General features: G+C 61.0%; 52 protein-coding genes (2 of these 52 cut by a window edge). 38 read left to right on the top strand and 14 right to left on the bottom strand.

The annotated features are described in order from the left end of the window. The 15 genes from rseP to ABIE32_RS08780 form a co-directional block, all read left to right on the top strand. On the top strand, window positions 1–164 hold the 3' end of the coding sequence (gene rseP, locus ABIE32_RS08850; protein ID WP_429015335.1) for an RIP metalloprotease RseP. It extends 1,222 nt beyond the left edge of the window; the window shows 164 of its 1,386 coding nt (coding positions 1,223–1,386); the start codon falls outside the window, past its left edge; its stop codon occupies window positions 162–164. A 104-nt stretch (window positions 165–268) separates the two neighbouring features. Beyond that, window positions 269–2,509, top strand: a complete 2,241-nt coding sequence (gene bamA / locus ABIE32_RS08845; RefSeq protein ID WP_377779517.1) for an outer membrane protein assembly factor BamA — start codon at window positions 269–271, stop codon at window positions 2,507–2,509. After that, a complete protein-coding gene (locus ABIE32_RS08840; protein WP_224149661.1) occupies window positions 2,509–3,030 on the top strand; it encodes an OmpH family outer membrane protein in 522 nt (173 codons plus the stop codon). Before bamA ends, ABIE32_RS08840 begins: the two co-directional genes overlap by 1 nt. A 12-nt stretch (window positions 3,031–3,042) precedes the next feature. Beyond that, window positions 3,043–4,029 (top strand): UDP-3-O-(3-hydroxymyristoyl)glucosamine N-acyltransferase, encoded by a 987-nt coding sequence (gene lpxD / locus ABIE32_RS08835; RefSeq protein ID WP_429015334.1) that lies wholly within the window; start codon window positions 3,043–3,045, stop codon window positions 4,027–4,029. Between the two features lie 12 nt (window positions 4,030–4,041). Next, window positions 4,042–4,482: a 3-hydroxyacyl-ACP dehydratase FabZ gene (gene fabZ / locus ABIE32_RS08830; protein WP_184708138.1), complete on the top strand. Its 441-nt coding sequence runs from the start codon at window positions 4,042–4,044 to the stop codon at window positions 4,480–4,482. A 6-nt stretch (window positions 4,483–4,488) separates the two neighbouring features. Beyond that, entirely contained in the window at window positions 4,489–5,289 is an 801-nt protein-coding gene (lpxA, locus tag ABIE32_RS08825) for an acyl-ACP--UDP-N-acetylglucosamine O-acyltransferase (protein WP_224149659.1), read from the top strand. A gap of 14 nt (window positions 5,290–5,303) precedes the next feature. After that, entirely contained in the window at window positions 5,304–6,467 is a 1,164-nt protein-coding gene (gene lpxB / locus ABIE32_RS08820; protein ID WP_429015331.1) for a lipid-A-disaccharide synthase, read from the top strand. Beyond that, entirely contained in the window at window positions 6,439–7,086 is a 648-nt protein-coding gene (gene rnhB, locus ABIE32_RS08815; RefSeq protein ID WP_429015330.1) for a ribonuclease HII, read from the top strand. Before lpxB ends, rnhB begins: the two co-directional genes overlap by 29 nt. A 48-nt stretch (window positions 7,087–7,134) precedes the next feature. Next, the gene (locus ABIE32_RS08810) at window positions 7,135–7,920 is read left to right on the top strand and encodes a TrmH family RNA methyltransferase (protein WP_429015329.1); all 786 of its coding nucleotides are present in this window, start codon (window positions 7,135–7,137) and stop codon (window positions 7,918–7,920) included. A 278-nt stretch (window positions 7,921–8,198) separates the two neighbouring features. Then, on the top strand, window positions 8,199–9,386 hold the full coding sequence (gene carA / locus ABIE32_RS08805) for a glutamine-hydrolyzing carbamoyl-phosphate synthase small subunit (RefSeq protein ID WP_429015328.1): 1,188 nt from the start codon (window positions 8,199–8,201) through the stop codon (window positions 9,384–9,386). Window positions 9,387–9,451: 65 nt separating this feature from the next. After that, on the top strand, window positions 9,452–9,811 hold the full coding sequence (locus tag ABIE32_RS08800; protein WP_224149655.1) for a hypothetical protein: 360 nt from the start codon (window positions 9,452–9,454) through the stop codon (window positions 9,809–9,811). Between the two features lie 63 nt (window positions 9,812–9,874). Beyond that, on the top strand, window positions 9,875–13,120 hold the full coding sequence (gene carB, locus ABIE32_RS08795; RefSeq protein ID WP_429015326.1) for a carbamoyl-phosphate synthase large subunit: 3,246 nt from the start codon (window positions 9,875–9,877) through the stop codon (window positions 13,118–13,120). Between the two features lie 184 nt (window positions 13,121–13,304). Beyond that, window positions 13,305–13,781, top strand: a complete 477-nt coding sequence (greA, locus tag ABIE32_RS08790; RefSeq protein ID WP_184708283.1) for a transcription elongation factor GreA — start codon at window positions 13,305–13,307, stop codon at window positions 13,779–13,781. Window positions 13,782–13,812: 31 nt separating this feature from the next. Then, window positions 13,813–14,241 carry a DUF4149 domain-containing protein gene (locus ABIE32_RS08785; protein WP_429015418.1) on the top strand — a complete coding sequence of 143 codons (429 nt, stop codon included), beginning with the start codon at window positions 13,813–13,815 and terminating at the stop codon, window positions 14,239–14,241. Between the two features lie 59 nt (window positions 14,242–14,300). Further along, window positions 14,301–15,185, top strand: a complete 885-nt coding sequence (locus ABIE32_RS08780; RefSeq protein WP_429015323.1) for a Kdo hydroxylase family protein — start codon at window positions 14,301–14,303, stop codon at window positions 15,183–15,185. A gap of 233 nt (window positions 15,186–15,418) precedes the next feature. Here the strand turns inward: ABIE32_RS08780 and ABIE32_RS08775 are convergent, their stop codons facing one another. Both ABIE32_RS08775 and ABIE32_RS08770 read right to left on the bottom strand, forming a co-directional pair. Next, window positions 15,419–16,138 (bottom strand): glycosyltransferase, encoded by a 720-nt coding sequence (locus ABIE32_RS08775; protein WP_224149651.1) that lies wholly within the window; start codon window positions 16,136–16,138, stop codon window positions 15,419–15,421. A 28-nt stretch (window positions 16,139–16,166) separates the two neighbouring features. After that, a complete protein-coding gene (locus tag ABIE32_RS08770; RefSeq protein WP_224149650.1) occupies window positions 16,167–16,637 on the bottom strand; it encodes a YhbY family RNA-binding protein in 471 nt (156 codons plus the stop codon). A 31-nt stretch (window positions 16,638–16,668) separates the two neighbouring features. On the opposite strand from ABIE32_RS08770, the gene ABIE32_RS08765 reads away from it, so the two are divergent. The 6 genes from ABIE32_RS08765 to ABIE32_RS08740 all read left to right on the top strand — a co-directional run bounded on the left by ABIE32_RS08765 (window position 16,669) and on the right by ABIE32_RS08740 (window position 24,045). Continuing rightward, entirely contained in the window at window positions 16,669–17,325 is a 657-nt protein-coding gene (locus tag ABIE32_RS08765) for an RlmE family RNA methyltransferase (RefSeq protein WP_224149649.1), read from the top strand. Between the two features lie 238 nt (window positions 17,326–17,563). After that, window positions 17,564–19,486 (top strand): ATP-dependent zinc metalloprotease FtsH, encoded by a 1,923-nt coding sequence (gene ftsH, locus ABIE32_RS08760; protein ID WP_224149648.1) that lies wholly within the window; start codon window positions 17,564–17,566, stop codon window positions 19,484–19,486. A gap of 87 nt (window positions 19,487–19,573) precedes the next feature. Next, window positions 19,574–20,425 (top strand): dihydropteroate synthase, encoded by an 852-nt coding sequence (folP, locus tag ABIE32_RS08755; RefSeq protein ID WP_429015320.1) that lies wholly within the window; start codon window positions 19,574–19,576, stop codon window positions 20,423–20,425. Window positions 20,426–20,561: 136 nt separating this feature from the next. Further along, window positions 20,562–21,896, top strand: a complete 1,335-nt coding sequence (gene glmM, locus ABIE32_RS08750; RefSeq protein WP_429015319.1) for a phosphoglucosamine mutase — start codon at window positions 20,562–20,564, stop codon at window positions 21,894–21,896. 220 nt (window positions 21,897–22,116) lie between these two features. Further along, window positions 22,117–22,938 carry a GNAT family N-acetyltransferase gene (locus ABIE32_RS08745; protein ID WP_429015317.1) on the top strand — a complete coding sequence of 274 codons (822 nt, stop codon included), beginning with the start codon at window positions 22,117–22,119 and terminating at the stop codon, window positions 22,936–22,938. Window positions 22,939–23,085: 147 nt separating this feature from the next. Further along, entirely contained in the window at window positions 23,086–24,045 is a 960-nt protein-coding gene (locus ABIE32_RS08740) for a 2-hydroxyacid dehydrogenase (protein ID WP_429015315.1), read from the top strand. Window positions 24,046–24,149: 104 nt separating this feature from the next. Here the strand turns inward: ABIE32_RS08740 and ABIE32_RS08735 are convergent, their stop codons facing one another. After that, window positions 24,150–25,670 (bottom strand): exopolyphosphatase, encoded by a 1,521-nt coding sequence (locus ABIE32_RS08735; RefSeq protein WP_377779503.1) that lies wholly within the window; start codon window positions 25,668–25,670, stop codon window positions 24,150–24,152. Window positions 25,671–26,010: 340 nt separating this feature from the next. On the opposite strand from ABIE32_RS08735, the gene pstS reads away from it, so the two are divergent. The 7 genes from pstS to phoR all read left to right on the top strand — a co-directional run bounded on the left by pstS (window position 26,011) and on the right by phoR (window position 32,686). Continuing rightward, complete coding sequence (pstS, locus tag ABIE32_RS08730; RefSeq protein ID WP_429015313.1) at window positions 26,011–27,048, top strand: phosphate ABC transporter substrate-binding protein PstS; 1,038 nt, start codon at window positions 26,011–26,013, stop codon at window positions 27,046–27,048. A 114-nt stretch (window positions 27,049–27,162) separates the two neighbouring features. Beyond that, entirely contained in the window at window positions 27,163–28,134 is a 972-nt protein-coding gene (gene pstC / locus ABIE32_RS08725) for a phosphate ABC transporter permease subunit PstC (protein ID WP_224149643.1), read from the top strand. Then, window positions 28,131–29,012 (top strand): phosphate ABC transporter permease PstA, encoded by an 882-nt coding sequence (gene pstA, locus ABIE32_RS08720; protein WP_429015312.1) that lies wholly within the window; start codon window positions 28,131–28,133, stop codon window positions 29,010–29,012. Before pstC ends, pstA begins: the two co-directional genes overlap by 4 nt. Before the next feature lie 19 nt (window positions 29,013–29,031). Further along, window positions 29,032–29,823: a phosphate ABC transporter ATP-binding protein PstB gene (gene pstB / locus ABIE32_RS08715; RefSeq protein WP_184708179.1), complete on the top strand. Its 792-nt coding sequence runs from the start codon at window positions 29,032–29,034 to the stop codon at window positions 29,821–29,823. Between the two features lie 24 nt (window positions 29,824–29,847). Beyond that, window positions 29,848–30,549: a phosphate signaling complex protein PhoU gene (gene phoU, locus ABIE32_RS08710; protein ID WP_224149641.1), complete on the top strand. Its 702-nt coding sequence runs from the start codon at window positions 29,848–29,850 to the stop codon at window positions 30,547–30,549. Window positions 30,550–30,559: 10 nt separating this feature from the next. Then, window positions 30,560–31,267 carry a phosphate regulon transcriptional regulator PhoB gene (gene phoB, locus ABIE32_RS08705; protein ID WP_224149640.1) on the top strand — a complete coding sequence of 236 codons (708 nt, stop codon included), beginning with the start codon at window positions 30,560–30,562 and terminating at the stop codon, window positions 31,265–31,267. 66 nt (window positions 31,268–31,333) lie between these two features. Next, complete coding sequence (phoR, locus tag ABIE32_RS08700; protein WP_429015310.1) at window positions 31,334–32,686, top strand: phosphate regulon sensor histidine kinase PhoR; 1,353 nt, start codon at window positions 31,334–31,336, stop codon at window positions 32,684–32,686. 25 nt (window positions 32,687–32,711) lie between these two features. On the opposite strand, the gene ABIE32_RS08695 is transcribed toward phoR, so the two are convergent. The 5 genes from ABIE32_RS08695 to trxA form a co-directional block, all read right to left on the bottom strand. Continuing rightward, window positions 32,712–34,094: an MATE family efflux transporter gene (locus ABIE32_RS08695; protein ID WP_429015308.1), complete on the bottom strand. Its 1,383-nt coding sequence runs from the start codon at window positions 34,092–34,094 to the stop codon at window positions 32,712–32,714. Between the two features lie 8 nt (window positions 34,095–34,102). Further along, on the bottom strand, window positions 34,103–35,815 hold the full coding sequence (locus ABIE32_RS08690) for a hypothetical protein (protein ID WP_429015306.1): 1,713 nt from the start codon (window positions 35,813–35,815) through the stop codon (window positions 34,103–34,105). Between the two features lie 191 nt (window positions 35,816–36,006). After that, window positions 36,007–36,252: a type B 50S ribosomal protein L31 gene (locus tag ABIE32_RS08685; RefSeq protein ID WP_224149636.1), complete on the bottom strand. Its 246-nt coding sequence runs from the start codon at window positions 36,250–36,252 to the stop codon at window positions 36,007–36,009. 139 nt (window positions 36,253–36,391) lie between these two features. Beyond that, window positions 36,392–37,654, bottom strand: coding sequence for a transcription termination factor Rho (gene rho / locus ABIE32_RS08680; protein ID WP_224149635.1), 1,263 nt, complete (start codon window positions 37,652–37,654; stop codon window positions 36,392–36,394). Window positions 37,655–37,976: 322 nt separating this feature from the next. After that, window positions 37,977–38,309 carry a thioredoxin TrxA gene (gene trxA, locus ABIE32_RS08675; protein ID WP_224149634.1) on the bottom strand — a complete coding sequence of 111 codons (333 nt, stop codon included), beginning with the start codon at window positions 38,307–38,309 and terminating at the stop codon, window positions 37,977–37,979. A 279-nt stretch (window positions 38,310–38,588) separates the two neighbouring features. Between trxA and ABIE32_RS08670 the strand changes: the two genes are divergently transcribed. The 4 genes from ABIE32_RS08670 (at window position 38,589) to ABIE32_RS08655 (ending at window position 41,372) form a co-directional block, all read left to right on the top strand. Further along, window positions 38,589–39,083 carry a hypothetical protein gene (locus tag ABIE32_RS08670; protein WP_429015305.1) on the top strand — a complete coding sequence of 165 codons (495 nt, stop codon included), beginning with the start codon at window positions 38,589–38,591 and terminating at the stop codon, window positions 39,081–39,083. A gap of 202 nt (window positions 39,084–39,285) precedes the next feature. Further along, a complete protein-coding gene (gene dut / locus ABIE32_RS08665) occupies window positions 39,286–39,735 on the top strand; it encodes a dUTP diphosphatase (protein WP_429015303.1) in 450 nt (149 codons plus the stop codon). A gap of 68 nt (window positions 39,736–39,803) precedes the next feature. Continuing rightward, window positions 39,804–40,337 (top strand): glycine zipper 2TM domain-containing protein, encoded by a 534-nt coding sequence (locus tag ABIE32_RS08660; RefSeq protein WP_224149631.1) that lies wholly within the window; start codon window positions 39,804–39,806, stop codon window positions 40,335–40,337. Between the two features lie 276 nt (window positions 40,338–40,613). Then, window positions 40,614–41,372 carry a transporter substrate-binding domain-containing protein gene (locus ABIE32_RS08655; RefSeq protein WP_429015302.1) on the top strand — a complete coding sequence of 253 codons (759 nt, stop codon included), beginning with the start codon at window positions 40,614–40,616 and terminating at the stop codon, window positions 41,370–41,372. Window positions 41,373–41,535: 163 nt separating this feature from the next. Here ABIE32_RS08655 and ABIE32_RS08650 read toward each other — a convergent pair whose 3' ends face one another. From ABIE32_RS08650 to ABIE32_RS08635, 4 genes are read right to left on the bottom strand one after another with little or no spacing between them, the layout of a single operon-like run. Continuing rightward, complete coding sequence (locus ABIE32_RS08650) at window positions 41,536–43,131, bottom strand: gamma-glutamyltransferase family protein (protein ID WP_429015300.1); 1,596 nt, start codon at window positions 43,129–43,131, stop codon at window positions 41,536–41,538. Window positions 43,132–43,163: 32 nt separating this feature from the next. Then, a complete protein-coding gene (locus tag ABIE32_RS08645) occupies window positions 43,164–44,111 on the bottom strand; it encodes a MurR/RpiR family transcriptional regulator (RefSeq protein ID WP_429015298.1) in 948 nt (315 codons plus the stop codon). Continuing rightward, window positions 44,101–45,741 carry an ABC transporter substrate-binding protein gene (locus tag ABIE32_RS08640; protein ID WP_429015297.1) on the bottom strand — a complete coding sequence of 547 codons (1,641 nt, stop codon included), beginning with the start codon at window positions 45,739–45,741 and terminating at the stop codon, window positions 44,101–44,103. Before ABIE32_RS08640 ends, ABIE32_RS08645 begins: the two co-directional genes overlap by 11 nt. Window positions 45,742–45,789: 48 nt before the next feature. Next, window positions 45,790–47,004, bottom strand: a complete 1,215-nt coding sequence (locus tag ABIE32_RS08635) for an amidohydrolase (protein ID WP_224149626.1) — start codon at window positions 47,002–47,004, stop codon at window positions 45,790–45,792. Between the two features lie 428 nt (window positions 47,005–47,432). On the opposite strand from ABIE32_RS08635, the gene ABIE32_RS08630 reads away from it, so the two are divergent. The 5 genes from ABIE32_RS08630 (at window position 47,433) to ABIE32_RS08610 (ending at window position 54,150) form a co-directional block, all read left to right on the top strand. Continuing rightward, entirely contained in the window at window positions 47,433–49,736 is a 2,304-nt protein-coding gene (locus tag ABIE32_RS08630; protein WP_429015295.1) for a TonB-dependent hemoglobin/transferrin/lactoferrin family receptor, read from the top strand. Window positions 49,737–49,799: 63 nt separating this feature from the next. Next, the gene (locus tag ABIE32_RS08625; protein WP_429015293.1) at window positions 49,800–50,981 is read left to right on the top strand and encodes a hemin-degrading factor; all 1,182 of its coding nucleotides are present in this window, start codon (window positions 49,800–49,802) and stop codon (window positions 50,979–50,981) included. A gap of 10 nt (window positions 50,982–50,991) precedes the next feature. Next, window positions 50,992–51,990 (top strand): heme/hemin ABC transporter substrate-binding protein, encoded by a 999-nt coding sequence (locus ABIE32_RS08620; RefSeq protein WP_429015291.1) that lies wholly within the window; start codon window positions 50,992–50,994, stop codon window positions 51,988–51,990. A 203-nt stretch (window positions 51,991–52,193) separates the two neighbouring features. Further along, window positions 52,194–53,207, top strand: a complete 1,014-nt coding sequence (locus ABIE32_RS08615) for a FecCD family ABC transporter permease (protein ID WP_429015416.1) — start codon at window positions 52,194–52,196, stop codon at window positions 53,205–53,207. Between the two features lie 10 nt (window positions 53,208–53,217). Next, the gene (locus ABIE32_RS08610) at window positions 53,218–54,150 is read left to right on the top strand and encodes an ATP-binding cassette domain-containing protein (RefSeq protein ID WP_429015289.1); all 933 of its coding nucleotides are present in this window, start codon (window positions 53,218–53,220) and stop codon (window positions 54,148–54,150) included. A gap of 59 nt (window positions 54,151–54,209) precedes the next feature. Here ABIE32_RS08610 and ABIE32_RS08605 read toward each other — a convergent pair whose 3' ends face one another. Next, a complete protein-coding gene (locus ABIE32_RS08605) occupies window positions 54,210–54,662 on the bottom strand; it encodes a hypothetical protein (protein WP_429015287.1) in 453 nt (150 codons plus the stop codon). A gap of 128 nt (window positions 54,663–54,790) precedes the next feature. Then, a complete protein-coding gene (gene ppsR / locus ABIE32_RS08600; protein WP_224149620.1) occupies window positions 54,791–55,603 on the bottom strand; it encodes a posphoenolpyruvate synthetase regulatory kinase/phosphorylase PpsR in 813 nt (270 codons plus the stop codon). A 305-nt stretch (window positions 55,604–55,908) separates the two neighbouring features. On the opposite strand from ppsR, the gene ppsA reads away from it, so the two are divergent. Continuing rightward, on the top strand, window positions 55,909–56,865 hold the 5' portion of the coding sequence (gene ppsA, locus ABIE32_RS08595) for a phosphoenolpyruvate synthase (RefSeq protein ID WP_429015285.1). It continues 1,437 nt past the right edge of the window; 957 of the gene's 2,394 nt are visible here — the first part of the coding sequence; it begins with the start codon at window positions 55,909–55,911; its stop codon lies off the right edge, out of view.

Below are 56,865 nucleotides of genomic sequence, written 5' to 3'. Positions count from 1 at the left end.
CCGTTCTGGATGGCGGACACCTGATGTATTATCTTTGGGAAGCCATCACCGGCAAGCCACCTACTGCGCAATGGCTGGAGCGCTTGCAAAAAGGCGGTGTCGCTGTCCTGCTGCTCATGATGTGCATTGCGTTCTTTAACGATTTGTCTCGGCTATTGGGCTGAAATTCGCGGCTCTACTGCATAATGGGCGGCTCTTGTTGCTATCACAAATGACATATTCCATTCCTACATCGCTTCTTCGCAAGACCACTGCCGCGGCTGCGCTGATGCTGATTGCCAAGCTGTCTTGGGCGCTGGACCCATTCACCATTCAGGATATTCGCGTCGAAGGCCTGCAACGTGTGGAGCCTGGAACCATTTTTGCCTCCATGCCCCTGCATGTGGGAGATGACTACAACGACGAAAAAGGCTCGGCAGCCATTCGTTCGTTGTTTGCGCTCGGCCTTTTCAAGGATGTGCGCCTGGAAGCCAACGGCAGCGTTCTCGTGGTCGTGGTGGAAGAGCGTCCCACGATTGCGAACGTCGATTTCCTGGGTACCAAGGAATTTGACAAGGACGCGATGAAAAAAGCCATGCGTGATGTGGGCCTGACAGAAGGGCGCCCGTACGACAAGGCCTTGACCGACCGCGCCGAGCAGGAACTCAAGCGCCAGTACATCAACAAGAGCATGTACGCCGCGGATGTTGTGACCACGGTGACGCCGATCGAGCGCAACCGCGTCAACCTGACATTCACGGTGACCGAGGGCGAAGCTGCCAAGATCAAGGAAATCCACATTTCGGGTAACCGCGATTTCAAGGAATCGACGCTGACGGATCTGTTCGACCAGGATACCGGTGGCTGGCTCAGCTGGTATACCAAGAGCGACCGCTATTCCAGCTCCAAGTTCAACGCCGATCTGGAAACGCTGAAGTCGTTCTATCTGTCGCGTGGATACCTGGAGTTCCGCATCGACTCGACCGAAGTGTCGATCTCGCCGGACAAGGAGCGCATCTCGATCAACCTGCAGGTGCATGAAGGCCCCAAGTTTGTGGTCTCCGGCGTCAAGCTGGAAGGCAATTACCTGGACCGCGACGATGAGTTCAAATCGCTGGTGTCCATCAAGCCCGGCGAACCCTACAACGCCGACCGCGTGACCGAGACCACCAAGCGTTTCACCGACCACTTTGGTAGCTTTGGCTATGCGTTTGCACGCGTTGAAGCGGTGCCGGAGATCGATCGCGAAAACAACCGAGTCGAGTTGGTGCTGAAGGCAGAACCATCGCGCCGTGCCTATGTGCGCCGTGTGAACATTGCAGGCAACAACCGCACCCGTGATGAAGTGGTACGCCGCGAAATCCGCCAGTACGAAGCCTCGTGGTACGACTCGGACAAGATCAAGCTCTCGCGTGACCGCGTGGACCGCCTGGGCTTCTTCAACGATGTCTCGGTCGACACCCAGGAAGTGCCCGGCGCGCCGGACCAGGTGGACGTGAACATGACCGTGCAGGAAAAGCCGACCGGCTCGCTGCAGTTGGGTGCTGGCTACTCCAGCGCCGAAAAGGTCTCGCTCACCTTCGGTATCAAGCAGGAAAACGTGTTTGGTTCCGGCAATTACCTGGGCGTGGACGTCAACACCAGCAAGTTCCACCGAACCCTGGTGGTGAGCACCACCGATCCGTACTTCACCAAGGACGGTATCTCGCGTACCTACGACCTGTACTACCGCACCGACCGCCCGTATGACGAGCAGGGTGGCAATTACCAGATCGTGACGACGGGTGGCAGCGTGCGTTTTGGTATTCCTTTCAGCGAATCCGACACGGTATACGTGGGTGGCGGTCTGGAACACACCAAGATCAAGCTGGGCACCAACATGCCCGCTGCCTACCTGGATTACGCCATGCGCTATGGCAATACCAGCCTGAACTTCCCGCTGACGGTGGGGTGGTCGCGCGATAGCCGTGACAGCGCTCTGGCGCCAAACTCGGGACGTTTCCAGAAGCTCAATTCCGAATGGTCGCTGTTCGGTGATGCCCGCTATCTCAAGGCCAATTACCAGATCCAGCAGTACCTGCCTCTGAACAAGCGCTACACGATTGCGCTCAATGGCGAGGTGGGCTGGGGCAAGGGCATGGGCGGCAAGGCGTTCCCTGTGTTCAAGAACTACTTCTCCGGTGGCCTGGGCTCAGTGCGCGGCTTCGAGCAAAATACGCTGGGTCCGCGTGACGTGACGGGCGCCACCTTGGGTGGTCCGAAGAAGGTCACCTTGAACGCAGAGTTCATCGGCCCCATGCCTGGTACCGGCAATGACCGCACCTTCCGTTGGTTCGCATTCGTGGACGCCGGCAACGTCTGGGGTGATGAACAAGATCTGAAACTGAATGAAATGCGTGCATCTGCTGGTATCGGATTGAGCTGGATTTCCCCACTGGGGCCGCTGCGATTGGCGTATGCTCAACCGGTGCGTAAATTTACCGGCGATAAAATCCAGAAATTGCAATTCCAAATCGGAACATCCTTCTAATGAAAACCCTTTCTCGTCCCTTTCCGTTGGTTGTGTTGGCAGCTGCCCTGTCGTTTGGCGCTGCAGCACAGGCCCAAGAGTTCAAAGCTGGTTTTGTGAACACGGACCGCATCTTCCGCGAAGCCAATGCCGCCAAGGCAGCGCAGACCAAGCTGGAAGCCGAGTTCTCCAAGCGCGAAAAAGAACTGCTTGATCAAGGCAATTCCCTCAAGGCTGCCGGTGAGAAGTTCGAACGCGAAGCGCCCACCATGTCCGAGAGCCAGCGCGTGACGCGCCAGCGCCAGTTGGTGGATCAAGACCGTGAATTCCAGCGCAAGCGTCGTGAGTTCCAGGAAGACCTGGGCGCCCGCAAGAGCGAAGAGCTGGCTGCCGTGCTGGAGCGCGCCAACAAGGTTGTCAAGCAGGTTGCCGAGCAGGAAAAGTATGATGTGGTGCTGCAAGAGGCGGTCTATATCAATCCCAAGTACGACATCACCGAAAAGGTTCTCAAGGCCTTGAACGGCGCTCCTGCTGCCAAGTAAGCAGGGGGCGGTGTGAGCTTGCAGCTGGGACAGATTGTTGATGCCCTGGGCGGACGCCTGGAAAATGGTGACCGACATCTGCAGATCGATGCCATTGCCTCGCTGGAAGATGCGGGCCCGCAGGACATCGGTTTTCTGAGTAACCCCAAGCTGCACCTGCAAATGCAGGCATCGCGTGCAGGCTGCGTGGCAGTTGGCCCACGTATGGAAGAAGAGGCGCGCAAGCGCCCTGGTGCCTATCTGGTGGTGGATGATCCCTACCTGTTCTTTGCCCGGCTGACCCAGTTGTGGCGCAGGCATCACCAGCTCAGGCCCGCGCCCGCTGGCGTGCATCCCTCTGCTGTGGTGGAAGAGGGCGCCCAGGTGCATCCAACGGCGTCCATTGGGCCGCTGTGCCATGTGGCCAGTGGTGCCGTGATTGGCGAAGAGACGGTATTGACCTCACGAGTGACCGTGGGCGCTGGCTGCGTGCTTGGCTGCCGTGTGCTGGTGCAGCCCGGCGCAGTCATCGGCGGCGATGGCTTTGGCTTTGCCAACGACAAGGGGCGCTGGGTCAAGATCGAGCAACTGGGTGGCGTGCGGATCGGTGACGATGTGGAAATCGGCGCCAACACCTGCATTGACCGTGGTGCGTTGCAAGACACGGTGATTGCGAACGGTGTGAAGATCGACAACCAGGTGCAGATAGGCCATAACGTCGAGATTGGCGAGAATTCGGCCATGGCGGGCTGCGTCGGCATTGCAGGAAGCGCCAAGATCGGGCGCCAATGCACGATCGGAGGGGCTGGAATGATCCTGGGTCACCTCGAAATCGCAGACAATGTGCATATTTCGGCGGCGACCGTGGTCAGCCGCTCAATCAAGCAGCCAGGGCACTACACCGGTTTCTTCCCTATCGACGACAATGGCCGCTGGGAAAAGAACGCCGCCACCTTAAAACATCTCCATGCATTGAGGGACCGCATCAAGGCCTTGGAGCAAACACAGAAAAACGGCTAAGCCGAGTTCACTATGATGGATATTCAAGGAATTCTCAAGCAACTGCCCCACCGCTACCCATTTTTGCTGGTGGATCGTGTGCAGGAGCTGGAGCGCAACACCCGCATCAGGGCGATCAAGAACGTCACGTTCAACGAGCCGTTTTTCACTGGCCATTTTCCTGGCCGCCCTGTCATGCCCGGCGTGCTGATCCTCGAAGCCCTGGCACAGGCTGCAGGCCTGCTGGCGTTCGACGCCATGGGGCAGGTTCCTGACGAGAACAATATCTACTACTTTGTCGGTATCGACTCGGCGCGTTTCAAGCGGCCGGTTGTGCCTGGGGACCAGCTCGTGCTGGAAATCACGATCGACCGCGTACGCGGCGGTATCTGGAAGTTCAAGGGCGTCGCCAGCGTGGACGGTGAAGTGGCTGCCGAAGCCGAGCTGATGTGCACCATGCGTCACGTGGAATGACCGTCGATGACGGCTGTCAGTTCCATTCATCCCACCGCGATTGTTGACTCTGCGGCCCAGCTTCACCCTACGGTGACGGTTGGGCCGTATGCTGTTATCGGCCCGCAGGTACGTATCGGCGCCCACACCAGCATTGGCGCCCATTGCGTGATCGATGGCATCACCACTATCGGTGAGTCGAACCAGGTCCATTCGCATGCAGCCCTGGGCGGTGCACCGCAGGACAAGAAATATGCGGGTGAGCCCACCCGCCTGGAAATCGGCAACCGCAATACCATCCGAGAGTTCTGCACCTTCAACACGGGCACCATGCAGGACCAGGGTGTGACCCGCATCGGCGATGACAACTGGATCATGGCCTATGTGCATATCGCCCATGATTGCCAGGTGGGGAACAACACCATCCTCGCCAACAATGCAACGCTGGCAGGCCATGTGCAGGTGGCAGACTGGGCCATCATTGGCGGGCTGACCGGTGTGCACCAGTTCAGCAAGGTCGGCGCTCATGTGATGGCGGGCTTTGCCAGCCATATCAGCCAGGATGTGCCGCCCTTCACCATGGTGGATGGTCATCCGCTGGCTGTACGCGGGCTGAATCTGGAAGGATTGCGCCGCCGTGGTTTCAGTGCCGAGCGCCTGGCCGTCATCAAGCAGGTCTATCGGGTCTTGTACCGCAGCGGCCTGACCTTGCAGGCCGCCGTGGACGCCTTGCAGAATCTGCATGGCAGTTGCGAGCCTGAGGCGCAGGCCGATGTGCAACTGATGCTCGACTTTTTGGCGCAATCGACGCGCGGCATTGTGCGCTAGAGCGCAAGGCTGCCATGCAAGCTCCGTCTCATCCATTTCTGGCCATGGTCGCCGGGGAAACCTCTGGTGACCTGTTGGCGAGCCTGGTGCTCCAAGGTCTGCAGGCCGATTTTCCCGATCTCCATGCCGCTGGTATCGGCGGTCCGCGAATGGTGGCCCATGGTTTTGATGCCTGGTGGCCGAGCGAGCGCCTTGCCGTGCATGGCTATAGCGCCGAATTGATCAGGCGCATCTGGGGAATCCTGCGCATCCGCAAGCAACTGGTGCAGCGCCTGACGGCCCAGAAGCCACAGCTGTTCATGGGAATCGACGCACCCGACTTCAATCTGGACGTTGAAGAGCGCTTGCGCGCGAATGGCATCAAGACCGTGCACTTCGTCTGCCCTTCCATTTGGGCCTGGCGGCCTGAGCGGGTGGAGAAGATCCGTCGCGCAGCAGACCATGTGCTCTGCATCTTTCCATTCGAGCCGGCCTTGCTCGCGCAGCACGGTATTGCGGCAACCTATGTGGGGCACCCGCTGGCCAATGTGATTCCGGTTGAGCCTGATCGCGGTGCGGCCCGTCGCAAGCTCGGGCTTGCCGAAGAGGGCGAAGTTCTGGCGGTGCTGCCAGGCAGCCGGGCATCGGAAGTCGGCTACATCGCCAAGCCGTTTTTTCAGGCGGCGGCTATGCTTTTGCGAGCACGCCCTTCGCTTACAATCCTGGTCCCTGCTGTTCCGGCTTTGCGTGCGCGTATTGATGCACTGGCTGCTGAGTGCGGGATATTGGATCGCATCAAGATTCTTGATGGCCAGTCGCACCTGGCGCTGGAAGCCTGCAACTGCACCCTGATTGCCAGCGGCACTGCCACCTTGGAAGCGGCGCTTTTCAAGCGCCCGATGGTCATCAGCTACCACATGCACCCCATCAGCTGGCGGCTGATGAAGCGCAAGCAATTGCAGCCCTGGGTGGGCTTGCCCAATATTCTGTGCCAAGATTTCGTGGTGCCCGAGTTGCTGCAAGATGCAGCGACGCCGCAGGCACTGGCCGATGCGGTTGCGCAGTGGCTGGAGGCGCCTGTGCGCGATCCGTCACGACTCGCTTTGCTGGAGCAGCGTTTTTACGACCTGCACCTAGAATTGCGCAGGGATACACCGAAGCTTGCCACCGATGCCATCCAGAAAATACTTGCTGCCTGACCAGGCTCCTTTGCCATGGCATCCGCCAGGCCTGGTTGCGGGGGTGGATGAAGCTGGGCGAGGGCCGCTTGCCGGGCCGGTGGTGGCTGCCGCAGTCATTTTGGACGAGCGCTCACCGATTGAAGGATTGGCAGACTCCAAGAAATTGACGGCACTCAAGCGCGAAAAGCTCTACGACGAAATCCGCGCCAAGGCCTTGTGCTGCTCAATTGCTCTGGCCACGGTGGAAGAGGTGGATGCCCTCAACATCCTGCAGGCCACCATGCTGGCCATGCAACGCGCGGTTCTTGGGTTGCGGCTCAAGCCCGTGTGCGTTCTAGTGGATGGCAACCGGCTGCCTCAACTCGATGTTCCAGCAGAGGCCATTGTCAAAGGCGATGCACTGGTACCTGCGATTTCGGCGGCATCCATTCTGGCGAAGGTGCATCGTGACCGCTGGTGCGAAGAGATTGATCGCGCCCATCCGCAATATGGCTTTGCTGCGCATAAGGGCTATGGCACAGCTTTGCACTTGGCTGCCTTGCATGCCTATGGTGCATGCCCCGAGCACCGCCGCACCTTTGCGCCGGTGGCTCAGGTATTGGCTATGAAACAAGGTGCCAGCGGTCTGGCCAAATGAATACGTGCCTGAGCGAGCCTGCCGGCTTGCCGGGTCAAAGGAAGAGCTGTGCATACTGACAAACAGGCAACTTACATCCAGTCCCGCGACAATGCGCTCGTCAAGGAACTGCGCCGCTTGATGGATGACGGTGCAGCCTATCGCAAGCAGGGCAGGGTCTGGATTGAAGGCGATCATTTGTGCCGTGCGGCACTGGCACGCGGCAAGCAGCCCTCCGTGGCAGTCTTTTCCGAGAAATTCTGGCAGACAGCGCCCGTTGAATATACGCGAGCTGCTCCTAAAAACATAGTCATCGAAGACGCCTTGTATGCCGGCCTGTCGCCGCTGCCATCGCCTGCACCCTTTGGGTTTCTGATGGATTTGCCAGCAGAGGCTGTTTCTGCAGTGCATGGCAAGGCAGCTGTCGTGCTCGACCGGGTGCAGGATGCAGGCAATGTGGGCTCCATCCTGCGCAGTGCTTCGGCCTTCGGCTTTGGTCAGGTGATTGCCATCAAGGGCAGTGCGGCGCTGTGGGGTGCCAAGGTGCTGCGCGCAGGCATGGGGGCGCATTTTGCGCTGCATCTGGTGGAAAACGCTTCCGTCGAGGATGTGTTGGCGCTGCAGCAGCCGTTGCTGGTCACCAGTTCTCACCAGGGTGATTGGCTGCACAAGGCTGCCTTGCCTTGGCCATGCACCTGGGTGATGGGCCATGAAGGGCAGGGAGTGTCTGTCGCGCTGCAGCAAGGCGCTCATCAGCACATCCGCATCACGCAGCCTGGTGGTGAGGAATCGCTGAACGTGGGTGCTGCCGCAGCCATTTGCCTGCATGCGAGCGCCGCTGCGCGCGCAAAATAATGCATCAAGCATCGGATATGCGCTTTGCGTTTTAAAGTTACGATGTATACGCAATGTGTAGGTTAAAAACTGCGCAGAGTGTGTAATTTTTGCCCGAAAACCCCTGCAATCGGCACCTCTGCTGACTCAGGATGCAGCTTCCACGCTACAATGGGTGGCTTTCAAGTAATCACGTCGCCCGGCTGCACTCAAAGCAATCTCTCATAAGCACAGTCTTCATTGGCGGATCAAAGATCCGCCGAAGGCTCCGGGCGACCCGTAACCATCCGGAGAACCCAGTGTTTTTGTCTCAACAGGGCGCGTTTCCCCCCGCCATCCTGGCGCTCGCAGACGGCACGGTCTTTATTGGCAACTCGATTGGTGCGCAAGGCACCACGACCGGTGAGGTGGTGTTCAACACCGCCATGACCGGTTACCAGGAAATCCTTACCGACCCCAGCTACTGCCAGCAGATCGTGACGCTCACGTATCCGCACATCGGCAACTACGGGATCAACGCTGAGGATATTGAGTCCGACAAAGTCTATGCTGCAGGCTTGATCATCAAGAATCTGCCACTCCTGGCCAGCAACTTCCGCAGCACCGAAACGCTGTCTGCCTACCTCAAGCGCACCAAGACCGTTTCCATCGCCAACATCGACACCCGCAAGCTCACACGCCTGCTGCGCGACAAGGGCGCACAGAATGGCGCCATCATGGGCCTGGCGGAGGGCGAAGCCGTATCGCAGGCACGTATTGACGAAGCCATTGCCGCAGCCAAGGCCGCGCCCAGCATGAAAGGCCTGGATCTGGCCAAGGTGGTGAGTGTTGCCGAGGCCTACGAGTGGACGCAGACCGAATGGCAACTGGCCCGTGCCGATGGCACGCCGGGGTACGGCAAGCTGCAGAGCCATGAATTCCATGTGGTGGCCTACGATTACGGCGTCAAGAGCAACATCCTGCGCATGCTGGCCGAGCGCGGCTGCCGTGTGACCGTGGTGCCTGCCCAGACCTCTGCCGCCGACGTGCTCAAGTACCAGCCCGACGGTGTCTTCCTGTCCAACGGCCCCGGTGACCCAGAGCCCTGCGATTACGCCATCGTGGCCGCGCGCGAGATCATGGACAGTGGCGTCCCCACGTTCGGTATCTGCCTGGGCCACCAGATCATGGCCCTGGCAGTGGGTGCCAAGACCTTCAAGATGCAGAACAGCCACCATGGCGCCAACCATCCGGTCAAGGATCTGGACAGCGGCCGCGTCTGCATCACCAGCCAGAACCATGGCTTTGCGGTCGATGTAGCCAGCTTGCCCGCCAACACCCGCGCCACGCATGTCAGCTTGTTTGATGGCACCTTGCAGGGCATGGAGCGTACCGACAAGCCTGCTTTCTGCTTCCAGGGTCACCCAGAAGCATCTCCGGGGCCACATGATGTGTCGTACCTGTTCGACCGTTTTGTGAACCTCATGCGCAAGCACAAGAATGTGTAAACACGGGCATAAAAAGGCAATCAGCCGGGCCTGATCATTTTGAATAAGAGAGGGATTTTGCTGCCATGAAACTGTTTTCTTTTCCAGTCGCAACGCTAGAAAAAGCCATCAGCAAGCGCATCATGACGTTGTCGCCAGACCACAAGGAATGGTTCATGGCGCGCTGGCAGCAAAAGCCCTACAAGAAATCCTTCCTCGACAACAAGGCCTTGCCTCTGGTCACCATCGTGGCCAAGTGCAAGACCATGGAAGACGAGGAATTCAACCAGGTGATGGCGGAGTGGGATGCCAAGTTCTACGAAGCCGAAGCTGAAGTGCTGCGCCCCATGGTGCAGGGCGATGGTCTGCTGCAGTTGATGCAGAAGAACCTGCCCGAAGCCCGCGTGCAAGCCATTTTGAATAAATTAGATACCGACCGCGTATGAATAAAGCGCTGGTTGCTATACAAAATATAGCGTTCCAGCGTGCGCGATTGCAAGGCGAGCCCTATGTCTAAACGCACAGACCTTAAAAGCATTCTTATCATTGGCGCTGGCCCGATCATCATCGGCCAGGCCTGCGAGTTCGACTACTCCGGCGTCCAGGCCTGCAAGGCACTGCGCGAAGAGGGCTACAAAGTCATCCTGATCAACAGCAATCCTGCAACGATCATGACCGACCCGGCCACCGCCGACGTCACCTACATCGAGCCCATCACCTGGCAGACGGTCGAGAAGATCATCGCCAAGGAGCGTCCCGATGCGATCCTGCCCACGATGGGTGGCCAGACCGCGCTGAACTGCGCGCTGGATCTGTGGAAGAACGGCGTGCTCGACAAGTACAAGGTCGAGCTGATCGGCGCCAAGCCTGAAGCCATCGACAAGGCCGAAGACCGCCTAAAGTTCAAGGATGCGATGACCAAGATCGGCCTGGGCTCGGCACGCTCGGGCATCGCCCACAGCATGGAAGAGGCCTGGGAAGTGCAGAAGAACGTGGGTTTCCCCACTGTGATTCGCCCGAGCTTCACCCTGGGCGGCACGGGTGGCGGCATCGCCTACAACCCCGAAGAGTTCGAAACCATCTGCAAGCGCGGTCTCGAAGCCTCGCCTACCAACGAGTTGCTGATCGAGGAATCGCTGCTCGGCTGGAAAGAGTACGAGATGGAAGTGGTGCGCGACACTGCAGACAACTGCATCATCGTCTGCTCGATCGAGAACCTCGACCCCATGGGCGTGCACACTGGCGACTCGATCACCGTGGCGCCTGCCCAGACGCTGACCGACAAGGAATACCAGATCATGCGCAACGCCTCGCTCGCGGTGCTGCGCGAGATTGGCGTGGACACGGGCGGCTCCAATGTGCAGTTCTCGGTCAATCCGAAGGACGGCCGCATGATCGTCATCGAGATGAACCCGCGCGTGTCGCGTTCGTCGGCGCTGGCCTCCAAGGCCACGGGCTTCCCGATTGCCAAGATCGCTGCCAAGCTGGCCGTGGGTTACACCCTGGATGAATTGAAGAACGACATCACCGGCGGCAAGACGCCTGCATCGTTCGAGCCCACCATCGACTACGTGGTCACCAAGATTCCACGTTTCGCATTCGAGAAGTTCCCTGCTGCCGACAACCGCCTGACCACGCAGATGAAGTCCGTGGGCGAGGTGATGGCCATCGGCCGCACCTTCCAGGAATCCTTCCAGAAAGCCCTGCGCGGCCTGGAAGTGGGCGTGGACGGCATGAACGAAAAGACCCAGGACCGCGAGATTCTGGAAAAGGAACTGGGAGAGCCCGGCCCCGACCGCATCTGGTACGTGGGCGATGCCTTCGCTGCCGGCTGGTCGCTCGACGAAGTGCATAGCATCACCAAGATCGACAAGTGGTTTCTGGTGCAGATTGAAGAAATCGTCAAGCTGGAGCTGGCGCTTGACAAGCACACCGAAGCGCAGGGCGACAAGGCGCTTTCGTCGCTGACGGCGCAAGACCTTCGCGGCCTCAAGCAAAAGGGCTTCTCGGACCGTCGCCTCGCCAAGCTGCTGCACACCTCCGACAAGGCGGTGCGCGAAGCGCGCAAGGCCCTGAACGTGCGCCCCGTGTTCAAGCGCGTGGACACCTGTGCAGCCGAGTTCGCCACCAACACCGCCTACATGTACTCGACGTATGACGAAGAGTGCGAAGCGCAACCAAGCGACAAGAAAAAGATCATGGTGCTGGGCGGCGGCCCCAACCGTATCGGTCAGGGCATCGAGTTCGACTACTGCTGCGTGCACGCAGCCCTGGCCATGCGCGAAGATGGTTACGAAACCATCATGGTCAACTGCAACCCTGAAACGGTCTCGACCGACTATGACACCAGCGACCGTCTGTACTTCGAGCCAGTGACCCTGGAAGACGTGCTGGAGATCGTTGACGTCGAAAAGCCCGCTGGCGTGATTGTGCAGTACGGTGGCCAGACGCCTCTGAAGCTGGCTCTGGCGCTGGAGGCCGAAGGCGTGCCTATCGTCGGCACCTCGCCGGACATGATCGACGCGGCCGAAGATCGCGAACGTTTCCAGCAACTGCTGCAATCGCTGAGCCTGCGCCAGCCGCCCAATGCCACGGCACGTACCGAGGTGCAGGCCATGGAGCATGCGCGCGAGCTGGGTTACCCGCTGGTGGTGCGCCCCAGCTATGTGCTGGGTGGCCGTGCGATGGAAATCGTGCATGAAGAGCGCGATCTGGAGCGCTACATGCGCGAAGCTGTGAAGGTGAGCAACGACTCGCCGGTGCTGCTGGACCATTTCCTCTCCAACGCCATCGAATGCGATGTGGACTGCGTGCGTGACCGCACCGGCAAGGTTTTCATCGGCGGCGTGATGGAACACATCGAGCAGGCCGGCGTGCACTCCGGTGACTCGGCCTGTTCGCTGCCACCGTACTACCTGTCCAAGGCGACGGTCGACGAAATCAAGCGCCAGACCGCAGCAATGGCCGAAGGGCTGAACGTGGTTGGGCTGATGAATGTGCAGTTCGCCATTCAGGAGAGCGACGGCAAGGACATCATTTATGTGCTGGAAGTGAACCCGCGCGCTTCGCGTACGGTGCCATTCGTCTCCAAGGCCACGGGTATTCAGCTGGCCAAGGTGGCTGCGCGCTGCATGGTGGGCGACACGCTGGAAGAGCAAGGCATCACCCAGGAAGTGACGCCGCCTTACTTCAGCGTGAAGGAGGCCGTGTTCCCGTTTGTCAAATTCCCAGGTGTGGACACCATCCTCGGCCCCGAGATGAAATCCACCGGTGAAGTGATGGGCGTGGGCAAGACCTTTGGCGAGGCCTTTGTGAAGAGCCAGCTGGGTGCAGGCACCAAGCTGCCGCGCACGGGCAAGGTGTTCCTGACTGTCAAGAATGCTGACAAGGCGCGCGCAGTGCAGATTGCCAAGGAACTGGCTGCCATGGGCTTTACCCTGTGTGCCACCCGTGGCACGGCGGCGGCGATTGCCGAGGCTGGCGTAGAGGTGCAAACAGTAAACAAAGTTACTGAAGGCCGTCCACACATCGTAGATATGATCAAGAACAATGAAATTGCAATGGTCATCAACACCGTGGAAGAGCGCCGCAACGCAATTGCCGATTCGCGCGCGATCCGTACCAGCGCCTTGCTGGCCCGGGTGACGACCTTCACCACCATTTTTGGTGCCGAAGCTGCAGTGGAAGGCCTGCGCAACATGGACAACCTTGATGTTCATTCCGTGCAGGAGCTGCATGCCAGCTTGAAGTCCTGATTCCTGCTGCCAGCCTGTGCGCCGATTTTGTGCCGGAGCACAAAAATCGGCATAATAGGGACTGACTCGCAACCGCCGCGCTCCCAGCGCGGCGGTTTGCTTTTGAACCACCCGCCGCCGTGCGGGGCGTATGTATGCCACATGCCAGCAAATGCTGGCATTGAACATGTTTGTGGAGACCGAAATGGCCACTATTCCGATTACCAAGCGCGGAGCAGAAAAGCTCAAGGAAGAGCTGCAGCGCCTCAAGACCGTAGAGCGCCCGGGCGTGATCGCTGCGATTGCCGAAGCGCGCTCGCATGGCGACCTGAGCGAAAACGCCGAATACGATGCCGCCAAGGACCGCCAGGGCTTCATCGAAGGCCGTATCCAGGAGGTGGAGGCCAAGCTGTCGGCCGCGCAGATCATCGACCCCAGCCAGCTCGATGCCGGCGGCAAGGTCGTGTTTGGCGCGACCGTGGATCTGGAAGACGAAGAGAGTGGTGACCCCGTGACCTATCAGATCGTGGGCGAAGATGAGGCGGACCTGAAACAGGGCCTGATCAATGTATCGAGCCCGATTGCCCGCGCGCTGATCGGCAAGGAAGAGGGCGACACCGCAGAAGTACAGGCACCGGGTGGCGTGCGTCGCTACGAAGTGGTGGGCGTGCGCTACCTCTGAGCCAGAGCAGACCATGCCCATGATTGCCAGCATGAAAGAACGCCTGCCGATTTTTGCCGCAGCACTGTGGTGGGGTAGCCTGTCGGTCATTGGCTTCATGGCGGTGCCCATGCTGTTTGCCAGCTTGCCACTGGCTGCGATGGCTGGCTTCATGGCCGCCAAACTGTTTGCGGCGCAGACCTGGGTGTCGGTCGCCTGCACCTTGCTGCTTCTGGTGATGGCCAAGGACAAGCAGGCCAATGCGCTTTATCCGTGGGCGCGGGCTGCCATCGGTTTCGTTCTGGCCGGCATGCTGCTGGCCTTGGTGGTGCAGTACGGCATCTCGCCGAAAATTGTGGCGCGCCAGAACCTCAAGCTCTGGCACAGCCTGGGCACGCTCATGTACGTACTGCAATGGCTGTGTGCTGCCATTGTGTTGTGGCGCCTGTCTGGCCGCGTGCAGGGGCACGGCTCCGACTGACAGAATGGCTTGACCTGCGGCAAAACAGCAGCAGGTGGCCGGGGTACACTGGAGCGGCCATGCAATCTCAAATCCTCAAAATCGACGCAACGGACTGGAGCCAGGTCCACGGTTGCGATGAATGGACGGCGGCCGTCGAGGCCGGCAAGGTTCTGTATTTCCCGCAACTGCGCTTTGCACTGTCCGATCAGGAAAAGATGCTGCTGCGCCCGGATGTGCGCGATCCCAAGACCCGCAATATCAGCCTGAACGTGGATGGCTCCATCAAAGGCGTTGCCGGTGACGCCGCCACGCAGGCTGCGGTCGCCGCCATGGTTGCGCGCTTTCGCGAACAGGCTACGGCGCTGATTGCCGGGCTTTTTCCGGCGTACATGCCTGTGGTGCGAATGGCGCCCACCAGCTACCGCCCATCTCAGGTGGAAACACGCGCCCAATCCTGGCGCGCAGACGACAAGCGCATGCATGTCGATGCCTTTCCCTCACGCCCCAATTACGGCGAGCGGATTCTGCGCGTGTTCACCAATGTGAACCCCGATGGCCAGCCGCGCGTATGGCGGGTAGGGGAGCCGTTTGAAGACGTGGCAAAGAAATTCTTGCCCCGCGCCAAGCCCTACAGTGCCTGGCAGGCCAAGGCGCTGGAGCTGCTGCACGTCACCAAGTCCTACCGCAGCGAATACGACCACCTGATGCTGCAATTGCATGATGGAATGAAGGGCGACCTGGATTACCAGAAGAATGCACCGCAGGAAACCGTGCCTTTCGCCGCAGGCTCCACCTGGGTGTGCTTTTCGGACCAGGCGGTGCATGCCGTGATGTCTGGCCAGTACATGCTGGAGCAGACCCTGTTCCTGCCGCCTGGCAGCGAGTACGATCCTGCGGCCAGCCCGCTGTCGATATTGACGCGCATGAAGGGTCACCCGCTGGTAGACGCAGCGCAGCGTTAGCAGGCGCATGAGAGGCTCGTAGCCAAGCGTGTATCTGCTGCACATTGGCATGGAAAAAGGCGTTGATCGAGAGACCAACGCCTTTTGTCTTTGTATCGACGCCTTTAATGCCAACAAACCAGCAAGAGCTGATTGCGGCTATTCATGGGGGCCTGAATATCTTTTGCGGATCCAACGCTTCTAAGATGGGCGCTGTCTGCTATGGTTTTTGAAGAATTGGCAAGTTCTGCTGCTCAACCCCAGGCCTTCTCGATCCATTTTGCCGGTTGAATATGGTGAAAGCGCTTGTTGCGGCGGCCTTCCAGTGCATCGGGCGGATTCACTTCGCCGTGGAAGATGACGATCCGCGCATCGGAGGGCGGCACCGGCTCCTTCCAGTAATTGCTGGGCCAGGCAGGAATGCAGTAGTACTTGAAGCTCGGGCACCATGGTGCGGGCCAGTACTGCAGCTTGCCTTGCTGGTGCAGAAAGTGCGACAGATATTCCTGCTCGTTGCGGTACTGGGCACGCAGCTGGTCGGTATTGCTGCGAAAGTGTTCCAGCACATCGGCGTGCGCACCCAGGGTGAATCGGTAGACCGACGAGTTGCCGACAATGCGCTCGCCAAAGCGCCAGAAGCGCGGGTAGTCGTGAATGATGCGGAATTCGCCGGGCAGGGCAAAAAAATCATCCAGACTGCCCACAACCACCACATCCAGATCCAGAAACAGGGCCTGGCCCTGCAGGCCGTAGAGGTCACGCTCGAAGGTGGTGAGTTTCTTCCACGCGCCATCCCGCTGGCCGGGGGCCAGATGGATGTTCAGATCGGGGATGGGAAAGCACTCCACCTCGCTGCGGATGCCTTGGGTGTCGTCCGTCAGGCATACAAAACGAAAATCGCCACGAAGGTGGCGACGGACCATCGCATAAAGCCGGTTGACGTACTCGGGGCCATATTTGGTACCCCATTTCATGCAAAGGATGTGGCGATCGGTCACACTATCAGCCCTGCTGTTTTTTGACGGACTTCTGTTTGGGCTTGGCACGCTTGATCTGGCCGCCGGAGGTCAGACGCTGGTTGCCGAGGATGCGAATCTGCTTGACCTCGGGCTTTTGCCAGCTGTTCTTGCTGAACTTGAGCACTTTGACTTCGCGTGGGCCGGGCTTGCGGTCTTCATCGTGCTGCTTTTCCTTGGCGGCCTTGGGGCGCCACAGCACCAGCAGCTTGCCAATGTGCTGGATGGGGGCGGCGTTCAGCTCGTCGGCCAGCTTTGCATAGATGGCTTCGCGGCCTGCACGGTCGTCGGAGAATACGCGGATCTTGATCAGACCATGCGCATTGAGGGCCAGATCGACCTCTTTCTGAACGGCTTCGGTCAGGCCGTCGCCGCCAATCAACACCACAGGGTCAAGATGGTGGGCTTCGGCGCGGTGTTCGCGTCGTTGGGCGGGGGTGAGTTGTATTTGGGGCATACCCGTATTATCGGGGTTCCTTGGAGTAAACATGAAATTAAGTACTAAAAGCAAGAAGATCAACAAGGCGTGGCTGAACCAGCACGTCAATGATCCCTATGTGCGCGCAGCGCAAAAAGACGGCTACCGCGCCCGCGCGGTCTACAAGCTCAAGGAAATCGACGAACATTTCAAGCTGATTCGCCCCGGTGATGTCGTGGTCGATCTGGGATCGACTCCGGGCGCCTGGAGCCAGTACGTCCGCCGCCGCCTCTCGCCTGATGGCGCGGCGGTGGGGGAACTCAATGGCGCCATCATTGGTCTCGACATGCTGCCGATGGAGCCGATCGAGGGCGTGGACTTCATTCTGGGCGATTTCCGGGAAGACGAGGTGCTTGTTCAGTTGGAAGAGATTCTGGGCGAGCGCAAGGTGGATGTGGTGATCTCCGATATGGCACCTAATTTATCCGGGGTAGAAAATGTGGATGCTGCGCGCATTTCGCACTTGATCGAGTTGGCCGTCGATTTCACCATCAAGCACATGAAGCCCGAAGGTACGCTGGTGGTCAAGCTGTTCCACGGCAGCGGCTATTCGCAACTGGTGGATTTGTTCAAGCAGACCTTCGAGGTGGTCAAACCCTACAAGCCCAAGGCTTCGCGCGACAAATCGTCGGAAACCTATCTGCTTGGCATGCGTTTGAAGAAATAGGCTTTCACTGTCAGTCACGGCCCCATTTCCGGGATTCCGCCCTGAAGCCAAGGGGCAAACAGGGGATTGAGCCCTTGAAAGTCCTAAAATAGCGCATACATGACACAACAGTTTCCCGTGTCTTTCCTGCAAGGCTTATGCAAACAAGGATGCACACAGGATATTTGCCTCGGGCAAATATCCTGGCTGAATCGGATTTGCGCAAGTCATGCCCTGATTTCCTACTACTGGAGCCCCCTTGAACAATCAGTGGTTTTCTAAGATTGCCGTTTGGCTGGTCATCGCCATGGTGCTTTTCACGGTGTTCAAGCAATTTGACAACCGTGCAGGCGCTGGCGCGACCAAGGTGCCGTATTCCGAATTCCTGCAGGACGTGCGCAATGGTCGCGTCAAATCCGCCACCTTGCAGGAAAGTCCTTCTGGAACGGTGATTCTGGCCACGACCGGTGACGACCGCAAACTGCAGACCACCGCCACCTTCATGGATCGCGGCCTGATTGGCGACTTGATCAACAACAACGTCAAGTTCGACGTGAAGGAGCGCGAAGAAGGTTCGCTGCTGATGAGCCTGCTGATCAGCTGGGGCCCGATGCTGCTCCTGATCGGGGTGTGGGTGTACTTCATGCGGCAGATGCAGGGCGGTGGCAAGGGCGGCGCCTTCAGCTTTGGCAAGTCCAAGGCGCGCATGCTCGATGAGAACAACAACACCGTCACGTTTGCCGATGTGGCCGGTTGCGACGAGGCCAAGGAAGAAGTCAAGGAAGTTGTGGACTTCCTGAAGGATCCCAACAAGTTCCAGAAGCTCGGTGGTCGCATTCCGCGTGGTCTGCTGCTGGTCGGTCCTCCCGGCACGGGCAAGACCTTGCTGGCCAAGTCGATTGCTGGCGAGGCCAAGGTGCCTTTCTTCAGTATCTCGGGCTCTGATTTCGTGGAAATGTTCGTTGGTGTGGGCGCGGCCCGCGTGCGCGACATGTTCGAAAACGCCAAGAAGAATGCACCTTGCATCATCTTCATCGACGAAATCGATGCGGTCGGCCGCCAGCGCGGTGCGGGCATGGGTGGCGGAAATGACGAGCGCGAGCAGACCCTGAACCAGATGCTGGTCGAGATGGATGGTTTCGAGACCAACCTTGGTGTAATCGTCGTGGCAGCCACCAACCGTCCCGACATTCTGGATGCAGCCTTGCTGCGCCCGGGTCGTTTTGACCGCCAAGTCTATGTCACGCTGCCCGATATTCGTGGCCGTGAACAGATCCTGAATGTGCACATGCGCAAGATCCCTGTTGGCCAGGATGTGAACCCAGGCGTGATCGCACGAGGCACCCCCGGCATGTCCGGCGCCGATCTGGCCAACCTGTGCAACGAAGCTGCGCTGATGGCCGCACGCCGCAATGCGCGCACTGTCGAGATGCAGGATTTCGAGAAGGCCAAGGACAAGATCATCATGGGCCCCGAGCGCAAATCCATGGTCATGCCCGAGGAAGAGCGTCGCAACACGGCCTACCACGAAGCAGGTCATGCGCTGATCGGCAAGCTGCTGCCCAAGTGTGATCCGGTGCACAAGGTCACCATCATTCCGCGTGGCCGTGCGCTGGGCGTGACGATGAGCCTGCCCGAGAAGGACCGCTACTCCTATGACAAGGAGTTCATGCTGAACCAGATCGCCATGCTGTTTGGTGGCCGCATTGCCGAAGAAGTGTTCATGAACCAGATGACCACCGGCGCCTCCAATGACTTCGAGCGCGCAACCCAGATTGCCCGCGACATGGTGACGCGTTACGGCATGACCGATGCATTGGGCCCCATGGTATATGCGGAGCAGGAAGGCGAGCCCTTCCTGGGCCGCTCGATGAGCAAGCCCAGCAACATCAGCGAAGAGACCATGCAGAAGGTCGACGCCGAAGTGCGCCGCATCATCGACGAGCAGTACCATCTGGCACGCAAGCTGATCGAGGACAACAGCGACAAGATGCATGCCATGGCCAAGGCCATGCTGGACTGGGAAACCATTGATGCCGAGCAACTCGATGACATCATGGCTGGCAAGGAGCCGCGTCCACCCAAAGACTGGACGCCGCGTAACCCGCCGTCCAACAACGATGGTGGCAGCACTGGTGGCGGTACCTCCGTGGTGACCGACCATGCGCCCAACGCCGCCTGATGGGGCCTGCCTGATTCTCTGCTGAATCGAAACACCACACCGAAAAGCGCTCCTGGAGCGCTTTTCTCTTTTGCAAAGGATTCACCCATGCCAATCTGGCAAACCAGCCGCTTTGCGATTGACTTGACTGAGCCCCGGATCATGGGCATCGTCAATGTCACGCCCGATTCCTTCTCGGACGGAGGCAGCCACCAGGGCGTTGCGGCCGCCATGGCGCACGCAGAAAAGCTGCTGGCCGATGGAGCGCACATTCTGGATATCGGTGGCGAATCCACCCGCCCGGGCAGCCCCGCTGTGCCGCTGGATGAGGAACTGCGCCGTGTGCTGCCGGTGGTGGAGGCTGCGGTGGCATTGCAGGTACCCATTTCGGTCGATACCTACAAGCCCGAAGTGATGCAGGCAGTGCTTGATGCCGGAGCCGACATCATCAACGACATCTGGGCACTGCGACAGCCGGGAGCCCGTGCCGCAGTGGCTGCCCACCCCAGTTGCGGCATATGCCTGATGCACATGCATGCCAATCCGCAGACCATGCACCTGCAGCACATGGACGCGGCACAGGACGTGACAGGGCAAGTGCTCCAGTTTTTGCAGCGGCAAACGTTTGAACTATGCGCGTTGGGTGTGCAAAAGGACCGTATTGTGTGGGATGCTGGCACCGGGTTTGGCAAAACCGTGGAGCAGAACTTTGCCTTGCTGCAGCAGCAGCCCGTGCTGGCTGCGGCCGGGTATCCGCTGCTTGCGGGCTGGTCGCGCAAAGGTTCACTGGGCAAGGTCACGGGGCGCGAGGTGGGCGAGCGCATGCCTGCCAGCATTGCGGCGGCGCTCTTGGCGGCAGAGCATGGGGCGGCCGTGGTACGCGTGCATGATGTGCGCGAAACTGCCGATGCGCTGGCCGTGCTGGGCGCCATGCGGCGGCCCGAGGCCTTGCATCTTTAACGAATGACAAGCGGGAGCCTCGCTTTCAACTGGAAACGTGGCACAAACGTTACACTTCACCTGAGCGCCTGAATGGTCGCCAAAACCTGCCATTGCCAAGGCGGGTGCTTACTTTCTTGCTACGGAAACAAAGAATATGCCACGCCAGTATTTTGGAACCGATGGAATTCGCGGCACGGTCGGTAAATCGCCCATCACGCCTGATTTCGTGCTGCGCCTGGGCCACGCCGTAGGCCGTGTGCTGCGCCGGGGCGAGGATCGCCCGACGGTGCTGATCGGCAAGGACACGCGCATATCGGGTTACATGCTGGAAAGTGCGCTGGAATCGGGCTTCAACTCCGCAGGTGTTGATGTGGTGCTGCTTGGGCCATTGCCCACGCCCGGTGTGGCTTACCTCACGCGGGCCTTGCGTGCCAGCCTGGGCGTGGTCATCAGTGCCAGCCACAATCCTTTCGAGGATAACGGTATCAAGTTCTTCAGCGCGGAAGGCACCAAGCTGCCCGATGCCTGGGAGGAATCGGTAGAGGCCGCGCTGGCCGAAAGCCCGGTGTGGGTGGAGTCTGCACAGTTGGGCAAGGCGCGCCGTCTCGATGATGCCCCAGGCCGCTATATCGAGTTTTGCAAGAGCACCTTCGACAACCAGCTGTCTCTGCACGGGATGCGGGTGGTCGTGGATGCGGCGCATGGCGCTGCCTACCAGATAGCGCCCAAAGTCTTTCATGAACTGGGGGCTGATGTGATCACCATCGGTTGCAACCCCGATGGTCTCAATATCAACCAGGGCGTGGGCGCTACCCACCCCGAAGCACTGGTGCGTGCCGTGCGCGCCAACAATGCGGACGTCGGCGTGGCGCTGGATGGCGACGCCGACCGACTGCAACTGGTGGATGCCAATGGCCGCCTGTTCAACGGCGACGAATTGCTCTACCTGATGGCGATGGATCGCCTGCACCGTGGCGAAAAGGTAGCAGGCGTTGTCGGCACCCTGATGACCAATCTGGCCGTGGAGGCGGCCCTGCGTGCGCAAGGCATCGAGCTGGTGCGTGCCAAGGTGGGCGACCGCTATGTGCTGGAAGAGCTGCAACGCCGCAACTGGATACTGGGCGGTGAAGGCTCGGGCCACCTGCTGGCGCTGGACAAGCACACCACGGGCGACGGCCTCATCAGCGCGCTGCAGGTGCTGCAAGCCTGTGTGAGCCGTCAGCAGGGCATTGCCGAGCAGCTCAAGGGTGTCGACCTGTGCCCGCAGGTTCTGCTGAACGTGCGCCTGCAGCCGGGACAGGACTGGAGCCGAAACCAGAAGCTGGCCGATCTGCAGCGCGACATCACCGAGCGCTTTGCGGGCCAGGGGCGTGTGCTGATCCGCGCAAGCGGCACCGAGCCGCTGCTGCGTGTGATGGTGGAAGCCTTTGATGCTGCCCAGGCGAGCCGCTGCGCCGAACAGCTGGCGGAAGTAGCGCGCCAGTCCTGAGCGGAGTGCCTGGTCTGTACCTGTACAGACCAGTGCAGGCAGCCCTCTTTTGAAGGTGTTGCATGGGTGCCATGTCATGCAAGCGTCATGGTTTGCACATCGCGCTGTCATGCGGCGGCGAGAAACTGGCGGGGCTCTGTGATAGCCCGGTGTGGGCACGAGGCGCGGCATAGCGGCTGGTGTACAGCAAAGGGCGGCAGAGCGATTGAGGAGCCCTGCCATGCACAACAAGCCCGAATTCTCCAGCGCATCCGACATCCTGGTCTCCAGCCCGGCGGCTGCCAAGCATGCCTCTGCCTTGCCCGCTGCAGCGGTATTGGCCGATATCGAGGTTTCCTGGGCACGCCATCTGGACGAAGTACGCGAAGCCCAGCGCCTGCGCCACCAGGTATTTGCCGGTGAAATGGGAGCGCAGCTGCAAACCACTACGCCCGGCCACGATGTGGATGGTTTTGACGATTACTGCGAGCACCTGCTGGTGCGCAACAGCAGCACGCAGCAGGTGATCGGCACCTACCGCCTGCTCACGCCCGCCCAGGCCCTGCGCGCCGGGCGTACATACTCCGATGGCGAATTTGATCTCACTGCCATCGATGCGCTGCGCCCGCGCATGGTGGAGCTGGGACGCAGCTGCGTACATGCCGATTTCCGCCAGGGTGGCGTCATCATGGCACTGTGGGGGGCTCTGGCCAGCTTCATGCAGCGCAACAAGCTCGATGTCATGATGGGCTGCGCCAGCATTCCGATGTGGCACAACGGCATCGTCAGCGGCGATGCGGCAGCGAGCATCTGGCGCCAGCTGCAGGCCAAGAGGCAGGTATCGACGGAGTACGCGGTCACGCCACGCCTGCCGCTGCCACTGGATCAACTGGATGACCAGGTCGAAGTGGAGCCACCAGCACTCATCAAGGGCTATCTGCGCGTGGGCACCGAGGTGATCGGCGCGCCAGCCTGGGATCCGGATTTCAACACTGCCGATCTGCCCATGCTGATGCAGCTCGATCGCCTGCCGGCACGCTATCGCAAGCACTTTCTGGGTTGATGGCCGCGCCATGCGGCAACTGCCCTGCCAGGGGGCTCTGGCTATGGTGTGGCAGGGAACAACCCTGTCGTCAAAAGGCCTTCATAATCAAAAGAGCCGCTTGCATACGTTGCAAGCGGCTCTTTTGCTATCAATGAAGGAGTTGTGGTGAGCCAGTCCTCGCATTCCCTGATCACGCTGCTGGTCTTCAATCCCATGGCCGAGCAGCATCTGGACCAGATTCGCCAGCATGCGACGGTCATCTACGCGCCCACGGCGGCGCAACGTGCGCAGGCTGTCGCAGAGCAGGGGGCCGAGGTGGATGCGGTGCTCACCATCGGCTCCATCGGCTTGACCGCCGACGAGGTGGCCCGCATGCCACGCCTGCGCCTGGCCTGCACCCTGGGCGCGGGCTACGAAGGGCTGGCGCTGGATGCCTTGAAGGCGCGCGGCGCCGTCGTGGCCACCGGGGCGGGCACCAACGACACCAGCGTTGCCGACCACACCTTTGGCCTCATTCTGGCCACGATGCGTAACTTCCGCTCGCTGGACCAGCAGGCGAGGGCCGGGGTGGATCGTTTCACGATTCCGCACCCGCCGGGCGTATCGGGCAAGAAGCTGGGCATCATCGGTCTGGGCCACATCGGCCTCAAGATCGCCAGACGCGCTGCGGGTTTCGACATGCCGGTGGGCTACCACAACCGAAAGCCCAAGGCCGATGTGCAGCAGCCGTACTTTGATTCGGTGCTGGCGCTGGCTGCCTGGGCTGATGTGCTGGTGTGCGCGACACCGGGCGGTGCTGGCACGCGCCATCTGGTCAATGCGGAGGTGTTGCGGGCGCTGGGTCCGCAGGGCTATCTGATCAATATCGCGCGCGGCTCGGTAGTGGATACCGAAGCACTGGCTGCTGCACTGCAGGAAGGCCGCATTGCAGGTGCGGGCATTGATGTGTACGAGAGCGAGCCGCACCGGCCTGAGCCGCTGATCGACCTGCCCAATATACTGATCACGCCCCATGTTGCCGGCTGGTCGCCCGAGGCGACGCAGGCCAGTGTGGATCAGTTCATTGGCAACCTGACCGGGGTGTTCTCTGGCCGTGGCGCTGTGGCACCGGTAGACCTGGGCTGATGCAATTCACCTGCATCCCGATGGTTCATTGTTTGCTATATAAATAATAGCATATTGCGCTTGATGAATGAGCGCCAGCGGCTATTTTTATATGCAATGGTCAATCACTTTGCAAGAATACTGCCTGCCTGCTTGAACTGAAACACGTACGGGGTCTTCTGCCAGGCGAGCACCTCTTCGCCCAGCAGGTAGGCGGATTGTGGAAACTGCTCCGACCAGCCGGCCAGGGCCTTGAGCGACCATTTCTCAGGCTTGTCGCGCAGATTCAGCTGTTCCAGCTCTGGATTGCGGCGGGCGTGGCACAGCACGGTGGCCAGGCGCAGGCACAACAGCTCCAGTGCAAACTCGGGGTCCTGCAAGAAGCCCTCGACCTTGCGCAGCTTGCCGCGCTGGGCCAGCACCAAGGCGGCGAGGTGCGACAGCTCGGTTTGGGTAAAGCCTGGCACATCGCTGTGGCTCAGCACATAGGCGCCATGGTGGTGGTAGTCGTTGTGCGAGATGAGGCAGCCCATCTCATGCAACTGGCTGGCCCAGTCCAGCATGGGGGATTTCAGTTTCACTGGGTCGGTCACGCCGGTGTAGCGTCTGGCCTGTTCAAACAGCATGGCAGCGGTTCGTTGAACGCGGGCCGCTTGCGCGCCATCGACCTGGTAGCGCTCCATCAAGGTGCTGATGGTGCGGTTGCGGATATCGGAATATTCCTCGTGCTGCACCATGTCGCGCAGCAAACCCTGGCGCAGTGCTCCGCTGGCAATGCGCAATTCATCGATCTGCAGCAGATCGAAAATGGCGCAGAGCGCGGTCACGCCGCCGCCAATCACCGCGCGGCGCTCTTCCTTCAGGCCTTCAAGCCTGATGTTTGCGGCGTTGCCTGCGGCCAGCAACTGTTCACACAGCCAGTACAGCTGCTCGCGGCGCACCACATCGGGCTCACCGCCATAAGCCGCCAGCACATCCGCAATTGCATTGGCTGTGCCTGATGTGCCGTAAGCCATGTCCCAACTGTTGGGGGCGAAGTGCAGGGCGGCCTCTTCCATGACGGCCTGCGCAGCAATGTGCGCCGTTCTCAGGCTGGCCTTGGTGAATTCGCCATTGGGAAAATAGCGCAGCGACCAGGCCACGCTGCCCACGGGGTAGGAGGCCACACGCTCGGTCAGAAAGCGCTGGCCCAGGATCAACTCGGTCGAGCGCCCGCCGATGTCCACGACCAGCCGGCGCTCGTCGGACGGCGGCAGCGAATGGGCGGCGCCCTGGTAGATCAACCGGGCCTCCTCGGGGCCGGAGATCACGCTGATCGGGTAGCCCAGGATCTGGTTGGCCTGCTGGATGAAGATGTCGCGGTTCTTGGCTTCGCGCAGGGTCTGGGTGGCCACGGCACGCACCTGGGCGGGCGGAAAGCCTTTCAGGCGTTCGGCAAAACGCGCCAGGCAATCCCAGCCGCGCTGCATGGATTCCACCGAGAGGTTGCCCGCCTCGTCCAGGCCCGCGCCCTGGCGTACCATCTCCTTGAAATACTGCACGCGTTCGATATGGCCGGATGCGTAGCGCCCAACCTCCAGGCGAAAACTGTTGGATCCCAGATCCACGGCGGCAAGCAGGGTTCCATCGAGCATAGGTGTCGTCATCAATCAAGTCTGCAAAAATAGGAGTGCGCTTTACAAATTGCAAGGAAATCGGCGTGGCGGGCCTCACCAGTACACCATGTCCGCCAGATGTGCGATCCAGCAAAAGCACTCCAGGGCAGGGAGCATAGCACCGCGACCGTAGTCCATCGCAAAGCCATTCCCTATGCTGACAAAGCTTTGAAATTAAGTCTTTTGCATGACTGAAATATGACAATTGCCTCTTTGTTGCTCAGGGGCATCGATTGATTTCCATGGGGAATATGACGGAATATGTCATATCAATGTCATAAAGGTTTTTTACAGTCCACTCCATTGCGTTTCATTACCAACAGGAGTTTTCATGAAACTGTCCGCGATTCGAGTGCTGGTTGCTGGTTTGGCTGCTGCGGGTGCATTTGCCCAGGTTCAGGCGGAAGAAGCCACTGGCGCGGGCGCAAGCTTCCCCGCTCCGCTGTATTCCAAGTGGGCAGCCGATTACAACAAGGCAACTGGCGTCAAGATCAACTACCAGTCCGTGGGCTCCAGCGCTGGTATCAAGCAGATCGATGCCAAGACGGTGGACTTCGGTGCTTCCGACATGCCATTGAAGGACGATGAGTTGAACCAGAAGGGCCTGGTGCAGTTCCCCACCGTGATCGGTGGCATTGTGCCCGTGGTCAACATCAAGGGCATCAATCCGGGCCAACTGAAGCTGTCGGGCCAAGTGCTGGGCGATATCTACCTGGGCAAGATCACCAAGTGGAACGACCCTGCCATCACCGCCCTGAATCCTGGCGTGGCACTGCCTGACGCTGCCATTGCCCCGGTGCGCCGTGCTGACGGTTCGGGCACGACCTTCGGCTTCACCAACTACCTCTCCAAGGTCAACACCGAGTGGAAGGACAAGGTTGGTGAAGGCGCTGCCGTGAACTGGCCTACGGGTGCCGGCGGCAAGGGCAACGAAGGTGTTGCAGCGTATGTGGGCCGCCTGCCCAACTCCATCGGCTATGTGGAGTACGCCTACGTCAAGCAGAACAAGATGACCTTTGCCCAACTGAAGAATTCAGAAGGCAACTTTGTCAGCCCCGATGACACCAGCTTCAAGGCCGCCGCCGCCGGTGCCGACTGGACCAAGAGCTTCTACCAGATTCTGACCAACCAGCCAGGCAAGGATTCGTGGCCCATCACCAGCGCCACCTTCATCCTGATGCACAAGACCCAGGACAAGCCAGCGCAGGCTGCCACTTCGCTGAAGTTCTTTGAATGGGCCTACAAGTCGGGTGACCAGACGGCAGATGGCCTGGACTATGTGCCGATGCCTGCGAGCGTGAAGGACATCATCTACAAGTCCTGGAACAACATCAAGGACAGCGGCGGCAAGGCTGTTGTAGCCAAGTAAGTCGCAAATACCACAGGCCGCTCGGGTAGCGGCCTTTTCCACCTTCCATGGAATTCACAAGTGTCGACATCTTTTCCAGTACAAAACAGCGCGGTCGCGGGGGATAAAGCAGACATGCAGTCCAGCCAGCCTCCTTCGCGAAAGCCCTGGCTTTCCAACTCTGTCGCCGACGGCCTGTTCGCATTGCTGGCGCGCGGCGCGGCAGTGCTGACCCTGGCTTTGCTGCTGGCGATCATGGGCTCCCTGGTCGTGGGTGCCTGGCCCGCTATCCGTGAGTATGGAATCGGCTTCTTCTTCCGCAGCGAATGGGATCCAGTGCAGAACCAGTACGGTGGCCTGGTGATGATCTACGGCACCTTGGCCACATCGGCCATTGCCTTGCTGATTGCGGTGCCCGTGAGCTTTGGCATCGCCCTGTTTCTGACGGAGCTGTCGCCGGTCTGGCTCAAGCGGCCACTGGGTACGGCCATTGAATTGCTGGCCGCCGTGCCCTCCATCGTGTATGGCATGTGGGGCCTGATGGTGTTCGGCCCGCTGCTGGCCACCTATGTGCAGCAGCCTCTGCAAACCCTGTTCAAGGGCATTCCAGTGCTGGAAGGCCTGGTGTCCGGCCCTCCTGTGGGCATCGGCATTTTTTCCGCCGGTGTCATTCTGGCGATCATGGTGATCCCTTTCATCGCCTCGGTGATGCGCGATGTATTCGAAGTTACCCCTGCGCTGCTCAAGGAATCGGCTTACGGCCTGGGTTCAACCACCTGGGAAGTGATGTGGAAGGTCGTATTGCCCTACACCAAGACCGGCGTGTTCGGCGGCGTGATGCTGGGACTGGGCCGCGCACTGGGCGAGACCATGGCCGTCACCTTTGTGATCGGCAATATGAACCAACTCAATTCTCTGTCGCTGTTTGAGGCGGCCAACAGCATTACTTCGGCCCTGGCCAATGAATTTGCGGAAGCGGGCGAAGGCCTGCACCAGGCATCGCTGATCTACCTGGGTCTGGCGCTGTTCTTCATCACGTTCATCGTGCTGGCCTGCTCCAAGCTGCTGCTCAGCCGCCTGCAAAAGAATGAAGGAGCCCGCGCATGACCACGGGAGAACGTTTGATCAAGGCTTCGGATCTTGCAACCATCCGCGCAGCCAAATACCGTGGCCGCAATCGCATCAACAAGATCGCGATCGGTCTGTCGCTGGCGGCCATGGCCTTTGGTGTGTTCTGGCTGGTCTGGATTCTGTGGGAGACCCTGCGCCTGGGCATTGGTGGCCTGAGCGTAGCCCTGCTGACCGAAATGACGCCTGCACCCAATGAGCCGGGCGGTATTGCCAACGCGATCTGGGGATCGCTGGTGATGGTGTTCATGGCGACCTGTGTGGGCACGCCCATCGGCGTGATGGCCGGTGTGTACCTGGCCGAATACAACAAGACTGGCTGGCTCGCTTCGGTCACCCGTTTTGTCAATGACATCCTGCTGTCTGCGCCATCCATCGTGATCGGCTTGTTTGTCTACACTGTGATCGTGATCAAGCTCAAGAGCTTCTCCGGTTACGCCGGTGTGATGGCGCTGGCGCTGATCGTGATTCCTGTGGTGATTCGCACGACCGAGAACATGCTGGTGCTGGTGTCATCCAGCCTGCGTGAAGCGGCCTATGCCCTGGGCACACCCAAGTGGAAGGTGATCAGCATGGTGACCCTGCGAGCTGCCCGTGCCGGTGTGATCACCGGTGTGCTGTTGGCCGTGGCGCGTATCGCTGGCGAAACCGCTCCGCTCCTCTTTACTGCGCTGAACAACCAGTTCTGGAATACCGATCTGTCCAAGCCGATGGCGAGCCTGCCGGTGACCATCTTCAAGTTCGCCATGAGCCCCTATGAAAACTGGCAGCAACTGGCCTGGGCCGGCGTCTTCCTGATCACGCTCGCCGTGCTCGGCCTGAACATTCTGGCGCGCACCTTCGCACGTCAAAAATAAACACGGATGGATGAACATCATGCTGACGAAAACCAATGCAGCCAATGCCAGTGCACTGAACTCCAAGATTTCGGTGCGCGACCTGAACTTCTACTACGGCAAGTTCCACGCTCTCAAGAACATCAATCTGGAGATTCCGGAAAAGAAGGTGACTGCCTTCATCGGCCCCTCTGGCTGCGGCAAATCGACCCTGCTGCGTACCTTCAACCGCATGTATGAACTCTATCCCGAGCAGCGTGCGGAAGGCCAGATCGTGCTGGACGGCGAGAACCTGCTCACCAGCAAGCAGGATGTGGCCCTGATCCGCGCCAAGGTCGGCATGGTGTTTCAGAAGCCCACGCCATTTCCAATGTCGATCTACGACAACATTGCTTTCGGGGTGAAGCTGTTCGAGGATCTGAGCAAGAGTGACATGGAAGAGCGTGTGGAATGGGCGCTGCGTAAGGCCGCGCTGTGGTCCGAGGTCAAGGATAAGCTGGGCCAGAGCGGCTCCGGCCTGTCGGGCGGTCAGCAGCAACGTCTGTGCATTGCCCGCGGTATCGCCATCAAGCCTGAGGTGCTGTTGCTCGACGAGCCCTGCTCGGCGCTGGACCCTATCTCGACCGCCAAGGTGGAAGAGCTGATTGCCGAACTCAAGGACGAGTACACCGTGGTCATCGTGACCCACAACATGCAGCAGGCTGCGCGCTGCAGCGACTTCACTGCTTACATGTACCTGGGCAGCCTGATGGAGTTTGGCGCCACCGAGCAAATGTTCTTCAAGCCCCAGCGCAAAGAAACCGAAGATTACATCACGGGCCGTTTCGGCTAATTCGCCAGAATTGGAAAGAGTCGCATGACTGAAAAACACCTATCCTCACAATTTGACAGCGAACTCAACAACATCTCCTCCCGCGTGATGGAGTTGGGCGGGCTTGTGGAATCGCAGATTCAGCAGGCGATCTATGCGCTCTCGCAATTCAGCATGGAGGCCGTGCAACGTGTTGACGAGGCGGAAAAGCGCGTGAACCAGCTGGAAGTCGACATCGACTATGAACTGTCGACCATCATCGCCCGGCGCCAGCCAACGGCACGCGACCTGCGCCTGCTGATCGCGTTTTCCAAGGCGACTGCCAACCTGGAGCGCATGGGCGACGAGGCCCACAAGATGGCGCGCATGGTGGGCTCCATCATCGAAAGCGGCGCCGCGCGCTCCCTGCCCACGACCGATTTGCGTGTGGCGGCCGATCTTGCCTCGGGCCTGCTGCGCAAGACGCTCGATGCGTTTGCGCGCCTCGATACCGCTGCCGCCGTCTCGATCCTCAAGGAAGACGATCTGATTGATGCCGAGTTTGATGGTTTTGTCCGCAAACTCATCACTTACATGATGGAAGATCCCCGCAAGATCTCTCCCAGTCTGGACCTGCTGTTCCTGGCCAAGGCCATTGAACGCATCGGCGATCACTCCAAGAACGTGGCAGAGCTCATCATCTACCTGGTCAAGGGGATCGATGTGCGCCACACCACGATGGACGAAATCGAATCCAGTGTTTTGTAGAGTTTGACGTATGAAAAAACTGCCACGCGTACTCATTGTCGAAGACGAGCCGGCCATTGCCGAGCTGATCGCGGTGAACCTGCGGCACAACGGCTGCCTGCCGATCTGGGCGGAAGATGGCGACGCCGCCCAGCGTGAGCTGGATGCCGTGCTGCCGGACGTGATTTTGCTGGACTGGATGCTGCCGGGCCAAAGCGGCCTGTCGCTGGCACGCAAATGGCGCGCCGATGCCCGTGTCAAAGGCATCCCGATCATCATGCTGACCGCCCGTGGCGATGAGCCTGACAAGATCGCGGGCCTCGATGCCGGTGCGGATGACTACATCACCAAGCCATTTTCCACGCAGGAGCTGCTGGCACGCATCCGTGCGGTGCTGCGCCGCCGCATTCCCGAGCAGGTCAACGATAGTGTGACGATCGGAGAGTTGGTGCTGGATGCGGCAACGCACCGTGTCACCTTCCAGGGCGAGCTGCTCAAGCTGGGGCCGACGGAGTTCAAGCTGCTGCATTATTTGATGAAGCATGCCGAGCGCGTGCATTCGCGCTCGCAGTTGCTCGACAAGGTGTGGGGTGACCACGTCTTCATTGAGGAGCGCACCGTGGATGTGCATGTGAAGCGTCTGCGCGAAGCACTGGGCGTTGCGAACGTGATGGTGGAGACGGTGCGGGGCGCGGGCTATCGCATCACTGCACAACCGCAGGCCCTGCAACGCGCTTGATGCGCGGGCTTGCCAATTCTCGTATGCTGCGCTTGTCGCAGCTTTTCTTTTTTGAGTTAGGTCTGCATGCTGTTTCGCATTGTCAGTTTTCTGTTGTTCCAGATCGTCGGCGCTTCGCTGGGCTGGTGGCTGGGGCAGATGCCCGGTGCACTCGTTGCCACCCTGGTGGGGGCCTGGTGCTGGTTTGTTGCAGACCTCTGGCGCGGCAACAAGGTGGTTTCCTGGCTCAAGCAAGGTGACCTGCAGCGTCCTCCGCAGCTGTATGGCGTGTGGGGAGAGGCTGTGGACCGGGCGCGCCGGCTGCTGCGTCAGCATGAGAAGCAGGCGCAGCAGGCGGTGGCGCAATTGCAGCAGGTGCTGACCGCGCTGCAGGCATCCCCCAACGGTGTGGTGCTTCTGGATGCACAAGGCCATATCGAATGGTGCAACCAGACTGCCTGCGAGCATTTCGGCTTTGATTTGCAGCGCGACCACATGCAGCTCATCTCCAATCTGGTGCGCGCTCCGGAATTCGCAGGCTATTTTGCCGCCAATGATTTCAGCAGGGATGTGGTGCTGATGAGCCCGGTGGTGCGCGCCACCAGCCCGCTGAAACTGTCCGTGCAGATGTTCCCGTACGAAGGGAACCGCAAGCTGCTGCTCTCGCGCGACGTGACATCGATCGAACTGGCCGACGCCATGCGGCGCGATTTCGTTGCCAATGTATCGCACGAGATCCGCACGCCGCTGACGGTGCTGACAGGCTTTATCGAAACCCTGCAGACCCTGCCTCTCAGCAGCGAGGAACGCACGCAGTACCTGGCCCTGATGTCCAACCAGGCGCAGCGCATGCAAAGCCTGGTGGCGGATTTGCTGACCCTCTCGCGCCTGGAGGGTAATCCTCCGCCCAGCTTGAACGAATGGGTGGGGGTGCGCAGCCTGATGCGCCGCTGCGAGGAGGATGCGCATGGCCTCGCACGCATGATCGCCAAGGATGGTGACAAGCCTCTGCGTCTGAATTTTCCGCAGATGCAGTCGCTTGATGAAGCTGGGCTGGAGGTGGCGGGCGCAGGCAACGAACTGCAAAGTGCTCTGTCCAACCTGGTCAACAACGCGGTACGCTACACACCCGCAGGCGGAGACATCACGGTGCAGTTTGTGCGCCAGACAGACGGTACGGGCCGCTTCAGCGTGGTGGACACGGGCCCGGGCATTGCGCCGGAACATATTCCTCGCCTGACCGAGCGCTTTTATCGCCTGGATCGCAGCCGCTCGCGCGACACTGGTGGCACCGGGCTGGGGTTGGCGATTGTCAAGCACGTCCTGCAGCGGCATGGTGCGCAACTGCAGATCCGCAGCACCCTGGGCAAGGGGTCGGAATTCGTGGTGGTATTTCCGGCGTCACGGATGCGAAACGCAGATACGGAGGCGCTGGTATAGCGCGAGCCGGTGCTTGCGATGCAGGTCAGACCATGCTGCGCTGCACGGCCTTGCGGGTAACCTGCTGCAGCAGGGCTACAAAGCAGGCGGCGGCCAGCACCAGAGCGCCTGCGGCGCACATCCAGAATGCAATGGGTGAGCGCAGGGCGTCCATGCTGCCCAGCCCCTTGTAGGCCAGCTGAAAGCCGCCCCACAGACCCATGCCCCACAACAGGCCACAGTACACCAGCAATGGAGCAAAGGTGATGCGGTAGCTGCGCAGCACAAAGATGGATACGGTCTGCGTGGCATCTGCCAGGTGGTAGAGGCTGACCCAGGCCAACAGGCCCACGGCAATGGCTGCCACCTCCGGGGTGTGGGTATAGACCGGTACGATCCAGGATCTGCCGATCAGCACCACGCAAGACAAGACAGTGGCCAGCAGCATGGCCGAGAGCAGCCCCATGAACACGACATGGCGCGCACGGAGTTCGTCACCAGCGCCACGCCAGTAACTGGCGCGCGCGCTGGTGGCAATGGCCAGCGACAGGGGCACCATGTACATCAAGGCCGTCACGTTGGCGGCAATCTGGTGTGCACCGGAGGCTGCCGTGCCCATGCGTGCAACATACAGGGCCATCAGGGTGAACGAGGTGATTTCTACCAGGATCGACAGGCTGGCAGGTACACCAAGCTGCGTGAACTGGAGCAATGTGGGGCCGTGAGGCCGCTCCAGCTTGCGCCAGATTTGTGCAGGGGCGTACAAGGATTGCGTGCGCAGCAGCATCCATCCCACACCGCACAGGAAGAAATTGACGGCAAAGGTGGCCCAGGCGCATCCGATCACGCCCATGGGGGCCAGCCCCAGGCCGCCAAAGGTGAACCAGATGGACAGCGACAACTTGACGAGCAGCGACACAGCCTGGAGCCAGGTGACCAATTGCGGCCTGCCCAGTGCCTGGCTCACCGTGCTGAAGACCCGGAACAGCAGGGCTGCGGGCAGACTCCATCCCACAATGGCGAGATAGCTTTCCACCAGGGGCTGCAGATCTGCTGGTACTTCAGTCCAGCGCAGTATCGGCGCGGGATGGAACAGCACAGCCATGCCAGCGGCGCTTGCTGCCATGCAGATGTAGAGCGACTGCCGCAGCGATGGCCCGATGTCTGCGTGCCTGCGGGCGCCATGCATCTCGGACCAGATGGGCAGCAGCGCCTGCAGCAGTCCCATCAGCGAGACATAGACCGTCACGAAAATGGCGGAGCCCACGGATAGTGCGGCCAATGACGTTTCGGCATGGCGGCCTGCAACGATGGTATCGACCACGCCGAAACCCATCACCGCAATCTGCCCTACAAATACCGTTGCTGCGTGTTTGGCAACCACATCGAAATCGCGGCGTGAAAACACGCGGCGCACAGCGCTTAGCATGGCTGCTCCTAATCCTGCTTGCGCTGGTAAATAACAATTTCAGCGTTTTTGTCCGTGGGGCGCGGAACGACCGCGTATGGCTCCCAGTCTTCATCGATGCCATGGCTGTGTGCGGATCTGGCCCCTTCGATGGGCAGCGCCAGCCAGCGGCAGGTATTGGCGGTATCCGTGTGCATTGGAGTCAGTTGCCAGCCGCCTTGTGCTTGCAGTGCAACGATCTGAGCACGGCCCAGGTTTCCGATGGCGACGCAGCCGGCCTGCGACGGAGTGGGTAGTACCTTGGCCAATGCCTCGACCTGCGCCGTGTAGCTGCGGCCATAGTCCAGCATGGGCAGCCAGATGCTCATCAGCAGTATCCAACTGAGCACCGTGCCGCCTGCGGGCAGCACCAGGCTGCGCCAGATCTCCGGGCGGTTGCGCCTGGCGCGCCAGAACACCAGGCCACACCACGCCAGGCTGGCCAGCAAGGCCACGAGGAAAAGCGGCAGCGAGAAATTGGCTACGAAGCCTGGCGCAATACGGGCCACATTGGCGGCTGGCTTGGCCGGTACACCGGTGTAGACGGCCAGCCAGATGACCCAGATGGTGATGGCTGCGGCACTGAAGAAGAGCAAGGTGAACCAGTCAATCAATGCAGCCATCGCGCGGCGGAATGTAGGCAGTGCAAACGCCGCCAAGGCAGCAAATGCGGGCAGACCCAACAGCAGTGCGCGGTCACCTGGATTGGTGGTGACGGTATTGATCAGGGCCAAAGCACCCAGCAGTATCGGCAGCCACAGGTGGCGATGCACAAAGCGCCAGTCTGCAATCTGGCGGCGCCAGATCCACAGCGACCACAGCGCCAGGGGCCATGCAGGCCATACAAACCAGACCAGCAACTCCAGCAGGGACTGGAACTGGCGGAATTCCTGCGCAGGCAGAATGCGCCACTGCCATTGGTGCAGATAGACTGCCAGCAGCAAGGCCAGCACGCTCATCACCGCGAAAGCAATGGAGGCCTGCAGGCTCTTGTTGCGCTGTGCGGTATTGACGGGGGTGAGTGCAAGGATCAGGGCAGCGCCCAGGCCCATCAATACGCTGTAGGTGGGGGCGCCACTGAGCGCCAGGATCAGAAGCCCGATTCCTCCTACAGTGAGGGGAAGTGCAAACCGGTTGGGGATGCAGGCTGCAGCAAAAAAGACAAAGCAGACACCTGTGAGCTGCACCACATAGCTGCTGGCTTCATGGGATGGCTGCGCCAGGCCCAGGCATGCAATGAGGGCCAGCAGGCCGCCATCAGCCATGGCGCGCGCATAGTCGATCTCCGACGCCTCACCACCGAACGCAAAGGCCACGGGGCCGGCACCTGGGCTGCGGGCCAGGTAGTACACGGCATACCAGGTCGCCATCAAGGCCAGCCACAGCAGGGCTGCAAAGGGCAGGCGGCTTGCCATGTCTGCGGGGATCATGCTGCCAAAGGCCTGGATGGCCCAGGCGCCCAGCCAATAGGGCAGCAGGCCCTCGGCGTCCGGATTCAGGCCCAGGATGGAAGGTGCCAGCCAGGATGTCTTGCCTTGTGCCAGCTCCAGCGAGTAACCGTAGGTGGTGATATCCAGCGCTTTCCAGGGTGCCCGGCCAAAAAAGCCTGGCACGACGTATGCCAGGCACAGCAACAGCAGCAGCGCCCTGGGGAGGGGGCGCACGGCAGCCTGAGGAACAATCGCTGGGGTTGGAAAATTCACCGTAAGAGACCGAATGGAGCAAACAAGCAAAGATAGCAGAGCGCGCGAGCGAAATCTAGGAGGTTTGCGGTTGCCTCAGAAAGATTCCAGGTATGCGACCTGCAAACAAAAAAGGCAGTACGTCATCCGCACTGCCTTTGCTTTGCCAGAAAACCGTGGCCCCGAAGGCCACAGCAGAGGCAAACCGCAAATTACTTCTTGCCGAAACGGTTGCGGAACTTCTCCACGCGGCCGCCCATGTTGTCCACCGACTTTTGGGTGCCGGTGTAGAAGGGGTGCGACTCCGACGAGGTATCCAGCTTGAACAGAGGATATTCCTTGCCTTCGAAGGTTTCGTTTTCCTTGGTGTTCACACACGAACGGGTCACGAACTTGAAACCGTTGGACAGGTCCACGAACAATACTTCGCGGTACTCTGGGTGAATGCCTTCTTTCATGATCTTTCCTTTGGTCAAGTGCGGGAGCCGTGCCAAGCCGGATACAACCTCTGTACCGCAATAAGCTGAGCGTACTTTCCGCAATAAAAGCCCTCCATTATTGCATAAACGAAGGGTGTGTGGCAAATCGGTGTGCTGTTTAGCCGCCCCGGCGCATCATGTCGAAGAATTCGGTGTTGTTCTTCGTGGCCTTCATGCTCTTGATGACCATTTCCATGGATTCGATTTCGTCCATGTTGTACATGAACTGGCGCAGGATGCGGGTCTTTTGCAGGATTTCCGGCGACAGCAGCAACTCTTCGCGGCGTGTGCCACTCTTATTGAGCTCAATGGCCGGGAACACGCGCTTTTCGTAGAGGCGGCGGTTCAGGTGCAGTTCGCTGTTGCCAGTGCCCTTGAATTCTTCAAAGATCACTTCGTCCATGCGGCTGCCGGTGTCGACCAGCGCGGTGGCGATGATGGTGAGCGAGCCGCCTTCTTCCACATTGCGCGCGGCACCGAAGAAGCGCTTGGGGCGCTGCAGTGCGTTGGAGTCCACACCACCCGACAGCACCTTGCCCGACGAAGGCACGACGTTGTTGTAGGCGCGGGCCAGACGCGTGATGGAGTCGAGCAGGATGACGACGTCCTTGCCCATTTCCACCAGGCGCTTGGCGCGTTCGATCACCATTTCGGCCACGTGTACGTGACGGGCCGCAGGCTCATCGAAGGTGGATGCGATGATTTCGCCCTTGACCGAGCGCTGCATCTCGGTCACTTCTTCCGGACGCTCGTCCACCAGCAGCACCATCATGTGCACATCCGGATAGTTGGCGGTGATGGCGTGGGCGATGCTTTGCATCATCATCGTCTTGCCGCTCTTGGGCGGGGCAACGATCAGCGCGCGCTGGCCACGGCCAATGGGGGCGATGATGTCGATCAGGCGGCCGGTGATGTTTTCCTCGGCCTTGATGTCGCGCTCCAGGCGCATCTGTTCCTTGGGGAACAGGGGCGTCAGGTTCTCGAACATCATCTTGTGCTTGTTCTGCTCGGGGGGCAGGCCGTTGACCTTGTCGAGCTTGGTCAGTGCAAAGTAGCGTTCGCCATCCTTGGGCGTGCGTACTTCACCTTCAATCATGTCACCCGTGTGCAGGTTGAAGCGACGGACCTGGCTGGGGGAGATGTAGATATCGTCGGTGCTGGCAGTGAAGCTCGTGTCGAGGCTGCGCAAAAAGCCGAATCCATCGGGCAGGATTTCCAGAACGCCGTCGGCAAACACCTGTTCACCGGCCTTGGCCCGCTTTTTGATAATCGCAAACATCAATTCCTGTTTGCGCATGCGGCCGGTATTTTCAATCTCAAGCTCGTCTGCCAGCTTGAGGACTTCAGACACATGCAGTGCCTTGAGCTCATTTAAGTGCATGAATGGACTCCAGAACGGAGTAACTGTTAGATGGAGGGGGAATGCAGAGCCGGTGCAACAAGCGGGAAACCGCCAAGCCGGAGATCAGATGTGATCTATTCTTAGAAAGGGAGATCGATGATCTGGACCCGTATTATAAACAGGGTGTAGGAAAACACCCCTTTTAAATGATCAACTATATGTATCTTTGGGGTGAAAAGTGCTGATCTTGCCCCTCAAGAGGTCAGCGTTTGTGCCCGATTTCGTAAAAAAGCGCGGCTTGCAGGCCGCGCTTTGGTTTTTTGAGGCATGGTGCCTCTCGGGTGCATCCGAGGGCGCAATATCAGGCGAGTTGCTCGTCCAAGAACGCCGTCAGCTGGGATTTGTTGAGCGCGCCCACCTTGGTGGCTGCCAGTTGGCCATTCTTGAACAGCATCAGCGTAGGAATACCACGAATGCCGAACTTGGCGGAGATGGTGCGGTTTTCGTCCACATTTACCTTGGCGATCTGCAGTTTTTCCTTGTAGCTGACCGATACCTCTTCGAGCACTGGAGCAATCATCTTGCAGGGGCCGCACCATTCGGCCCAGAAATCCACCAGAACATTGGTGTTCGGCTGCAGTACATCTGCTTCAAAATTGGCTTCGTTGGTATGCTTGATCAGGGAGTCCGACATGGCAGGTTCCTTGTTAAATTTCAAATGTCGTGGAGGTTCAGCGACCGCCGTGTTCAAAGTTGGGGCCATTGTGACAGAAAGCAAGCCCATGCGCTGTACGCGCCATGGGTCGTCAGTACCGTCAGCATGGATGCTGTTCTTGCACGCCAGAGGCGTGCTGCCATGCATATCGATGCATACTATGGTCGACTTTGAAACTATCAATCACTGAGCCATTGCAGCGCAGAAAAGCTGTAGCGGTGCTCGGTGTTCCAGACAGGCAGGAGAGGTGTGCCATCCATGGCCAAGCATGATTTTGCAACGGACAGCATTTATCAGACTCCGCCGGGCGGCGATTTTGTCCGCTATGTGGAAAGACTGTTGGCGCGGCAGTCGCTGGGCCATGCGCACCAGACAGCTTCGCAGATGGTCATGACGTCGACGAGCACCTCTGCCAAGGCCTCGAAGCGCCAGGCGAAGGCTTCCGTATCTGCCGCTTCCTCTGCTGCGACGCACAAAACCTCGGCGTCGAATGCTGCAGACGCCTTGCTTGAGCGCATTCGCCAATTGGAGTCCAGGCGCCAAGGCGGCAGCGCGCAGGCCGACAGGGCAGGAGATGTGTTTTCTCCTGCTGCGCCGGCGGCTACCGGCAAGCAGGCTGATGGTCAGCAGACAAATATTTTCAAGCTCATCGGCTGGGTCGTCATGGCCGTGATCGGTGTCGCGTTTCCGCCATTGGGGTTGGTGATGCTGGTCGGGGTCATCAAAAAGGCGATGGACAATGCAAAGAAGTGAAAAGTAGCGCGAAGCTCTTTGCAAATCCGATCTCGCAGTTACATCTGCAGGCTGCAAACCCGCGAGCATCGTTACAAATCCATGAATTTTTGCTGCTCCCTCCGGTTTTCCGCGACCGGCCAGGTGCACCTGGGCCCGGTCCTTGCGTTAAGGTGGAGTGGGCTGTGCTAGCCTCGCCCATCCCGAGAAACAAAACCAAACCATGATTGTTGATATCAAAATTCTGGACCCCCGCATGCAGGATCAGTTGCCGCAGTACGCAACGCCCGGCAGTGCGGGCCTGGATCTGCGTGCCTGTCTCGACGAGCCTTTGAACCTGGCGCCCAATGCCTGGCAACTGGTTCCCACGGGACTGGCCATCCATTTGCGCGATCCTGGCTATGCGGCCATGATCCTGCCGCGCTCCGGCTTGGGCCACAAGCACGGCATTGTGCTGGGCAATCTGGTCGGGCTGATCGACAGCGATTACCAGGGCCAGTTGATGGTGAGCGCCTGGAACCGCAGCGACACGGCCTTCGTTCTGCAGCCCATGGAGCGCCTTGCCCAGATGGTGATCGTTCCGGTGCTCCAGGCGCAGTTCAATGTGGTGCAGGAATTTGGTGAAGTCTCCGAGCGCGGCACGGGCGGCTACGGATCGACGGGAACCAAGTAGGCACAGTTCAAACGCCGTACGGTGGCAATACGCTGCAGTGTTAGGCACGAATGCTAAAGGAGAGAGCAATGGCTCAACGCAATATTGGCTGGCGCACCGCGCTGGCGCGCAAAGCGGGCAAACTGGCCGTGGTGGCGGCCAGCGCATCGGTGCTGGCAGCTTGTGTCCAGGCGCCGCCTCGCTATGACAACCGGTATCCGCAAGGCGGCTATCCCCAGCAGGGCAACTATCCGCAGCAGCAGCCCCAGCAAGGCGGCTACGGCGTGGAGTACGGCTCAGTCAGCCGCATCGAAGAGCTGCGCGGCCAGTCCAGCAGCACATCGGGTGTGGGCGTCATCCTGGGTGCCGTCATTGGTGGTGTGTTGGGCAACCAGATTGGTGGCGGCTTTGGCCGCGCTGCTGCCACCGCTGCAGGCGCCGGTGCAGGCGCGCTGGCGGGCAATGCGATTGAGCAGAACGGCAACCGCAACCAGACGCGTGGCTATCGCATCGTGATCAATCTGCAAAACGGTGGGCAGCGCGTTTTTGATGTGCCGCATCCAGGCGATCTGCGTCCGGGCGACCGCGTGCAGATCAACCAGGGCCAGATATCGCGTTACTGACCGTGACCGCACCCGTGCTTCCTGGGTGAAGCACTGATGGGCATCTGCGCCGCACAGGATCACAATGGTCTCGGCGTGTGACAAACAGCGTGTACACAGCAATGGGTACACGCTGTTCTCTTTTCATGGGCAGGTCTTGCCAGCATGGAATGCGCTTTCCTCGAAAGGGGCTACTGCAGTTGCGCGGTAGGCTGTAGACGGGCCACGCTGTATATGTGGCGAATGAAGACCTAGGAGCAAGAATTGCAAAGCAATAGATCAAAATTGATAGCTGCCATGCTCAGCGCGGCAGGCGTAGTGACTATATTTTCCTCTGCCTCGGTGCATGCGGGACCGCGCCTGGATGCCATCATGCAGGCCAAGGTGCTACGGGTGGGTACGCCCGGCGATTACCGCCCCTTTGCAATGAAGGCCGATGGCAAATATGCGGGCCATGACATCGAAGTGATCGAGGCCATGGCCAAGGAGATGGGCGTCAAGGTGCAGTATGTGGATACGACCTGGCCCAAGCTCATGGCGGACCTGCAGGAAAACAAGTTTGATGTGGCTGTGGGCGGCATCACCCGCAATGTGGCACGCATCAGCAAGGTGCAGATGCTGCCGGGCTACGCGCCGTTTGGCAAGGTGGCTCTGGTGCGGGCAGCTGACAAGGACAAGTTCACCACGCCCGAGGCGCTGAACCAGGCCAGTGTGCGCGTCATCAAGAATCCGGGCGGCACCAACGAGGCCTATGTGCTGCAGAACATGCAGAACGCGCAGATTGCTACCCACGACAAGAATGCCGAGATTCCCGCGCTGATTGCCGAAGGCAAGGGCGACGTGATGATCACCGAGACCTACGAAGCGCTGCATTACAGCAAGGCCGATCCGCGCTTGCATGCCGCGTATCTGGATAAGCCCTTGACTCCCGTCAATCAACTGGGCTTCATGCTGCCCGCCGATGACGCTGATTACAGCCGTGTGATGCAATTTACCTGGGATGTTCTGGCGCTGCGGGGTGTGTTGCAGCAGGAATCGCAAAAGTGGCTCAAATAAGCCGCTCTTGAGCTGGCGCCTGCCCTGGGCGTAAACCCACCTGTTTTGCTGCAGGTGGGTTTTTTGTTGGTGCCCGTATTTCATATTGATAAATCAGCCTCCAGCGCTTGATGCATCTGCGCCTTTACTCCTGATTCAATAGCAAAATCAACGGCCCGACGGGCTAGCGAGCTGCTGCGTGGCCATCGCGGCGGCCGTCCGATGCCGCGCCATAGCCGCCGTGGGGCAGGCGCCAGATCACCTGACCTGCGCCAAACTCCATGGTCGGGTCAGTCACCGGCAGCAACGGATGCCCCAGCGCCTGCAGGCCATTGCGCAGCCCGGGCGGAAAACCAGGCTCGGTGTAGATGCCCTTGCCGGGCTCGATGCGCCAGCGGGGTGCGTCGAGTGCCGCCTGGGGGTTCTGGCCATGGCGCAGCATGCGGGTGAGCACCTGTACATGGGCTTGCGGCTGAATGGGACCACCCATCACGCCAAAGGCCATCAAGGGCTGCCCGCCTTGTGTGACAAAGCCGGGAATGATGGTGTGAAACGGCTGTTTGCGCGGCCCCACCCGGTTGGGGTGGCCCGCCTGGAGGCTGAAGCCTGCCCCCCGGTTCTGTAGCGCCACGCCTGTGCCCGTGGGCACCACGCCACTGCCAAAGCCATCGTAGTTGGACTGGATCAGCGACACCATGCGGCCTTGCCGATCTGCGGTGCAGAGGTATACCGTGCCATGTCCGCCCAGGCCCGATGCAGGGTGCTGCGCGCGCTGCGGATCAATCAGGGCGGCGCGCTGGCGCAGGTAGGCGTCAGAGAGCCAGTCGTGCGGCGGAATGCACATGCTGGCAGGATCGCCCAGGTGAGGGTACAGGTCGGCAAGCGCGAGCTTGGTGGCTTCAATCTGCCAGTGCACGCCAGCAGCGCTGTCTACTTCGGCGGGCAGCTCGTGGTCGCGGACGTTCAGCATCCCCAGGGCCTGCAACGCGGCAATGCCCTGGCCATTGGGCGGCAATTCATGCAGCCAGCAATCGCCCCACACCCGCTGGGCCAGCGGCTGTACCCATTGGGGCCGGTAGTCGCGCAGATCGCTGACCTGCCAGGCGCTGCCGTGCTGCTGTGCATGGGCCAGCAGGCGCTGCGCGGTTTCGCCTTCGTAGAACTCATCGGCGCCGTGCGTGGCCAGGCGCGCCAGCGTGTCTGCCAGCGCTAGGTTGGTGAACCGCTCGCCAGCTTGGGGCGCGCGTCCGCCGGGCAGAAAGGTCTCGGCAAAGCCGGGCTGGTTGTGCAGGCGGGGGACATGCAGGCCCCATTTGCTGGCCACGCCTTGCGGCACGATGAAGCCGGAGCGTGCGTAGTGCTCGGCGTATTCAAGCAGGCTGGCCCAGGGTTGTGAGCCAAAGCGCTGGTGCAAGGCCTGCCAGCCGCGCAACTGGCCAGGAATGGTCACGCTGTCCCAGCCTTCATACGGCATGCGCTCGCACCCGGCAAAGCGCTCGGGCGTCCAGCCTTGCGGCGCCCAGCCCGATGCATTGAGCCCGTGCAGCTGCGCTCCATCCCAGACCAGTGCGAAAAGATCGCCTCCGAGGCCGTTGTTGGTGGGCTCCACCACGGTCAGTGCCATGGCGGCGGCCAGCGCGGCATCGATGGCATTGCCACCCTGCGCAAACTGTGCCATTGCGGCCGATACTGCCAGGGGCTGGGAAGTGGCTGCCACGTCGTCACCATACACGGGCTGGCGGGTGCTGGCATAGGGCAGCTCGGATGAGAACGTGATCATGGGCAGGGCAGAGGCGGGCGAAGTGGAAGGTTTCAGAGGGTCTTGCGTGCCGCACGGGCGCGCGGGCCGGTGTCCACATGGAACGTATCGGCCAGCTGCGCACGCTGGCGCATGTCTTCCGCGCTCCAGGGGCTGCTGGCAGCCAGCACGGTGCAAAGCCCTTCAAGCAGACCCAGTACGCCCATGGCTGATGCAGGCAGCATGGGGTGCTGGGCCGGGGCCAGCAATATCTGCTGCGTGTACGCGGCAATGGGGGCGTCCGGGCGGTCAGTGATGGCGATGATGGGAATCTGCCGTGCGTGCGCCAGGGCGCACAGCTCCAGCGTCTGGCTGGAATAGCGAGGCAGCGAGATGGCCAGCAGCAGATCGTCCTGCCCCAGCGACATCAGCTTGCGCTGCGTTTCGCTGGGGCCTCCGGCTTGGGGAAGGCACTCCACATCTGGGCGAAAAAGGCTGGCGTAGCTGGCAAAGTACCCCGCGATATAGGCACTCACATCGCTGCCCAGCACCGCAATGCGGCGGGCTTTGGCAATGTGGTGCCCCATGGCGTCGGTGGCTGCAGGGTCGAGCAGGGCAGCTGCAGTCTGCGCCTGCGCGGCGCCGTTGTGCAGGGTGGATTGCAGGCGCCGGTGGGCGGTGCTGGGCATGTTGCGCTGCTGCTGCAGCTTGTCGAGCGGTGCCATGCCCGGCTGCAGCAGTTGCTGCCAGTGGTTGCGGAAACTGCTGTAACTGCCGTAGCCCAGGGCGCTGGCAAAGCGGTTCATGGTGGCCACCGAGACTGTGCATTCGGCGGCCATGGCATCGATACTCAGGGTGGCAGCTTCAAAAGGATGCGCAAGCAGGTAGTCTGCAACCTGTCTCTGGCTGCTCGTCAGGCTGCCGTAGTGCACGCGGATGCGGTCAGGCGCATCCTGTGCCTGCGGCGTATAGGCGGGAGGAACGGTCGGGTCGTTGGCAGGCTGCTGGCGTTTAGCGCACATGGATATAGCGAAGCGGTTGGCTGTTATCCGGCTGTTGTACCACGTCGATGTTCCGTTTGACGCCCCAGGCCAGATTCTGGTTGTGCAGTGGCAGAACTGGAATGTCGTCCTGCACGATCTGCCAGGCCGCCTTCATCAGGCCCTGGCGTTTGGCAGGATCGATCTCCACGCCAATGTCGTGCGTCAGCGCATCGAGCTTGGGGTTGGCGTACCCGCCCAGGTTGAAGCGGCCGCGCCCGTCGTTGGCGGGCGTGTTCAGCAGGGCCCACAGCGTGTTCTGCGCGTCGTTGCTGGCGGGCTGCCAGCCCAGCAGAAAGGCCGAAACATCGCGCTTGAAGGCCCGTGGCAGGTACAGCGCCTTGGTTTCTGCATACAAGGTGGTCTTGATGCCCGCCCGCGTCCACATGGCGGTGACGGACTGGCAGATGGCCTGGTCGTTCACATAGCGGTCGGTAGGACAGTGCAGGCCCAGCTCGAAACCGTTGGGGTAGCCCGCCTCTGCCAGCAGTTTTCTGGCGGCTGCGGGGTCGTAGGGCAGGCGCTTGTCCAGCGATGCCTCGTAGCCACGCACGCCGGGCGCAACGATGATGCCCGCAGGCTGGGCCGCGCCGCGCATGATCTTGCTGCGGATGGTTTCGATATCGATGGCCTGGTAGAGCGCCTGGCGCACGCGAATATCCTTGAGCGGGTTCTTGCCCTTGATGTTGCTGTAGAGCAGCTCATCGCGGCCCACGTCCAGCCCCAGGTACATGGTGCGCAATTCGGGCTTTTGCAGCACCTGCAGGTTGGCGCTTGACTGGATGCGCTGAATGTCCTGCAGCGGCACGGGCTCCATCAGGTCGACCTCTCCCGAGACCAGGGCCGCAACCCGCGTTGCGTTGTTGGCGATCGGCGTGAAAACCACTTCGGTCAGGTTGTGCTCCTTCTGGCCCCACCAGCCGTCAAAGGGTTCGAGCACCGTGCGCACGCCCGGCTGGCGCTGCTTGAGCTGGAACGGGCCGGTGCCGTTGGCGTTCAGGCTGGCATGGTTTTCCGTGCCCTTGCGCACATCGGCGGGAACACCGGCATTGTTCTTCTCGGCCCAGTTCTTGCCCATCACCAGCCAGCCCGACAGCAGGTCGGGCAGGATGGGCATGGGCTGCGCCGTCTCCATCTCGACCGTGTAGGCGTCGATCTTGCGCATGGCCTTGATCGGCGCCACGTACAGCTTGGTGTCCGACGATTCCGACTGCGTGCGCTGGTAGCTGAAGATCACATCGTCGGCCGTGAACGCCGAGCCGTCATGGAACTTCACGCCCTGGCGCAGCTTGAAGCGCCAGATGGTGGGCGAAGTCGCCTCCCAGGCGGTGGCCAGCATCGGCGTCAGCGCAAAATTGCGGTCACGCCCAATCAGCGGCTCGTAGATGTTGCCCAGAAAGGACAGCTGGAACGATTCCTGCAGCGAATGCGGATCCATCGACATCGGGTCGCCCTGGTTGGCGAGTCGCAAGGTGTGGGCATTGGCAGTCAGGCTCAGCAGCGCGGCTGCTGCAATGGCCAGCGCGTTTGCCTTGGCAAGCAACCGGGAGGGGCAGGGGGCATGGCGCGTTGCGATCGGGGAGTTGGGGGTGGCGGGGCGGTGGGTCAGCATGGCTTTGTCTCCTGGATTTTTATCTTGCTTGGATGCCTGTCCGGCTGCTCAGCGGTTGGTGTGAAGCGGCAGTGCATCCAGTGCCAGGCTGGCCAGCAGCGCTGCACCCAGTGGCAGGATTTCGTCGTTGAAATCGTAGTTGGGGTTGTGCAGAGTGCGGCCCTGTTCTGCACCGCCCTGGCCCACACGCAGGTAGGCGCCGGGTCGCGCTTCCAGCATGCACGAGAAGTCTTCGGACGCCGTCGACGGCATGGGCTTGGTGATCACATGCTCTGCACCCACCAGCCTGGCGGCGACCTGGGCGGCAAAGGCCGCCTCGCGCTCGGTGCTGACGGTGGGCGGGAACAGGCGCGAATACTCCAGCTCGGCGCGCGCGCCATGGGCGGCTGCGGTCTGCTCTGCGATTTCTGCTATGCGGCGCTCGATCAGATCCTGCACCGATTTGGAGAAGGTGCGCACGGTACCGCCGATTTCGACAAAATCCGGAATCACGTTGCGTGCCTCCATGTCGCCACCACGGATGGCGCAAATGCTGAGCACGGCATTTTCCATGGGCGGCACATTGCGCGGCACGATGTGGTGCAGTGCCGAGATCACGTGGCTGGCCGCCACCACCGGGTCGGCTGCCAGGTGCGGGTGGGCGCCATGGCCTCCTTTGCCGATGATGCGCAGGGTGAACATGTCTGCCGACGACAGGCAGGCGCCGGGCGCCACCGCCACGGTACCCACGGGTAGCACGGGCGAGTTGTGCAGCGCATAGATCTCGTCGCAGGGAAAGCGTTCGAACAGCCCGTCGGCCAGCATGGCCTGCGCGCCGCCCCGGCCTTCCTCCGCGGGCTGGAAGATCAGGTGGATGGTGCCGTTGAACTGGCGGTTTCTGGCCAGAAAGCGCGCAGTTCCCAGCAGCATGGCGGTATGGCCGTCGTGGCCGCAGGCGTGCATCACGCCAGGGTTTTGCGATGCATGGCCAAAACGGTTGAGTTCGCACAGGGCAAGCGCATCCATGTCGGCGCGCAAGCCAACGCCACGGCCGCTGTCAGTGCGCTCGCCCTCGATGACTGCCACGATGCCGGTGCGGCCCACGCCACGGGTAAACGGAATGCCGAGCAGGCCCAGTTCCATGGCAATGCGGTCAGCGGTGCGGTTTTCCTCAAAGCCCATCTCGGGCCAGCGATGGAAATCCTGGCGCAGTTGCGTCAGATGGGCGTGTTCGCCGGGCTGGCGCAAGGCTTCGAGGACGGGATTGGCGAGAGGATTTGGCATGGCGTCTCCGGTGGGTGTGTAATTTAATTTTCAATTAATACATAAAAATATATTTTTAGAAAACTTTCTTTCTAATTGTTTTCACCAAGGGGACACCTGCGCTGTTTGTGCTTGGCTTGCAGGTGGGCAGAGATGGGGGCAGGGGCGTTGCCGGGCCGGCCTTCGTCACGTTTTCAGGCGAACAGGGCGAGCGCCTGGCACCAAAAGAGGCGTTGCCTCACAAGACCCGCCATTTCGACATGTTTTCAATTTGATTTAAATGAGAACTATTCGCATATAATTTGTGCAACTGCCAGCCTCGGACCAGCGCGGATTGACCGCGCCCTGCAACGCTTTGTGCTCACGCGTCCCAGCCAGCTTCCCTGTTCAACCTCTGTTGTCTGAAAGCTCGGTCCGTGGCTGCTTCACCTCTTTTCGGCATGCGCTGCATGCCTTCGTCCGAATCCTGCGCGTTTGCAGGTAACCAGTCCGGCAAGGTGCTGGTGTTGCAACCGCTGGCGCTGGCCGCATTGCTGTGTGCCGCGCAAGCGGCCGGAGCCCAAACCTCGCCGGACACCTCCGCCACGACCACGGTTGCCGCCGCCAACCCGGCCGTTGTTCAGCTTGCTGCAGCCGATGGCCCCGTGCTCAAGGAAATGGTGATCAGTGGATCGCGCCACGAGCAGGACCCTGACGAGTTGCCGATGAGCATTGATGTACTCAATGCTCAGCAGATGGAGGAGCAGCAGGTGCGCGACATCCGGGATGTGGCGCGAGACATGCCCAACGTGTCCGTCAAGCGCAGCCCGGCGCGTTTTACGCTGGCATCGGGCAGTACCGGGCGCGATCAGAATGCGGGCTTCAACATCCGTGGCCTGGATGGCAACCGGGTGCTGATGATGGTGGACGGCATCCGCTTGCCGCGCAGCTATGTGTTCAGCGCCAACGCCTTCGGGCGCGATTATCTGGATGTGGGCCTGGTGCAGCGCGTGGAGGTGGTGCGTGGCGCCACTTCGGCGCTGTACGGCTCGGACGGCATGGCGGGCCTGGTCAACTTCATCACGACCGATCCGTCCAACCTGCTCAAGGACGGCAAGACCTTTGGCGGCCGTGCAAGCATTGGCTATGACAGCGAAAACACCGGCAAAACCCTGGGCCTGACGGTGGCTGGCAAGCCCAGCGATTCCCTGGAATGGCTGCTGGGCGTCAACCTGGGGCGCAGCCGCGAGCTCAAGAACATGGGTGACATCGACACCATCGACAGCCGCCGCACCCTGCCCAATCCGCAGCATGACAAGGATGCCTCCCTGCTCGGCAAGGTGGTGCTGCGCCCGACTGCCGACCAGAAGCACACCTTCACGGTCGAGCATGTCGACAAAAAGGTGGATTACCAGCTCTACACGGCACGCACTGCGCCGCCGGCCACGGCCTCCACTGCTGTGATCGATTCGGAATCCACCACCGACATGAAACGTACGCGCGGCACCTGGGCGGGCGAGTGGCGCAATTTTGATGCTCCGGTGCTGGACGATGTAAAGGCATCGCTGAGCTACCAGAACGCCGATTCGCGCGAGTTCATCTACGAAGACCGCCTCACTGCTGCAGACCGCACGCGCGATGTGACCTACCAGGAAAAGACCTTCCAGGCCAACGTGCAGGCGCGCAAGCTCATCAAGAGCGGCAGCAGCATGGCGCAGCAGTTCACCTACGGCCTGGACTATGTGCGCACCGATGTAGAAAACCTGCAGACCGGCGTGACGCCGCCCGTGGGCGAGACCTTTCCGCTCAAGCGCTTTCCCGACACCACCGAGTCGAGCTGGGCGCTGTACGGGCAGGACGAGATCAGCTTTGGCAACTGGACGATCACGCCGGGGCTGCGCTACGACCATTTCCGCATCAAGGCCGACCAGGCGGGCTTCAACGCGCAGGCGGTGTCGCTGTCGGGCAATGCCACATCGCCCAAGCTGGGCGTGATGTACCAGGTGAATTCCGACTGGCGTGTGTTTGGCAACTACGCCAAGGGCTTCCGCGCGCCCAATGCGGGGCAGGTCAACGCGTTTTTCGAGAACCCGGTCGGCAACTACAAGACCATTCCCAACCCCAATCTGAAGCCTGAGACGAGCCAGAACCTCGAGGTGGGCGTACGGGGTCGGCTTGCCAATGTCTCGCTCGATGTGGCCGCGTTCACCGGCCGGTACAAGGACTTCATCGACGACCTCGTGCAGGTGGGTGGTACGGGTGCACCAAACGATCCACTCATCTTCCAGTCCGTCAACCGCGGCAAGGTCAATATCAGCGGGCTGGAGGTCAAGGGCCGTGCCGACTGGGGGCGCTATGCGGGCATCGGCTGGAGCACGCCTTTCGCATGGGGCCGTACCCAGGGGCATGACACCACCAGCGGCGAGCCGCTTTCGTCCATCGATCCTCAGCGCCTCACCCTGGGTCTGCGCGCCGATGCCGCCCAGTGGACAGCACAGCTGGGCCTGAACTACTCCCAGGGCAAGAAGGCCAAGGACACCGTCAATCCTTCGGGCGGCACCCAGTTCCTGAACCCGTCGGCCACCGTGGTGGACCTGACTGCGCAATGGCGCATCCGCAAGGATTTGCGCCTGAACGTCGGTCTCTACAACCTGACCGACAAGAAGGTCTGGCGCTGGTCGGACGTGAGGGGTCTTGCCTCCAATCTGGCGGTGATCGATGCATACACCCAGCCCGGACGGTCCGCCAAGATCACCCTGGTGGCAGAGTTTTAAGCCAAATGAGCCGACGGCGCTTTCGTAATAAGCGCCACTAGCTATTGAAAAAGGAGCATTCCGATGATCACCACGAAAACCAAACCTGCCGCCTTGACCAGCGACCGCGCCGCGCAGGTCCGCGAGGCCTATGCCGTGCAACGTGCCAAGGGCCTGCGCGCCAAGGATGCGGCAGAGGCCGCTGGCAGCAGTGAAGGCGAGGCCATTGCAGCGCATGCCGTGCAACTGCTGGCCGCAGATGCCCGCGAGACCAGCACGCTGCAGGTGCAGCCGCTGCAGGCCCCGCAGGGCGGATGGATCGAGGTGCTCAAGGCACTGGAGCCCTGTGGACCCGTGATGGCGCTGACACGCAATGCCAGTACCGTGCATGAGAAGACCGGTATCTACACCCAGCTCAGCGCCAGTGGCGAGCCGGGCATGCAGGTGGGGCTGGCGGTGGGGGAGGACATTGACCTGCGCCTCTTCTTTGCCGGTTGGCACGCAGCCTACGCGGTGCAGGAGGCGTCTGCCCACGGCGGCAGCACCGTGCTGCGCAGCCTGCAGTTCTACAACCGCGCGGGCCGTGCTGTGCATAAGGTGTTTGCCCGTGAGGCGACCGACCTGGCCGCCTGGGGCGCGCTGGTGGCGCGCTTTGCCTGCGCAGCGGATGTGGATGTGGCCGCTTTGCCCGGCTTTGACGCCCCTACGCCACGCAAGCCCGTGAGCGTGCCGCCTGACAGCAGCGTGGATGTACCGGCGTTGCAAGCGGCCTGGGCTGCCATGCAGGATACGCACGAGTTCTTCAGCGTCATCAAGAATGCAGGCGCCGAGCGGCAGCAGTCCTTCCGCCTGGTGCAGGAGCGCTTTGCCTGGCCGCTGGCCAAGGACAGCGTGACCCAGCTCCTGAACGAGGCCAGTTTTGCAGGCACGCCCATCATGGTGTTCGTCAGCAGCGGCGGTTGCATCCAGATCCACAGCGGCCCGGTGCAGCGCGTGGAACCCATGACAACGCCGACTGCCGAATGGATCAATGTGCTCGACACAGGCTTCAACCTGCACATGCGCACCGACATGATTGCCAATGTCTGGCTCGTGGAAAAGCCCACCAGCGATGGCACCGTGACATCGGTGGAAGTATTTGACGCCTATGGCGATCTGATGGCCATGTTCTTTGGCGCACGCAAGCCCGGCAAGCCCGAACTGGCCCCCTGGCGTGCGCTGGCAACCAGCCTGCCACGCCTGGACGCCCAGGCGGTTGCGGCGTAAGGAGGCGGCCATGGATGATTTCTCTCGCGCGGGCCAGCGCAGCAACGGCCCCCATGCCAACCGCCGCGCGTGGCTGCTGGCCGCTGGCGGCGCAGCCCTGATGCCCTTTGGCACCCTGGCGCTTGCCCAGTCTGCGCCAGCAGCTTCTAAAAATGTAGCAAATGCAGTGGATGGCGGCGCCAAGGCGGCGCTGCAGCCCTATGTAGGCGTTGAGCCGCCTGCGGCAACGCGCCTTATCAGCCTGAGTGGTGCGTTGACCGAGATCGTTTACCAGCTGGGCGCGCAGTCCCTGCTGGTGGGCAGCGATACCACCAGCAACTACCCCGAAGCTGCCAACCGCATGCCCAAGGTGGGCTATGTGCGCCAGTTGGCCGCCGAAGGCGTGCTGTCGCTCAAGCCCGATGTGGTGATCGGCACCACCGAAGCGGGCCCTCCCGTGGTGCTGCAGCAGATCGCCCAGACCCGCGTGGCCATTGCCCTGGTGCAGTCGGACCACAGTTGGGATGAGGTACTGCGCAAGATCCGGCTGGTGGGGCAGGCCACTGGCAGACAGGCGCAGGCCGCGCAAATGGCCCAGGATTTGCAGAAGGAGTGGGACGCGGTGCAGGCCCTGGTACGTACCACGGTGGCAGCGAACCGTTTGCCGCGCGCCCTGTTTGTGCTGTCGCACAGCGGAACGCCACAGGTGGCGGGCCAGGGCACAGCGGGCGATGCGCTGCTGCGCATGGGTGGGGCCAGCAATGTCATGCAAGGCTTTGGCGGTTACCGGCCGCTGACGGCAGAAGCCATGGCGCAGGCTGCGCCCCAGGTGATCGTGACGACTACACAGGGCGTGGAGGCGGTGGGCGGAGAGGCCAAGTTCTGGGCGCGCCCGGAACTTGCGCTGACTCCCGCCTACAGGAACAAGGCCTTGATCGCCCTGGAAGCCAGCCAGCTGCTCGGCTTTGGCCCGCGCCTGCCACTGGCGGTACGTACCCTGCACCAGGGTTTGCAGGCCGTGCAGGCATGAGCGATGCCGTGACTGCAACTGGCGCCGCGGGCTCGCGCCTGGCGCCGGGTACCGAGCGCCCGTCTCCATTGCAATCTGCCGGTTCGGCGCGTGCCGGGCGGCAGGGTGTATCAAGCAATGCTTCAATTTTAATAGCGTCTGGCGTCCAACCCAGGCGCCAGAAGGGCGTTTTTCGACTGAAAAAGGCCCACACCATCGGCCTGATGGCTTTATTGGTGCTGGCCGCCTTCGTATTTGCGGCCGGGCAGGGGGCTTTTGCCATCGACGCAGCCCGGCTTCCCGCCATTGCCTGGAGCGCGCTGCAGCACTGGTGGCAGGGCGGCACGGGCGCAGGCAGTACCGAGCAACAGGTGTTCGCCGCCATTCGCGCGCCGCGTCTGGTGCTGGGCCTGGCCGCTGGCGCCGGCCTGGGTCTGGCGGGCGCCTTGATGCAGGGGCTGTTTCGCAACCCGCTGGCCGACCCGGGCCTGATCGGGGTGAGCAGCGGTGCTGCGCTGGCGGCTGCGGCGCTAATTGTGATGGGCGCGCTGTGGTTTCCCTCGGTGCCACGCAGCCTGGGCAGCTGGCCGCTGATGCTGTGCGCCTTCACGGGTGGTCTTGTGACCACGGGCCTGATCTACAGCCTGGCGCAGGCAGGTGGCGGCACCCGCATCGGTGTCATGCTGCTTGCAGGTGTGGCCATCAATGCGCTGGCCATGGCGGGCCTGGGCTTGCTCAGTTTTCTGTCGACCGACGAGCAACTGCGCAACCTGCAACTGTGGTTGATGGGTAGCCTGGGTGGCGCGCGCTGGCCGGTGGCCATCGTGGCGTGCGCCGTGGTGGCTGCCAGTGCCTTGGTGGCGCAGCGCCTGGCGCAGCCCCTCAACGCCATTGCGCTGGGCGAGGCGCAGGCCAGCCTGATGGGCGTGGCGGTGGAGCGCACCAAGCGCCTGGCCGTCATCGTGGCGGCGCTGGTGGTGGGCTGCATCACGGCAGCGTGCGGCATGATTGGTTTCATTGGCCTGGTGGCGCCGCACTGGGTGCGGTTGATCGCCGGGCCGGATCACCGCGTAGTGCTGCCCGCATCTGCCTTGCTGGGCGCGGCCATGGTGGTGTTTGCCGATGCGTTTGCGCGCACAGTGGTTGCTCCGGCTGAACTGCCGCTGGGCGTGCTGACGGCGCTGGTCGGGGTTCCGCTGTTCCTCGCCATGCTGCGCCAGTTCCGGCGGCAACTGTAGGGAGGAGTGCATGTTCAAACCATTCGAGGTTTTCAGGGAATCCAGCACGCAGGTGCCCGACCATGAAGCGCAGATAGCTATCAACAAAGTAGCAAAAATGGTGGCGCAGGACTCTTGTGGCAGTCCGTCTGTCCAGGACAGTGGCTGGCAGCTGGATCGGCTGGAAGTTGGCGTGCCCGGTGGCGATGTGCTGGTGCGCCTGCATGCCCACATTGCGCCCGGCAGGCTCACGGCCATTGTGGGGCCTAACGGCGCTGGCAAATCCAGCCTGCTGGCCACCTTGACGGGCCGGTGGGCGCCCCATGCGGGCCGCGTTCTGCTCGATGGCCTGCCACTCTCCAGGTGGTCGGCTGCCGATCTGGCCCGGCGCCGCGCCATGATGGTGCAGGACGGCTCGGTGGCCTTTGACTTTACCGTGCAGGAAGTCGTGGAACTGGGCCGCTATGCCCACCGCCTGCAACCCAGTCGCAACGAGGCCGCCATTGTTGGCGACGCCATGGCTGCCACGCAGATGGAGGCCTTTGCAGGCCGCAGCGTGCGCAGCCTCTCAGGCGGGGAGCGTGCACGCGCACATCTGGCGCGCGCACTGGCACAGGTGTGGGAGCCGCCTGCTGGCGGTCAGGCGCGCTGGCTTCTGCTCGATGAACCGACCGCCGCCATGGACCTGGCCTGGCAGCACCGCTCCATGGACCTGCTGCAGCACTGGGCGCAGGTGCGAGGCGTGGGCGTGGTCGTCGTTGTGCACGATATGAACCTGGCGCTGCGCTATGCGGATGACGCGCTGCTGGTGCACGGCGGTGGCTGCCTGCACGGCCCGGTGGCCGAGGTGCTCTCGCCGCAGACCATGCGCGACGTGTGGGGGGTGGGCTGCTTTGCCACTATCGCGCCGGACGGAACGCAGCAGTACCTGTTTGCAGGCGCGGGCGCACGCGTTGGCGGGTAGGCGACTTCTATTGTTTTTATAGCGGTTGGCGCTTTACAGCCGTGCGCCAAGCTGCATTTTCATTCCAGGGGGCTGTCGTCTGCCGTGCAGGCGCGCTGGAGCGATGTGGCTTCATAGTCCAGCGTTTGTTTCATCGCGCCACCCAGCAACTGGGCATTGATGTGCAGGCGAAAGTCTGCGCCTGTGTTCACCTGGTAGGCCTGGGCGGTCAGCATCTTGCCGCAGGCCACCGTCCATTCCTTGCGGTTCTTGCCCACCAGCTTGCTGTCCTTGATGCGGCACTGGCTGAAATGCTGCGACAGGATCATGTCGGGGTACAGAAAACCCTCCTTGTCCACCAGCTCCGGCCCGATACAGCGGTCTTTGGTGCGCGGAGGCTTGGCCGCCTTGTTGCCGACGGCGGATTTGGTTTCGGTGACGGAAAAGGCGCCGGGCTGGGCGGCCTGCGCGGCCCCGCACAGCAGCAGGACGCTGGCGCAGCAGCCGGCAAGGTGGAAACGCAATGAATGCATGATCGAGGGCTGTTTGACGTGTAAAGAATTCCATCCGTTATAGCAAGCCGGGCCTGGCATGGCGTATAGCCGGTGTAAAGCTGTGTGACGGAATGCGCGGGCCCCGGATGCGGCGATGGCCGCGGCGCTCAATCCTCGTCCTTGAGCTCCTGCAGCACCACCGCCGCAATCTCCTCAATGGATTTGTGTGTGGTGGACAGCCACTGGATGCCGGCGCGGCGCATCATCGATTCGGCTTCGGCCACTTCCATGCGGCAGTTCTGCAGGCTGGCGTACTTCGACTCGGGGCGGCGCTCGTTGCGGATCTGGCTGAGGCGCTCGGGGGCAATCGTGAGGCCGAAGATCTTCTTCTTGTACGGCAGCAGGGCGGGCGGTAGCTGCTGGCGGTCAAAATCTTCGGGGATCAACGGGTAATTGGCCACTTTCAGGCCGAACTGCATGGCCAGGTACAGGCTGGTAGGGGTCTTGCCGCTGCGGCTCACGCCCACCAGGATCACATCTGCGCCAGCCAGGTCGTGGTTGGTCTGCCCGTCGTCGTGCGCCAGGCTGAAATTGATCGCCTCCATGCGCTCGAAATACTCCTTGCTTTCGCTGATGTCGGTGAACCGGCCGATGCGGTGGTGCGATTTGGCACCCAGCTCGTCTTCCAGCGGCTGCACAAAGGTGGAGAACATGTCCATCACCAGGCCTTTGCAGTGGTCGTGCACCACCTGCACGGTGTCCGGCTCGACCAGGGTGGTGAAGACGATGGGCTTCTTGCCCTCCTGCTCGGCGGTGTGGTTGATCTGGCGCACCGCCTGGTGGGCCTTGTCCACGGTATCGACAAAGGGCAGGCGCACGGCGCGCGTGGTGATGTCGAACTGCTTCATGATGGCGCGGCCAAAGGTCTCGGCTGTCACGCCGGTGCCATCAGAGATAAAGAAAATCGTGCGTTGGTGCATAGCGACTGCGTGTTTTCAAGCGATAGGAAACTATTTTTGTAGCAGGCAGCGGCCCGTCTGCTGCGCCTTCGTCATTCTTGACCCTGGTGTTAACCAAGTCACAAGCAAAACGGCAGCGGCACGCCTACAATGACGCCCATTATTCACATTTCCCGCATGTACTCCGGCCTACCAGTACAAATACAAAGCCAGACGCCCGCGCCAGCCATGGCCCGGATGGAGTACCTGCGTGCGTGCCACCGCCTGATCTGCGGCCGTGGACGCCTCTGCCAGATATCACAGTTTTTAACTTCCGGAGCTCCACCATGTCCAACCTCTACAGCGCGACCGCCCTGGTCGTACCGTTTGAGAACCTGAGAATGACCGACGTCGAGGTCGTAGGCGGCAAGAACGCCTCGCTCGGCGAAATGATCTCGCAACTGCCGCAAGGCGTGCGCGTACCCACCGGCTTTGCCACCACGGCCTACGGGTTCCGCGAGTTCCTGGCCTATGAAGGCCTGGCTGGCAAGATCAGCGCCAAACTGGCGGCGCTGGATGTGGACGATGTGCGCGCACTTGCGCAAGTGGGTGCGGAAATTCGCGCCATGGTCGAGCGCCAGCCTTTCCCTGCCGATCTGGAAAAAGCCATCCGCGAGGCCTTTGTGACCCTGCAGGCAGGCAATGACCAGGCATCATTTGCCGTGCGTTCCTCGGCCACGGCAGAAGACCTGCCCGACGCGTCGTTCGCCGGCCAGCAGGAAACCTTCCTCAATGTGGTGGGCATCGACGATGTGCTGCACAAGATGAAGGAAGTGTTCGCGTCGCTGTACAACGACCGTGCCATCAGCTACCGCGTGCACAAGGGCTTTGCCCACGATGTGGTGGCGCTGTCCGCCGGTGTCCAGCGCATGGTACGTTCGGACAAGGGTGCCGCAGGCGTCATGTTCACCATCGATACCGAATCGGGTTTTGACCAGGTGGTTTTCATCACCTCCAGCTATGGCCTGGGCGAGACGGTGGTGCAGGGCGCCGTCAATCCCGACGAGTTCTACGTGCACAAGCCCATGCTGCAGGCAGGCAAGCAGGCGCTCATCCGCCGCAACCTGGGCAGCAAGCTGATCCAGATGGTGTTTGCCACGCCGGAAGAGAAGGCTGCTTCGGGCAAGCTGGTCAAGACCACCGATGTGCCTGCCGAGCTGCGCAACCGCTACTCGCTGACCGATGCTGAAGTGCAGGAGTTGGCGCAGTACGCCCTGGTGATCGAAAAGCACTATGCCCGCCCG

The organism is Comamonas sp. 4034 (assembly GCF_050434545.1).
Lineage (GTDB): Bacteria > Pseudomonadota > Gammaproteobacteria > Burkholderiales > Burkholderiaceae_C > Comamonas > Comamonas odontotermitis.
This window is presented reverse-complemented; position numbering and strand designations above follow the sequence as displayed.

Excerpts from the sequence above, each read along its gene's own strand:
- bamA (WP_377779517.1), top strand. The coding sequence starts at position 269 with ATGCTGATTGCCAAGCTGTCTTGGGCGCTGGACCCATTCACCATTCAG.
- ABIE32_RS08840 (WP_224149661.1), top strand. The coding sequence starts at position 2,509 with ATGAAAACCCTTTCTCGTCCCTTTCCGTTGGTTGTGTTGGCAGCTGCC.
- fabZ (WP_184708138.1), top strand. The coding sequence starts at position 4,042 with ATGATGGATATTCAAGGAATTCTCAAGCAACTGCCCCACCGCTACCCA.
- lpxA (WP_224149659.1), top strand. The coding sequence starts at position 4,489 with ATGACGGCTGTCAGTTCCATTCATCCCACCGCGATTGTTGACTCTGCG.
- lpxB (WP_429015331.1), top strand. The coding sequence starts at position 5,304 with ATGCAAGCTCCGTCTCATCCATTTCTGGCCATGGTCGCCGGGGAAACC.
- rnhB (WP_429015330.1), top strand. The coding sequence starts at position 6,439 with ATGCCATCCAGAAAATACTTGCTGCCTGACCAGGCTCCTTTGCCATGG.
- ABIE32_RS08800 (WP_224149655.1), top strand. The coding sequence starts at position 9,452 with ATGAAACTGTTTTCTTTTCCAGTCGCAACGCTAGAAAAAGCCATCAGC.
- carB (WP_429015326.1), top strand. The coding sequence starts at position 9,875 with ATGTCTAAACGCACAGACCTTAAAAGCATTCTTATCATTGGCGCTGGC.
- greA (WP_184708283.1), top strand. The coding sequence starts at position 13,305 with ATGGCCACTATTCCGATTACCAAGCGCGGAGCAGAAAAGCTCAAGGAA.
- ABIE32_RS08785 (WP_429015418.1), top strand. The coding sequence starts at position 13,813 with ATGAAAGAACGCCTGCCGATTTTTGCCGCAGCACTGTGGTGGGGTAGC.
- ABIE32_RS08780 (WP_429015323.1), top strand. The coding sequence starts at position 14,301 with ATGCAATCTCAAATCCTCAAAATCGACGCAACGGACTGGAGCCAGGTC.
- ABIE32_RS08775 (WP_224149651.1), bottom strand. The coding sequence starts at position 16,138 with ATGAAATGGGGTACCAAATATGGCCCCGAGTACGTCAACCGGCTTTAT.
- ABIE32_RS08770 (WP_224149650.1), bottom strand. The coding sequence starts at position 16,637 with ATGCCCCAAATACAACTCACCCCCGCCCAACGACGCGAACACCGCGCC.
- ABIE32_RS08765 (WP_224149649.1), top strand. The coding sequence starts at position 16,669 with ATGAAATTAAGTACTAAAAGCAAGAAGATCAACAAGGCGTGGCTGAAC.
- folP (WP_429015320.1), top strand. The coding sequence starts at position 19,574 with ATGCCAATCTGGCAAACCAGCCGCTTTGCGATTGACTTGACTGAGCCC.
- glmM (WP_429015319.1), top strand. The coding sequence starts at position 20,562 with ATGCCACGCCAGTATTTTGGAACCGATGGAATTCGCGGCACGGTCGGT.
- ABIE32_RS08745 (WP_429015317.1), top strand. The coding sequence starts at position 22,117 with ATGCACAACAAGCCCGAATTCTCCAGCGCATCCGACATCCTGGTCTCC.
- ABIE32_RS08735 (WP_377779503.1), bottom strand. The coding sequence starts at position 25,670 with ATGACGACACCTATGCTCGATGGAACCCTGCTTGCCGCCGTGGATCTG.
- pstS (WP_429015313.1), top strand. The coding sequence starts at position 26,011 with ATGAAACTGTCCGCGATTCGAGTGCTGGTTGCTGGTTTGGCTGCTGCG.
- pstC (WP_224149643.1), top strand. The coding sequence starts at position 27,163 with ATGCAGTCCAGCCAGCCTCCTTCGCGAAAGCCCTGGCTTTCCAACTCT.
- pstA (WP_429015312.1), top strand. The coding sequence starts at position 28,131 with ATGACCACGGGAGAACGTTTGATCAAGGCTTCGGATCTTGCAACCATC.
- pstB (WP_184708179.1), top strand. The coding sequence starts at position 29,032 with ATGCTGACGAAAACCAATGCAGCCAATGCCAGTGCACTGAACTCCAAG.
- phoU (WP_224149641.1), top strand. The coding sequence starts at position 29,848 with ATGACTGAAAAACACCTATCCTCACAATTTGACAGCGAACTCAACAAC.
- phoB (WP_224149640.1), top strand. The coding sequence starts at position 30,560 with ATGAAAAAACTGCCACGCGTACTCATTGTCGAAGACGAGCCGGCCATT.
- phoR (WP_429015310.1), top strand. The coding sequence starts at position 31,334 with ATGCTGTTTCGCATTGTCAGTTTTCTGTTGTTCCAGATCGTCGGCGCT.
- ABIE32_RS08695 (WP_429015308.1), bottom strand. The coding sequence starts at position 34,094 with ATGCTAAGCGCTGTGCGCCGCGTGTTTTCACGCCGCGATTTCGATGTG.
- ABIE32_RS08685 (WP_224149636.1), bottom strand. The coding sequence starts at position 36,252 with ATGAAAGAAGGCATTCACCCAGAGTACCGCGAAGTATTGTTCGTGGAC.
- rho (WP_224149635.1), bottom strand. The coding sequence starts at position 37,654 with ATGCACTTAAATGAGCTCAAGGCACTGCATGTGTCTGAAGTCCTCAAG.
- trxA (WP_224149634.1), bottom strand. The coding sequence starts at position 38,309 with ATGTCGGACTCCCTGATCAAGCATACCAACGAAGCCAATTTTGAAGCA.
- ABIE32_RS08670 (WP_429015305.1), top strand. The coding sequence starts at position 38,589 with ATGGCCAAGCATGATTTTGCAACGGACAGCATTTATCAGACTCCGCCG.
- dut (WP_429015303.1), top strand. The coding sequence starts at position 39,286 with ATGATTGTTGATATCAAAATTCTGGACCCCCGCATGCAGGATCAGTTG.
- ABIE32_RS08660 (WP_224149631.1), top strand. The coding sequence starts at position 39,804 with ATGGCTCAACGCAATATTGGCTGGCGCACCGCGCTGGCGCGCAAAGCG.
- ABIE32_RS08655 (WP_429015302.1), top strand. The coding sequence starts at position 40,614 with ATGCTCAGCGCGGCAGGCGTAGTGACTATATTTTCCTCTGCCTCGGTG.
- ABIE32_RS08650 (WP_429015300.1), bottom strand. The coding sequence starts at position 43,131 with ATGATCACGTTCTCATCCGAGCTGCCCTATGCCAGCACCCGCCAGCCC.
- ABIE32_RS08645 (WP_429015298.1), bottom strand. The coding sequence starts at position 44,111 with ATGTGCGCTAAACGCCAGCAGCCTGCCAACGACCCGACCGTTCCTCCC.
- ABIE32_RS08640 (WP_429015297.1), bottom strand. The coding sequence starts at position 45,741 with ATGCTGACCCACCGCCCCGCCACCCCCAACTCCCCGATCGCAACGCGC.
- ABIE32_RS08635 (WP_224149626.1), bottom strand. The coding sequence starts at position 47,004 with ATGCCAAATCCTCTCGCCAATCCCGTCCTCGAAGCCTTGCGCCAGCCC.
- ABIE32_RS08630 (WP_429015295.1), top strand. The coding sequence starts at position 47,433 with ATGCCTTCGTCCGAATCCTGCGCGTTTGCAGGTAACCAGTCCGGCAAG.
- ABIE32_RS08625 (WP_429015293.1), top strand. The coding sequence starts at position 49,800 with ATGATCACCACGAAAACCAAACCTGCCGCCTTGACCAGCGACCGCGCC.
- ABIE32_RS08620 (WP_429015291.1), top strand. The coding sequence starts at position 50,992 with ATGGATGATTTCTCTCGCGCGGGCCAGCGCAGCAACGGCCCCCATGCC.
- ABIE32_RS08615 (WP_429015416.1), top strand. The coding sequence starts at position 52,194 with ATGGCTTTATTGGTGCTGGCCGCCTTCGTATTTGCGGCCGGGCAGGGG.
- ABIE32_RS08610 (WP_429015289.1), top strand. The coding sequence starts at position 53,218 with ATGTTCAAACCATTCGAGGTTTTCAGGGAATCCAGCACGCAGGTGCCC.
- ABIE32_RS08605 (WP_429015287.1), bottom strand. The coding sequence starts at position 54,662 with ATGCATTCATTGCGTTTCCACCTTGCCGGCTGCTGCGCCAGCGTCCTG.
- ppsR (WP_224149620.1), bottom strand. The coding sequence starts at position 55,603 with ATGCACCAACGCACGATTTTCTTTATCTCTGATGGCACCGGCGTGACA.